Origin of the sequence: Paenibacillus sp. AD87 (assembly GCF_001659845.1) — a bacterium.
Classification (GTDB): Bacteria; Bacillota; Bacilli; order Paenibacillales; family Paenibacillaceae; genus Paenibacillus; species Paenibacillus marchantiae.
Window position 1 is genome coordinate 205,437 of sequence record NZ_LXQN01000007.1, and the last position, 57,671, is coordinate 263,107.

The window sequence follows — 57,671 nt, forward strand, 5'->3', positions numbered from 1 at the left end:
GCAACAACTCTGCTGAATGATCCTGAACTGGCCTCCGACACCGGTTGGCGTAATCGGACAGAAGCGGAAAAGCTGTACGGGATTGAAACCTACAGGGCAAAGCTGCATACGATGGTGACACAGTGGTTGATGCGTTTTCCCGGATGGTTTCCGTACATTCAGCCTCCGAATGGTCCAGTGTACGCATGGGGTGAGGGACGTTTGCGAACCGTGCTGATTCTGGAACCGGCTTCGGTTCGGGCACGATTGTTCCCATTGACTGTGATTCAGGCGTTGCCACTCTCGCCCTTGCCTCCGCTTGCCATAGGTCAGCCTGTTCATGAAGATACAGAACCTCGCTCAAGCCATAGATCAGGAAGAAGTCGTTACCCGCATTCAATCCACCGCAGCAGGATCCGTGACCGAATGAAGCGAGGAACGGGAACAGGCAGGAGGAAGCTGAAGGCAAGCAAAAAGAGGAAACAACGTGTGCGCGTGGTGCAACCGACTGTTCGCAAACGTGCGCCTGGCAAAGCCAAACGAAGCCGGGTTCGCCGGAGATTATCCAATAGACGATGAAGGCAGGGATTACGATGAAGATCATGACGGTGCTGGGTACGCGACCTGAAATTATACGGCTCAGCCTGATCATTTCCAAGCTGGACCAGTACGCGACCAAACATATTCTGGTACACACGGGACAGAACTTCACGGAAAGTCTCAGCGGTCTTTTCTTCAAGGAAATGGGCTTGCGTGCGCCGGACTACATCCTTCAGGATGAAGCGGCCTCGTTGGGTCGACAGTTATCCTCAATGTTTACGCAAATGGAGGATTTATTAAATCAGGAGCAACCGGATAAAGTGCTGCTGCTCGGTGATACGAACAGTGCATTGTGTGCTGTTCTGGCTGAACGGATGGGTATACCCGTCATTCATATGGAAGCTGGTAATCGATGCTTTGACCTGGATGTGCCCGAAGAGAAAAATCGCAGGGTTATCGACGCCATTTCCACCATTAATATGCCGTATACCGAACAGAGTAAGAAACATCTGATTAGTGAAGGGGTACCTAGTCGCCGAATTGTGCTGACAGGGAACCCGATCTATGAAGTGATGCGTTACTACGACGCACAGGTAAGTTCCAGCAAAATACTGAAGAAATTGAAGCTGAAGTCCGGGCAATATTTTTTGGTTACGGCCCACCGGGCGGAGAATGTGGATCACCCTCCTCATTTGCTGGAGATTATGAAAGGTTTGAACCAGGTTGCTGAAGAACATGCCATGCGAGTCATATGCAGCATTCACCCTCGAACGGCTATTCGAATCGCCGAGCATCTGCAACTGGAGATGCACCCGCTGGTGGAATTTCACGAACCATTCGGTTTTTTCGACTTCGTGATGCTGGAGCGACATGCACGCTGTGCACTTACGGATAGTGGTACCGTACAGGAGGAGTGCTGCATCATGGGTGTGCCAACGGTAACCATGCGTCGCACAACAGAAAGACCGGAGACGGTGGATTGCGGCAGCAATGTGGTCTCAGGTCTGGATGCGGAGCGTATTGCGGGCTGTGTGAAAGTAATGACCGAAATGTCAAACGACTGGGATTGTCCACATGGCTACAAAGCAACCGATGTATCCAGTAAAGTGGTCAAATTTCTGCTTGGAGGGAAATTGCATGTTTGAAAATAAGCGTATACTCGTGACTGGCGGTACGGGATCATGGGGTTATGAACTTGTGGCTCAACTGCTGCCCCAGCAGCCCAAGGAGATTATCGTTTACTCCCGGAATGAGTCCAGCCAAGTGGCGATGAGTCGTGAATTCGAAGACCCGCGTCTTCATTTTCGCATTGGTGATATTCGAGACAAGGATGCCTTAACCGTTGCATGTCAACATGTGGATTATGTATTTCATCTCGCAGCACTCAAGCATGTACCGGTGTGTGAAGACCAACCTTATGAAGCACTCAAAACCAATGTGATTGGCACACAGAATGTTATCGAAGCTGCGATTGAAAATAATGTAGAAAAAGTCATTTACATCTCGACCGACAAGGCCGCCAATCCATCCAATTTCTACGGCATGACAAAGGCGATCGGTGAGAAGTTGATCGTATATGCCAATCTGCTTCACAGCAATACGCGGTTTGTCACCGTACGTGGTGGAAATGTACTTGGAACGAACGGCAGTGTTGTGCACTTATTCAAAAATCAGATTCGATCCAAAGGTCAAGTATCCATTACGGATATGAAAATGACTAGATTCTTTCTCACGCTGAAAGATGCAATTACCTTGCTTTTCAAGGCTTCGGTGGAAAGTGTCGGTGGTGAGATTTTTGTCATGACGATGCCAACGTGCAAAATCGTGGATCTGGCAGAAGTACTGATTGAGGATTCAGGTGTGGAGAATGTCTCCATTGTGGAGCGTGGTACTCGGCCTGGTGAGAAGATTCACGAAATTCTGATGAGTGAATTCGAGAGTATGACCACAGTGGTATACGATGAGCAATACTTGGTGATTTTGCCTACACTCGGCATACCGGGGTTGAAGGAACATTATACGAACTGTCCTCCAGTATCCTTCAGCAGCTTCAGTTCCGAGCATCAGCTAATGACCAAAGAGGAGATTCGTGACATTCTGCAACGCGGAGGGTTCCTGTCATGAAGCTGCTGATACTTGGGGGGAACGGAATGGCCGGCCATATTTTGGTCGACTATTTCCGCCGTCAAGGCGTGCATAGCGTTTTCTACACGACTCGGGATGTGTCTGATCCTAACGGTCTTCTGTTGGATGTAAATGACTGCTTTATGGTCGACCGTCTGGTGGAGGTGGTGCACCCGGATGTCATCGTTAACGCGGTGGGTGTTTTGAACAGCTTTGCAGATGAAGACAAAATTACCGCTTATCATATTAATGGATTTCTGCCGCATCGTTTGCGGCGGATCGCTGACACGATCGGTGCACGTCTGATCCACATCAGTACAGATTGTGTGTTTAGTGGGGACCGGGGGGCGTACCGTGAGGATGATATTACCGATGGAACATCGGCCTATGCAATCACAAAAGCACTGGGTGAAGTTCAGGATGCGGGACATCTGACGATCCGTACGTCCATTATAGGACCCGAAATTCGGAAAGGCGGCATTGGTCTGATGCATTGGTTCATGTCCTGCACAGGTGAGGTTGGCGGATATACACGCGTCTTCTGGAATGGGGTGACCACCCTTGAACTGGCCAAATGGGTAGATCATTATCTGGCATCGCCGGTCAGTGGTCTAATCCATCTGGCTCATCCGGTGCCTGTCAGCAAGCATGACCTGCTTGTGCTGTTCAAGCAGACATGGGATAAACAGGATGTTGTTATCTTACCCGATGATAGCGTTGTGCAGGACCGCACGTTAGTTTCCACACGTGAGGATGTGAAGACAGACCTTCCGGATTATTCTACGATGCTGAAGGAGCTGGCATTATGGATGGAGCAGAGCTAACTGGCAAAAAGGTACTGATCACGGGTGCTTCTGGCTTCACTGGACGGCATGCGGTTGCTTATTTCAAGGCAGCCGGTACGGCGGTCGCAGCAGTGGTCAGGCGGGCAGGTATACATTCGTTTGGCGATGGTGTGGCTGTACATGTCTGTGATCTTAACGATAAGCAGCAAGTCCGTCTTCTGATTGAAGAGGTGAAGCCGGATTATGTGCTGCATCTTGCAGGCAAAAATTCCGTTCCCGATTCGTGGTCCAATCCGCTGCTGGTGCTAGAGACCAATGTCATGGCTGTTCTCTATTTGCTGGATGCACTAAGAAGCTGTCCGGCGGCACGGACCGTTATTGTGGGCTCCCGATTAAAGTATACTCCTGAACCCGGTCGGCCACCGCAGCCTCCGCACCCGTATAGTCTCAGCAAAGCATTAGAGGAAATGGTCTCTCTATCATGGATGTCTCTTTTTGGACAGCAGATTATGCTGGCTGAGCCGGGAAACCTGATCGGGGCAGGTCCTTCAACGGGCATATGTTCGCTGCTGGCACGTCATATTGTTGCCTGTGAACAGGAAGGTAAGACGGAGGCCTTTCGTCTATCCGGCCGGGATAATACCCGTGATTTTCTAGATGTGCGGGACGCGGTCCGGGCATATGCGACCCTGCTTGTTCAAGGCACAACGGGTAAGGTATATCCAGTTGTATCGGGCACGGAGCGCAGCCTCGGAGAGATTGCGGATACGCTGCTAACCATGACCGAAGCGCAGGTGCCTGTACGCTGGGACGGAGCTTCTTCCGGTCCGGACGGGGCTGGAGATCAGGAGGAGTTCTCGGCACTGCGTAAGTTGGGCTGGCAGCCGCTGATTCCATTTACCCAATCTCTTCAGGACATTCTGAGCGATGTTCGTACTCAGCAGGGGAGGGCGACTACATGAATCCGAGAGTGTCCATTGTCATTCCGTTTTACAATTGTCCCTATGTACCTCAAGCGATCCAGAGTGCACTGAACCAGACATATACCGATGTGGAGATCATTATCGTCAACGATGGCTCTACCCGGCATGAAGAGCTGCTTCAGCCGTATCTTCCCTACATTTATGTTCTTGGCAAAAGCAACGGCGGTACAGCCTCGGCTCTGAATCACGGCATTCGTCATGCCTCCGGGGAATATATCGCCTGGCTGAGTTCAGATGATCTCTTATATCCAAATAAGATTCGTCATCAGGTTGAATTTATGCAACGGGAGAATGTGCTCATCTCACATACCAACTTTAATTACATTAATGAGCACTCTGCAGTGACCAAGCTGAACGGGGGAGCAGAAGCGATGGCCGAACCGGATTGGCTGCGCCTCTTCGTGAACGGCAATCCGGTGAACGGCTGTACCGTGATGATCCGCAGGGATCTGTTTAGTGCGGTGGGCCTGTTCGATGAACTGTTGCCTTATACGCATGATCTGGATCTATGGATGCGTATTTTGCTGAATGGCCATCGTTTTCCATATCTGAACGAATCACTTACGGCATATCGACGGCACGGGGGAATGGGGACGGTACGTCATACGGATGCCATCGGCCGGGAGGCCTCTATGGTATGGTCCCGATATCGGGAGCCTTTGTTGCAGCGGATTGCTGCCATGGGGGGATAACGAACTTTGGTGGGGGTTATGGAGGCCGCGAGTTGGCCGAATAACGCCCTCTTTATTTTTTATAAGCATTTCGATCTATATCTTACTGATTGAAAGCCGCTCTTTGGATTGATGCAAAATGCTCCATGTGCGTAATTTATGCGTCGCTATGCTACAGATGCCTGATACCTAACGGATCTATCCTCATATAATAGGGAGAATGGTATTATTCACGCGGAGAAAGGGGAGGACCGAATGGAGCCGAAAGTATCAATTGTCATTCCTTTTTATAATTGCGCGTACATCGAGCAGGCTGTTCACAGCGCCATTCACCAGACGTATCCGCATATTGAGGTCATTGTGGTGGATGACGGATCTACGAAGCATGTGGAGCGGCTGCAACCATTCATGGATCGCATTCGCTATATACGAAAAAAGAATGGTGGAACGGCAACCGCGTTAAACGAGGGTATCAAACAGGCGACAGGTGATTACTTTGTCTGGCTCAGCTCCGATGATGTGATGTTGCTGGACCGGGTAGAGAAACAACTGAAGTTCATGCTTGACGTTAAGGCTTCGTTCTGTCACGGGGCTTATCATTATGTAGATGCGAACAGCGTATGGATGGACACGGTGAGACCAGAAGTAGGGAGTCGTCTGGAGATGCTTCAGGTACTGACCGAAGGTTGCCCAATCAACGGTTGCACCGTGATGCTTGAGATGGATGCATTTCGAAAGTTTGGCGTATTTGACACCGATTTTCGCTACACGCATGACTATGAGATGTGGTTGAGACTGTTTCCGCTCTATGAACTGTTTTATTACAATGAGCCACTGATGTGTTATCGGGTTCATGAATCGATGGGAACCAAGAAACACTTTGAGGCATTGAAAGCCGAGATGGAGCTTGTTCAGGCGAAACATAGGCCCGTTTTACTCAATCTGCTGCAGGTTGGCGGTTACTGGAAGTAGAGGCAGAAGTCTTGGAAGCGCGAATGTTAGATAATGAACCGCACCGCAATAAAAAGAGGGTATTCGGTTGCCGTTAAGTGAGTGCGGCACGAACGAATATCCTCTTGTTTGTTCTGTTTGTAAAGTTAATTGACTCTAATTTTTCTCAGATGTGAGAATGTGCATGGTTGCCGGATCAGGGAAAACGTACCCTTTGGGCAGCTTCCTCATTAATTCGTTCATTACAGCGTAATCCACCTCGATATGGGTCGTCGATACAGGAGTGGAGAACCAGCGATTATACAAATCACTGGGGACTAGTAATGTCATATTTTCTGACCTCCCAACTGAATGGCTTCCTGGTAGACATGCAGTGTGCGCAATCCCATCTCTTCCAGTGATCGATGTTGTTCAGCCCATGCTTTGGCTGCTGCGCCTACCCTTGCCCGGGTGGCATCATCCTGCAGAAGGGCATTTAACAGTGCGCTGAGGGCTTCGACATCCTGTGGTGGCACAACCCAACCGGTATGTTCAGGCTGCACCATCTCAGGCATACCTGCCGTACCGCTTACAATGACAGGCAATCCAGCGAGCTGAGCCTCTGTAACCGAGAAAGGCTGCGTATCCTGCAAGCTGGGCTGCACATAAATATCGGCATGGCGCAGGAATGAAGGGATGTTGCCGAGTTTACCCCAGAAAACGATGTCAGCACCCACGCCAAGATCATTGGCTTGGGAGCGCAAAGCGTCCATGAGATTGCCTTCCCCGGCAATCCAGCAGACCCAATCCGAGCGGGTCTTCTTTAGGCTGGAGAGCGCTTTGACCAGAATATGCACCCCTTTGATGTGCTCCAGTCTGCCTGTAAAGGCGATCACTTTTTTGCCCGCTGGCTTGCGTTGACGGAACTTGACTGCTGCTTGGGCACGGTAGGCTGGAATATCCACAGCATAAGGAATAATTCGAAATTTGGACTCGGGAACATGAAGGTCCGTAAGTGTGCTCTTAATCCAATGGCTGGAGACCAGAATAAGCTGGGATTGTTCAGCGCTTCGCTCTTCCAATGACAGGAAGTAACGTCCACGTTTGGAATTCAAATATTCGGGAAGTGTGAGCTTCGCGTTAGAGTTCTGAGCATCGTAGAAGGCTTCACGCGCAAGCGCTCCGTGATAACTCGTTACCATGGGTGTGTTGCGGTTTAATATACGTCTCATTGCGACCGCTGCTACCGGGTCCTGCGCATGGATTACATCGTAATGATCAACGCCCAGATAGGCGGCTCCCATTTCAAAGGCATACCTGTTCAATTCATAATAAGCTACGAGAGAATCGGCAGTGAACTGAGGCAAATCTGTCGGATTAAGTTTGGCTTGAAGCATGGGCCATACCTTATCTTTGGAGAAGGAACGATTGAGATTGCGAATGTACACTTCATTTTTGGCTCCGTTGGTGCCCATAATATCCACCTCTACGCCAAGAGCCATCAGCCTGTCAGCCAGCTGTTTCACATATGTCCATATTCCACCCATCTGTGTAAGCTCCCAATAGGTCACGAGCAGAACTCTCATAGGTACCTCCTTGTCACGGCCCGCACAGGCCGATCTTCTATCCTGTTAGTCTATGAAAAAAAGCAGAAGAAAGGGTGGGCATTTCCGTGGAATTGATTAAAATGGGTGATTGCAAATAGCAATGGACGAGAGCAGGCATACCATATCTAGAGAAAGGTTCAACTCTGCTCTACAGGAGGGATATACCGTGGCCGCATATGTGCTGGAGATTCACGAAAATCTGCTGCAAACCGTTGTTCCGGTGAGATATATTGACATTGAATTGTCGTTTGTGGGGAATGACGATGTGGATATCTTTGTCGGAGGAATCAGCCACACCCGTGGGGAGATGTATCGCTATCTTTGTCGGATTGGGGCGGATACGGGAAATCACATTATTTATAATCTCGCAGTCTCATCCGATCCGTGCGAACTGCGCATCATTAGCAACAGTTCTACACCAAGTCATCTGGTTATTCGCATGTACTGCAGAAGTGACCAAGGCCAGACCCTGGGTATACTATCGGAGCATCAGATGATCAAATTGGCAGATTAGCAAAGTTCGCCAGAATGAGCATTGATTAACCAAATGGGTGGAGCAGGAGAAGACCTGGTCCATTTTTTGGCATGCATACGTAATCCGCTATTCAATAAAAAAATAGCTTGACAGCAAAGGTATTTTCATTAGAATTAACCTATGCTTAAACAAGAGTTTAAAACGACGGTTTAAAACAAAAGTTTGAAACGTCGTGAATATAAGGCCGATGGAGAGGCACATACAAAGATAATGCCTCCAGGCCGGAAAAGAGAGTGGAGAGATTGAAACAACAAACAGCAGTACCCCAGGACCCGGCGGAATTCTCGATTAAAACGATTATTCTGCCGCTACTGGCTATTATCGTCGGGATGATTATGGTCATCTTGGACAGCACGGTGGTTAACGTGGCAATTCCGAATCTGGTTCAATATTTTGAGACCGATCTGAAGACCATTCAATGGACGGTTACAGGATATACGTTGGCCTTGTCAGCCGTCATTCCGCTGGCGGGATGGTTGACCGACCGATTCGGTGCCAAAAGAGTATTTCTGTTCACGATTGCGATGTTTACTCTGGGTTCGGTCTTATGTTCGATCGCGCAATCTCCTGAACAATTAATTATTTACCGTATCATTCAGGGACTTGGCGGAGGCATGGTTGCGCCGATTGGTATGGCGATGGTATTCCGTCTGGCTCCTCCTGAAAGAAGAGGCTCTATCATGGGTATGCTCGGGATTCCGATGCTGTTGGCCCCTGCACTGGGTCCGGTATTATCGGGCTGGTTCATTGAATCATTCAGCTGGCACTGGATCTTCCTGATCAATCTGCCGATTGGTATTGCCGCTTTTATTCTATGTATCAAATTCCTGCCGGATACGGATCGTGGACGCACGCCTGCGCTTGATCTGCTCGGTATGATTCTGGCACCAATCGCATTCTCGATGCTCGCATACGGTGTAAGTGAAGGCGGAACAAGCTGGACGTCTGCAACAACACTGACAGGTGTGATTGTCGGAGGCGTGGCGCTGATCCTGTTCGTTATCGTGGAGCTTCGTCACAAAAATCCGCTGTTGGAACTTCGGGTGTTCAAATCATCTGATTTCACACGGGGTATTATTCTGGCATGGGTATCACAAGTCGCTTTGTTTGGGGCGATGATTTTGATCCCACTTTATCTGCAACAAATCAAAGGCTACACTGCATTGGAAACAGGACTCATTCTGCTCCCGCAGGCGCTGGCTTCGGGTGTGGGTATGCCACTTGGTGGACGTTTGTTTGATAAAATTGGTGCAAGACCACTTGCTTTCGTGGGTCTGGGTATCATCTCGGGTGCACTGTTTATTCTGTCTTCGATTACGGCGGAAACGGGCCTTGGTCTGATCATTCTTAGCCTTGTTATGATGGGATTGGGTATGGGCTTCTCCATGATGCCACTCAATACGCATGTACTGAATGCTGCTCCACGTAAGCTGGTAGGTCGGGTTACCCCGCTTACTGCTGCTGCACAACAAGTGGTTGTGTCCTTTGCAGTTGCTGGCCTGACTGGATTCCTGACTTCCCATATTGCAAGCAATACAGCTGGAGCTACTGACGCTACAGGTATGGTGAATGGATTAGTGGCTGGTTTTAACGACACCTTCTTCCTGGCCGCGTGTATTGCCTTGTTTGGATGCCTGCTCAGTCTGATTCTGCGCAAACCAAAACGGATGGAGGAAGATACCCTTCAAACAGGGGATCAACCTGATCCTGCAATGATGATGGGACACTAATTTTATAAGCCGATCTTAAGAAAATAAATTAAGGCAGTTCAGAGCATCCTTCTGAACTGCCTTTTTTGTTTTGTTTAAAAGAAAATGCTCAAGGCTGTCATCATTTCCCGAAATGAAGTGGCGTAACGATCTGGGGAGAAGGAGACGGCCATATGCTGTCTGCCCTGAATACGTATATACTCCCGCAGCTTTTTGTTGCGCATAAGGTCTACGGCTTCGGATACAGCCGTATTCACGTTGCCAATCGGATAGAATTTTCCCGTTCGGTTATGTGTAATAAAGGACCTTACGCCATCCGAATCGGTACTGAGTACCGGACAGCCGCAGCTGATGGCTTCAGCAACGGCGTATCCAAAGCCTTCAAGCAGCGATGTGGATAGCATGATACCCCCGGAAGCTGCAACCATGGAGTAGAATGTAGGCATCTGGGAATGGGGCACGTTGATAAAGATACCAATCCGATCTTGAAGTCCGTACTCCACAAGCATGTGTCGGAACATGACCTCGTCCTCGGGATTGGCCAAGGTCGGATCGTGGAACAACCATAGTCTGGCTTTTGGAATTTTTTTAATGATTTCACTGGATATCATCAAATATTCCCGCCAGTTTTTGTTGTGTTCGAGCCTTCCTACCCATGCAATTACTGGATAGGGAGGGGTATCCACCGAAATTGGGGCAAAGGTATTGGTATCCAGCATATTGGGAATGACAAACCGGTGAAGCCATGGGCACATATGGATGAACAGCTCCAGTAAATGATCGGTTGGAGGAATGAGCGCAGCATTACAGTGGGCTTGCAGATAAGGTACTCCCATCTGAATGGTTTCCATAGCTTGCTCACGTGTCCCAAGTCCCTGTGCTTCATAGATAATACGTCCTTTATACCCGAGGGCTCTTAATCTGCCCGGCATGGCAATATCGGAGGTAACAATAATGGCATCATAACGATGATGATGAATCAAACTGTGAATTTCCTCATCACTGGAAGCGGTGAAGACCGGCGTGCTGGTATTGTTCTGCATTCCCGAGCCAGGGTACAGATACAATACATGCGCTTCGATGCCATGGCGTTGCAGAACGGCAGTGCGCAATCGGTTTAAAGTATCCACACCGCCGCTTGGAACAAAAAATGTGAATAGTACTTTCACACGGTTCACCCTCTGACTTTTGTGCAGGTGCTCATGCTCCTGTACTTTAAGGTACGTTGCCCCAGAGTACAGGGTGTGGGTGAATGAAGTGTTGTTCACATTTTAGACACATATTTTTAAGCTCTCTTTTAAGTGACTTTAAGCTGCATTTAGGATACAACACGTAAGATACAAGGAACTTCCCGTGTTGACCATCTGAAGAAAGCGATGATGGCACACGGGTATTTTAACGGGAAAGGATGAATGATGTGCTCGAAGTGAAACAGGTAAGCAAAGTATTTGATGGACGGCGCGGCGTGCATCAACTGGATTTCACAATGGAGCGCGGTGAGATTGTTGGATTTTTGGGACCGAATGGTGCCGGGAAAACCACAACGATGCGAATGATTACAGGCTATTTGCATCCAACGGCAGGCTCCATTGCAGTGGATGGCATCTCAGTGCACGATCAGGGCAGGAGCGTCCGTTCCAAGATCGGTTATCTGCCGGAGACACCGCCGCTTTATCCAGATATGACGGTACAGTCGTATCTGAAGTTCGTCGCTAATCTGAGGGATGTCCCGACACGTGAAGTGAAATTGCGAATCAGTGAGATGGTGAGCAGGCTGGGTCTTCAAGGTCGTGAGAAGCAATTGGTTCGCGGACTGTCCAAAGGGTACAAGCAGCGTCTGGGTCTGGCTGGAGCCATTATTCACAAACCGGATCTGCTCGTGCTGGATGAGCCGACTTCAGGTCTTGATCCAAATCAGATTATGGAGATACGGGATCTGATCCGTGAACTGGGTGAGAATCATACAGTGCTGCTCAGTACACATATTTTGCCGGAAGTGAGCGCGCTGTGTAATCGAATGTTGATTATTAATCAGGGACAGCTCGTATTGGACGGTTCACCGCAGCATTTTGGCTCAGCGATGGGGGATCAGTTCAAGGTGTCCATTGAAGTGAAGGCAACAGAGCAGCAATTACATAATGTGCTGACACCATGGGAGAAGGTACGGAGCGAAGTCATTCAAGCAGCTGATGGACAGGCATCCACTGGTTCTACTGAGACTGTCAAAATGTTACTTACCGGTGAATCTTCCGAAGATTACCGGGAAGAACTGTTCTACCTTTTGTCTGGTGCAGGCTTGCCGATCCTGGAGATGAAGAAAGAAAATCTCAGTCTGGAACAGATTTTCCTGAAGCTGACCACAACGGAAACGGAATCCGAAGTGAAACTGGCAACGCAGGAGACTGAAGCTGATAAAGTGCAGCTCGCCAATCAGGCGACAGAAGAAGAGGCCAATTTGGACACCACTTCAGATCTGAAGCAATCGACTAAGTCCGAGAGCGCTTCATCTGATTCTCACACAGGGGAGGGTTCCAAATGAGACGAATGATGGCAGTTTGCAATAAAGAACTACAGGCATACTTCCTGTCACCAACGTCGTATTTCGCTTTTGCCGTATATGTACTGATGACAAGTTTGCTGTTCTACTCCAGCTTTGTGTATTACCAGCCAAGCATTGTGGATTATCGCCTGGTGCTTGGAGACACGTTATCCATGCTCCTGTTTGTGGTGCCGTTGCTGACGATGCGACTGGTGGCAGAGGAATTTCGGCAGGGAACGGACGAACTGTTGTTGACTTCACCTGCACGGGTGACCGAGATTATTTTCGGTAAATACTTGGCGGCACTCGCCATTCTTGTTGTACTTATTCTGTGCAGTCTCGTTTACCCGTTTATTATGTCCTTCTTTGGTGAACTGGATCTGACATCCGTATGGTTGTCTGCACTGGGTCTCTTTTTCCTGGGCGGAAGCATGATGGCGATTGGACTGTTTGCTTCCACGTTATCTCAGCACCAGATGGTGTCTGCGGTAGCCGGTTTTATTATTTTGCTCATATTGTGGATGCTTGATTCATTTGCAGGCAATTCCGGATCTACGTTACAGCAATGGCTGGATCCATTTGCGCTGACGAACCGGTTTGATAGCTTCACGAAGGGTGTACTTAGTGGCCCAGATATATTGTATTACGTGACGCTCTCAGGTGTGTTTCTGCTGTTAAGCATTCAAATTGTGGAACGGAAGCGGTGGAGGTGAGAAGATGAAAAAATGGTTGAGTCATACCAACAGTACCGTGCTGTCTGTAGCGGTGATTGGCATCTTTATTTTGCTGACCCTGTTTCTGAATTCGCTTGGCGGCTTCCAACTGGATCTGACCTCGAATAAACAATATACCTTGTCAGACCAGTCTCTTACCGCGATCAAAAATGTAAAAGAAGACGTCAACATTCTGGTGTTAACCGTCGAAAATGCGAATAATACGGTCTTGAACCGCGAAGTATCGGATATGGTTCAGGAATATACGAAACGCAACAGCAAACTGACGATGAAGCAATCCAATCTGACGCAGGAGCCTACACTGGCCTCCAAATATGGCATCACAGGCAGCTCCATTGTATTAGAGCAGGGCGATCAGCATAAAGTCATTGATATCGCCAGTCTATTCACGGCTGTCGGGGATGGAAGCGATGGATCGTACCAGTTCACAGGTGAGGAAAAGCTGACACAAGCCCTAATGAATCTGTCTTCCACGGAGATGCACAAGATGGTTTTCCTGACAGGACATGAAGAGCTCGGCCTGGATCAACTGACTACACTGCGCTCATCTCTGGAACAGAATAATATCACGACTGAAGAACTTCAGCTGAATCAGGCAGGTCAGGTTCCGGAAGATGCGGATGTACTCGCGATTATTGGACCACAGCGGGATATTAGTGATACAGAATTGAAGGCTATTCGGACTTATCTAAGTAACGGAGGAAAATTGCTGTTATCCCTCGGTTTTCATGAAGACATGAAGTTGACTTGGAAAAATATCGATGCACTCATGACGGATTATGGCGTGGTTGATGAGCATGCAGTCATGGTGGATAATCAGCAAGCCAGCACAATGGGCCCACTGTGGGTTGTGCCGGAGTATGGCACACATGCCATCACGGATAAACTATCAGAAAGCAAACTTTACCCGATGTTATCCTTGTCCATTGCCTTGACGAGCAAAGAGCAGGATAAATACACCTTGTCGCCGCTCATTCATTCATCGGATGACAGTTATGGCGAGACGAACATTGCAGGTTTATTGCAAAACGAAACAACCAACGATCCGGATCAGGATGTACAAGGTCCTGTTGAGCTTGGATATGCGGCGGATACAACAGATGGCAAACCGAAGGCTGTAATTCTGGGTTCATCTATTTTCATGCAGGACTCGGAAATAGTGAACGGTGGGAACCGAGATTTTATTCTGAATACCGTCAATTATTTAAGTGAAAAAGAAGATGGATTAACGATCCGGCCACGGGTGCAATCCGGTTATCAAACGGCGTACCTGGATGGTAAACAAGCCAGAACCATTTTCTTCGTGGCGATTGTCGCATTCCCGCTCATCTTTGTTATGATAGGTGTACTCTTATGGTGGAGGCGCAGACGCGTATGAAAAAATGGGTCCCAACGATTCTAGTCTTATTGGTCTTGATTATCGGGTGGGTCTATGCGGCCAGTCAGAATTATTTTCGTGAAGAGGAAGCGGAGAAAGTCAAGTTACTTGGTATTAAGTCTGCCGATATACAGTCCATCACGATTCATGATAACAATACAGACACATCAGGTGCTTCAAAACCCTCATCTTCACAATTGGAACTGAAAAATGGCGTGTGGAGTATGGTGGAACCCAAGGCATATCCTCTGAATGGGTATACGGTTAGCAGCTGGCTTGATGCCTTAAGTGGTGCAGATCAGGAACTGGTTGTGGAGGAAGAGCCGAAGGATCTCGCCAAATATGGATTGGGTTCAGATGCAACGTTGCTGGATATCCAACTGAAGGATAACCGTGAGATCAAACTGAGCATCGGTGGTCAGCTGCCAGCAGATGACGCTCGTTATGTGCGAGTAGACTCCGGACCTGTCGTAGCAGTACAAACGGAATCCATAAGTAATATAGAAAAATCACGGCAGGATCTGCTGGATACAACTCCGTTTAATCTGGATGAAACCAATGTCACTACGCTGGAATGGGAAGGCGAAGCAGCCACCTGGATGCTCAAATCTTCCTCCGAGGAAGGTGCGGCAGAGCAGACGTGGAAGCTTAATGGTGAAGCGGTTGAAGCTACCGATGCTGTATCGCTGATTGGCAAAATTAAAAACCTGTCCACAGCTGACGATGTGCGCAAAGCCTCTGAACTGAAAGGCACCGTGCCACGCTTTACTTTATCTGTTGAGCAGACGGTTAATGGAGAAGCTGTTACGGATGTGTACCGGGGACTTACTATTCCATCAGAACCGGATCAGATCTGGGTAGTCACACCGGACGGTCAGTGGGCCTATCCGATGGATGCAGCTAGTCTGAAGGAAGCAGAGCAATTTCCGAATTCGATCAAAAAATCAGAATCAGATGCAACCTCTTCTTCGAGTGGAGAAGGTGCTGATGCGAATTCCTCATCCACATCCAAGTAAGGGAATGGCTCCTTCAACATAATAATGAAGGTTCTCACTTGAACAGGAAATACGCGGTTATAAAGAGCGGTGCTGCACTTTGTGCAAGCATCGCTTTTTTATGTGGAACAGAACCCATTGAGCCCAGATAAAGGAGGCTAATGTTCCATATCCTTTCAGCATATCGCTCCGTACAGAAGAGCATCCTATCCTTGTGACCAAAACCAACATAATTGGAGGATGAGACATGCCAGCAGCCAAAAAGGCGACAGCAATCAGCTTATCTTTGTCTACTGCAATCTTCGTAATGGCCGGATTGACGGGTTGTGGAACAAGTACAAAAGATAACAATCTGCACACCCAAAGTGTTCGTCATGAAGTGAAAGGCATTAACCGTTATGGTGTTGAATCCAATGGGATGGATGGCATTCGTGCGAAAAGTTATCGTACGCATAACGTCACCGACCTGAAATCAAGTGACGAGCTGGCTAAACGCATTACGGAAATGAAAGAAGTGAAGTCAGCACATGTCATGCTGACCGATCGTAACGCGTATGTTGCAGTCCGTTTGACAGATGGTCACACTGGCAAATTGGAAAGCAAATCTTTGCGTAACCGTGCAAATGGCACTATGCGTACAGAAAGCATGGGTCAGGATATGGGCGGTTTGCGTGTAAATGGTGGTAATGGAACCATGTCTCCATACAGCACCAGTGGCATTGCTCCGGGACTGAACACCAATGCAGCTACGGATCGCAGCCACATGGGCAATGATCGCAGTATCTATGGCACCATGGGTACTGGATCTTATGGCATGATGCGTGGTCTGACTAACAGTGGCAATGGCAATGCACGTACAATGACCGAAGGTCACTACGGGATGAAGAGTGAAACATCGCGTATTGACAGCACGGATGACAACACATCCGAAGAGATTAAATCCAAAATCTCGGCGAAAATCAAACAATTTGCACCTAACGTCGAGAACGTATATGTATCGGCTAACCCGGAATTTGTTCAACATGTGGAGAGCTATGCCACAGATATCCGTAACGGCAAACCGGTTAGCGGCATGATTAACACGTTCCAATCGATGGTTGAACGTATTTTCCCAACGAATGCGATGAACACAAATCACCGTGACGGCGTGCTTGATGATGGCATCATGAATCGTAACAACAACGATGGCATGATGAACCGCATGAATCGGTAATTTAAGTTGAACAAGTATGCCTTTGCGCTGATGGTCAACATTAGTTGCAGGGGCATGTTTGTTTTTAAAGGGATATTGAAAATAACGATTAAGAAGGATGATACATAGTATGCTCATATAATACTTAGTCCAAATTGACGATTTTGGATTACTACGTTTGTACCTACATAGCGATTATTCGTTCAAATTACAATTCACTGCCCATTTTTTTGATAAAACTGAACCAACGCCCTTGACCTTACATAAGATGAGTTGACTGTATCCCCTTAACCTTGTTACACCAACACAACCCAGGCAAGGAGGGGTGAACATTGAAGGGTATCGATCATAAAAGCAAATTTCTGTTGACCCACCGTGAACGCGAAGTATTCGAATTACTGGTTCAGGACAAAACGACGCGTGACATCGCAGGGCAGTTATTCATCAGCGAGAAAACGGTGCGCAACCATATTTCGAATGTGATGCAAAAACTCAATGTTAAGGGTCGTTCGCAAGCAGTTGTAGAGCTGATTAAGCTCGGAGAACTGAAGATCTGACGCGATACTGCACAGTTGATTGAAGCAGCATGAAAGTCTTTTTCTATTCTTCATCATGAAGAATGGGGAAAGACTTTTTTGTTTTAGGTTGGAAAGCAAAAACAAGCGAATTCCTAAAATGAAGGAATCGCTTGTTTTAAATAGTCATTCTCAGAAGTCTGAATTCAGAAGCTGCTGAGTGCAGTCCGCTATTCTGCTTAGCTCGGATTTAGGATAGCCTAGCCGCTTTGTCTTTTCGCAGCACCACCAGCAGGAACAATGTATTTTCCCTTTTGCAAAAATACCTTCGAACTTGTAGGACCAACCGTATCGTACAGCAAGCTGTTTTTTTCGTTGAATAACACGCTTTCTGTGATGCTTGTAATAGGCTTGATTTCTTTGCTGAGATTTCATGGATCATCACGCTCCCTTGGGAAAAGGCTCAGCCCGCAGAAATTCCAAGGGTACGGTTTGCTACGGGCAGAGCGTGATGGGAATCGTAATCGTAAATGGCATAAGGGTTCACCTACATATGGTTATTGGAATGCTCCTCAATAAAGGATCTCCATTGTTTCTTTGAAAAAGGCTGATAGAAGAGCTGCTCCAATTCCCCGTATTGTGTTTCATCTAGGTGCAGATAGAGTGCTTTTTTCGCAATTTTGGCAGCTGGTAGGGAGGAAGATTTTGGTCCGCCAGTTTTACGTTTGATTGGAATATGAAACTGCAGCAAGTCTGCGAGGCTATTCCAACCTTCCCAGCTCAGTCGCGCTCTGCGCTTCCAGTCGATGGCATAGAGGACATAGTATTTACGAACTTCGGTCTGTTTTATGGCAATAATCCAGGTGGAAGGAATCATTTTTTGACGTTGTCGTCGATTCATCGATTGTACTCCTTCCTTAGAAATGAAATGTCCACATTCGCTTCAAGGTTTATCTCCAATATAAGCGGAATCCCATTCCTTAATCAAGAAGATCCCTTTTTTTAAATTTCATCATACATACCGCGAATACATGGTTAAAATCCTCTTGATTTGCAACAACGTATTGATTAAAATGAAAATATAAAAATAATTTTCTTTATTTATAATGAATTAATAAAAATAATTTTCATAAAAGGAGAACTCATGGCAGCCATACTACATGCGTTGCAGCAAGAGCTGAATGAACTTCCGTCTCAGGAACGACGAATCGCAGAGGTGATTTTACAGTCCCCATCTGATATTCCTGGCTGGACCATTAACCATCTTGCACAGCAAAGCGGAACAAGTGCGGCTACGGTAACCCGCTTTTGCAAATCATTCCATTTCAAAGGTTTTCCTGATTTCAAAATGAAGCTGGCCGCAGAATTGTCCCATTCCACCAATGAAACAGCATATCAGGATATCGTGGCAGGTAATCCTTTATCCAAAATAGTGGAAGCCATCGAAGCTAATCATCTTGCATCCATTGCGGACACCACCCGTTTGCTGGATCTAGGAAGGCTGGAGCATGCGGTTCAGTTACTATGCCATGCCCGTCGCATTGATCTCTACGGTGTTGCAACCTCTTCCATTGTTACGCAGGATTTCTATCAGAAACTTGTACGGATCGGCAAAAGCTGTACTGCCTTCTCGGATTCACATATGCAAATTACGTCGGCTTCTTCACTGGGTGAGGGAGATGTAGCGATGGCGGTATCTTATTCGGGTGAAACGCCGGAGACGATTGATGCTTTGCATTGTGCCAAACAGGCGGGAGCCTCTACCATTTCACTGACATCCTATGGAAATAACAAACTTGCGGGGGTGTCGGATATTCCGCTCTTTACGTCTTCTCTGGAAGAAGGCATGAGACGGGGGGATATGGCTTCACGTATTGCACTGCTGCATGTCGTCGATATTCTATTCACGGGCATGGTTAGTGCCGACTTTGACCGTTTTATCCCCAAATTGGAACAATCGTATCACAATGTACAGTCTTATCGAGTTCAACATAACGGAGGTGCCTAAGAAGATGAATATTCGTATTTTTGAAAATGAAGAAGATTTGAACGCAACGGGTGCAGGTGTTATTGCCAGTTTGCTACAGACAAAACCCCGGGCTGTACTGGGACTTGCGACTGGAAGTTCTCCTGTAGGTATCTATAAACAGCTTATTGCTATGTATCAGAAAGGTTTGGTCAGCTTTGCGCAGGCCTCTTCCTTCAATCTGGATGAATATGTCGGTCTTCCTGTAGAACATCGCGAAAGCTACCGAAGCTTTATGAATGAGCAACTGTTTTCGCATATTGATATCGATCTCGCCAGAACCCAGGTGCCGAATGGACAGGCTTCGGATTTAAATGAGGAGTGTGTTTCCTATGAACAACGGATTGATGATCGTGGACCAGTAGATCTGCAATTGTTGGGTATCGGGCATAATGGCCACATTGGCTTCAATGAACCCGGAACCGAGCTTACAGGACGGACACATGTGGTGGATCTCAAAGAAGAGACAAGAAAAGCAAACGCCCGCTTTTTTAATCATATTGATGAAGTTCCAACTCAGGCCATTACGATGGGGGTAGGTACGATTCTGAAAGCCAAACAAATTCTGCTGATCGCCCGTGGTGAGGAGAAAGCCGAAATTATTCGTGAAGCCTTTATGGGGCCGATTACGACACAATGTCCCGCTTCGCTGCTGCAATGTCATCCTAATGTGGTCGTGTTACTGGACCGTGCGGCTGGGAGGCTGGTGAAATGAACGTAGAAGCTATGGAAAACCAGGAGCAAGAGAGTGAAAAAACCATTTCACTTCTTCGAGGTAAAATCGTACTGCCCGATGGTGTAATGGAGGATGGTGTACTTGTCTGGACGGATGGGAAGATCCTTTATGCTGGCGCACCCGAGGGATTATCTGAACATATTCGCCGTGAAGCCGTATCTGTGCCTGTTTCCAAGCATGGCGTCATTGTGCCTGGATTTATAGATATCCACGTACATGGTGGCAATGGCGAAGACTTTATGGACGCGAGTAAGGATGTGATGGATAAAATCACTTCATTCCACAGCACACAGGGGACCACTGCCATGCTGGCAACGTCTATGACAGCGCCCAAAGATAGTCTGGACCGGGTATTGGCTGAAGTGGACAGCTATCGTTCCGGTGACATGCCTTATGCACAGCTGGAAGGTGTACATCTGGAGGGTCCTTTTTTCAGTCCGAAGTGGCCCGGCGCACAAAACCCGGATCATATCGTATTGCCTAATGTGTCCTGGCTGGACGTGTGGGAAAAACAATATCCCGGCCTGATTCGTCAAGTCACCCTGGCGCCGGAACGTGAGGGAGCGCTCGAAGTCATTTCGTGGCTGCGCGAGCAGCGAATTACGGCAGCATTAGGACATACGGATGCGACCTATGAAGAAGTACAGCTTGCGGTCGAGGCCGGGCTGCACCATGCCGTGCATACATTCAATGCGATGACACCGCTCCATCACCGGAATCCCGGAGCTGCCGGCGCAGTGCTTAGTGATTCCCGCATCAGTGCAGAGATCATTGCAGACGGTATCCATGTGCATCCGGCGGCGATGTCTATTTTGGCTCAACTGAAAGAACAAGCAGATCAGCTTGTGTTAATCACAGACGCGATGTCTGCTGCCGGGCTGGATGATGGTGAATACAAAATTGGCGATCTGCCTGTGATTGTTACGAAAGGTGTGGCACGTTTGAAAGACGGAGGCGCACTGGCAGGAAGCACGCTCACGATGATTCGTGGTTTCCGCTATCTGGTACAGGAAGTAGGCTTGAGTCTGAATGCAGCTTCACGCGCAGCCAGTCTGACGCCGGCACGTCTGCTCGGCATTGATCACCGCACGGGTTCCTTTGCTAAAGGCAAACAGGCGGACGTCGTTTTGCTGAATGGTGATTTGAAAATTGAGGAAGTGTGGGTGAAGGGAAGACGAATCGGCGGTTAATTCTACATTTGTAGTGTTGTCGTGTGCCTCAACAGGCAATAGCTTGCGTAATGTGTTAAAATAGATCTCAAAAAAGCCGGGATCTGCGGATCACGCATTACGGAGGCGTGAAACATGGAACGTAACGCTATGCTCGAATTCGACCCGTTCATCACAGAGCTGGCGGAAAAGCTGCACGTACACGGATATTATGCCTTTTATGGCGAGCACTACAATGAGACCGATATGGAGCAGTACCGTAGACACCTATTCACCTCATTCAGCAATATCGTATGGGTGGAGCTGGATGCACGCAAAAAGTATATGATTGTGGATCATCGTGGACGCAACACGGTCATGAAGTTAATCGACGGTATGCTGAACACCCGTAGAACGCTGCGGGCCAATCTGGCGATGGCTGGTACAGACACCTCCGAAGTTCAGCAGGAAATCACGCACATGATGCAGCTTGTGCATATGTTAAATTTCACAACCTTCCGATCATAAGTGGAGGATACCACGTGCTAGGTTCGTTAAAGGTAATTAACGAGCCGTTTTAACGAATGTAACTGTCTCAATTGAGAAGCAAAAAGGGGAGTCCTGTAATGAAGATAACAGAACTCCCCTTTGGTATGTCACTTATAAGACGAATAGCTTAGCCTTATGCCTGCATGCGGAAAGCTATCATTTTACACCTCTTATAAAGTTATACCTAATCTACTATCCAATTTTAAATCTCACTTACGCATAGAATTCACTTTTCTCGAAATAAAAACGACGACCTCTAGGGCCGTCGTTTTTTTGTTGTATCTACCTACCCTACTACTACCCTTCATTTGTAAAGTAAGCTCAGTCTTAAAATAAGTTCATGGAAAAGCTGCAAAGTAGTGAAGGGGACGAAATCGATTCTGGAAAAGCGAAGCGTTCGCCTAAAAGCTTTCTGCAAGAAAGCTACTTCGGAAGCATATGCTATCGTCGGATCTTACCCTTTGAGAAGGGGAATCCAAAAAATCCGACGATAACAGCGATCGAAAGAACGATTCGTATCCGGAACGGCCAATTGCACGCTTTCCAGCACTTATTTTTGAAATGAACTATACTTTACAAACTTTTTAAAAACTGAACAATCGTCAACAACCCTTTATCAAAGTTCTCCAGGTTGAAATGCTCATTCGGTGCATGCAGGTTCTCATCTGGCAAACCGAAGCCCATCATAACAGCCGGAATACCAAGCACGCGTGAAAGTTTCTCCACGATCGGAATGGAGCCGCCATCTTTCGTAAACAGGGCACGAACGCCGTAAACTTGCTCATAGGCATCAGCCGCTTTTTGCAGTACCGGATCGGATGGATCGGTATTGAACGCAAAGGCTTTCTCAATCTGTTTTATATGCAGCGTTGCGCCGGGTTGAACATGAGCGCGCAGATGTGCTTCGATACGGTCCAGCACCTGCTGTGGATCTTGATCCGCAACAAGGCGGCATGTAATTTTGGCATGAGCTTCCTTCGGAATAACGGTTTTGGTGCCTTCACCTTGGAATCCGCCCCATACGCCATTCAGTTCCAGCGTTGGACGTGCGCCAACACGTTCTACGAACGAGTAGCCTTCTTCCCCGTACAATTGCTCCAATCCGAGGTCTTGACGGAGCTGTTCTTCATTGAAGCCCTGCTTCACGAACTCTTCCCTCATCTCAGGAGAGAGCGGCAGAACGCCATCATAGAAACCATCTACGCTCACGCGGCCTTGCTCATCATGCAGCGAAGCGAGCAGGGATACGAGTGCGTGCAGTGCGTTCGGTACACCGCCTCCAAATGAACCGGAGTGCAGGTCGGTGTTGGCTGTATTCAGATCCACTTCGAGCGAGCAAAGACCACGCAGACCCGTAGAGATCGCCGGTTTTCCTTTTTCGAGCAGGGACGTATCCGAGATTAGTACCATATCTGCACGCAGCTTGTCTGTATTGTCGTTCAGGTAGATCGGCAGGTTCGGGCTGGAGATTTCCTCTTCACCTTCGATGCAGAATTTCACATTAACAGGAAGTTCCTTGTTTTCGGCAAGCAGAGCTTCAACCGCCTTGATATGTATGAAGATTTGTCCTTTATCATCCGTAGCACCACGTGCAAACAGCTTGCCGTCCCGAACGGTAGGTTCGAATGGAGGTGTTTCCCACAGGTTAAGCGGATCGACAGGCTGTACATCATAGTGTCCATAGATCAGTGCGGTTGGTTTGCCGGGTGCATGCAGGTGATCTGCATATACAATCGGATGTCCCGCTGTTGGAATAACCTCTACATTTTCCATACCTGCACGAGTGAGTGCATCTGCAGCCCATTGTGCCGCACGGTTAATATCCTCTTTATGTGCCGAAATGGCTGAAATACTTGGAATGGACAACCATTCGTTCAATTCCGCCAGGTGTTTCTCTCTATTTTCTTGAAAATAAGTTTGTTCCTTCATTAAAAGGCCTCCTTCATGTTTTGCTTTATCCTATTGTAATCCATTTTGATGCGTTAATAAAACATTGGTTAAAAAATGATCTGCTACATACCGTTTCATTCCCCTGGAAATTATGCGTATAATACAAGAAACGGATTCATCCATATATTCTCATGTAAACCATTCAGCAGGGGAGTTGAGGGAGTTCCCATGACAGTCAGAGCATACGCAAGCAAGCAGGTGAGCACTGATGGAACCAGTTAGGAAGGTAAGATCCTCCGGTAGACTCACGCGTTGGCCAGGGCTAACCACAGGACGACATAAAGGGCGTTTTTATCGAAACAGCCTGATGCTTATTTTGCTCATTGCCAGCATTCCCGGACTGATTACAGGCATCGTGATGTATCAGTTGGTCGTTGGCCGGATGGAAAATGAATTTAATCAGATGCACCAAAGCCAGATTGAGAACCGAGCGCGCAACGTGGACGACCAACTCGCTTATCTGGAGATGACCTTGTCCCATTGGGCTTTTGAGCCCAGGTTTGGCAATGCGCTGCGAACGCTGGATTTTGTGTATTATTTCAATGAAACACAGGAGATCGTCACCACACTGTACGTATTGCAAGGCTCTCATCCGCTCATCAAATCCGCGCAGCTATATTTGCAGGAACCGAAACCGATTTTGTTTAACCGGGATTATAACGAATTGAAGGATGATGCAAAAATACAGGCCTACAACCGCTATCTGACGATGGGCAACCATGTGTATTGGACAGACTGGATTGCGAGCCAGAGTAGTGATAAAGCATCTCAAACGAATGATAGTATACTGCATACCGATCCGGGTAATGCACTGGTTCTTGTACATAAGATTCCGGGTGAAAGCATTAATCCATTTGGTGCGCTGATCATTACGCTGGATAATGAGAAAGTCGCCAGCTTGTTGAAAACGCTTACTCCTTATGATGAAGGGTTAACGTTCCTCATGGATAAACAGGGCAATACACTGGTTACCGGTAATCCGGTAGCAGGGAAGACCGACCTTGCTTTTGAGCAGCAACTCAAAGAAGAAGTAGCCCTGCATGCAGACAACCATTCATTCCTGTTCAAATATGAGGACGAAACCTATTCCGTGTCCTATGGATCACTGAGTCGGATTGATTCGGACTGGACGTATGTCTCCGCAGCTCCGCTGACATCGGTGACCTCACCGGTGAAGCTCGTATCCAAAATCATCGTCATTGCGAGTGCTGGCAGTCTTATCCTGGGGTTGGTATTATCCTGGTTTGCTTCACGCAGAATATACTCTCCCGTAGCAAGGATGCTCCATTTATTGACGCCGGGCAGGAGTGAAACGACAACAGATACCAGGCTAGATGAATTCCAGCTGCTGGAACAACAGTGGAACGAATTGACTTCGCAGAGTCTGACCGCCCATCGACAATTACAGGAGCAGCTTCCCCATTTGCGGGACAGTTTTGTATTACAACTGGTGCAGGGGCATCTGTATGCCTATAACGAGCAGGATCTTCAGCAGCGGATGAGGAATCTTGGATTTGAGGTGGAAGACCAGCAGTTTTTGCTGCTTCAGATGTATTTTACGGGCTATGCCCAGTTACAGGGTCGATTTGGGAGCCAGGATACAGGGCTGGTTACCTTTGCAGCAGTTAATATCATTGAAGAAGTTGCTAAAAATGTTTTCAGTCAAATTAGTGTAATGAACTTTCACGACCTGTCTTCAGCCATGCTTGTGATTGCTGCCAACGACGAGCCTGTGAAATCACAAGCGTTATTATGGGGACAAGAGTTGGTGGAGGTCATAGGTCAGACTTTGAAAATGAACGTGACGGTGATCGTAAGTCGTCCTGCTGCTTCCCCGCAGGAATTGCCGGGATTATTCATGGAGATGGAGCAGGCGGTTGCTTATCGCAGCGTGGAGGACGGGAGCCAGATTCTCGATTTGGAGGATGAGCAATGTTTCCGCAGAACGGAAGAAGCCTCGTATCCACTGGGGCTGGAACGTGAGATCCTTCAGGCGATCAGGCTTGGGAAGAAGGATGAGTCTGAGCGTGTACTGGAGCAATTTGTGACCGAGATCACCCAAGCGGGCAGTTCCGAATTCCAGGTGCAGCAGATGATGCTTCAATTGCTGGGAAGTATTCAGCATATGATGCTGCAGACCGGGGTAACGCCTTACAAGCTGTTTGGTGGCTGCAACATGTATGAGCGCTTGTCCACGATTCGCGAACCTGCACAAATGATGAAATGGATGATCGGAGAAGTATTGCTGCCATATGTTCAGGAGATCGAGATGCGTTCCCAGGAGCCGCTGAAGCAGGTAGTGGAACGTACGATGTTGTTTATTGATGAGAATTATAGAAACGAACTTTCCCTGGAAGGCTGTGCAGATGCGGAGCAGATGACTCCTTATGCATTAAGCAAGGCATTCAAGCAAGTATCGGGCATGAATTTCATTGATTATTTAACACGGGTACGAATGGATGCGGCGAAGCAATTGCTGCGTGAGACCACGATGAAAATCAATGATATCGCAGGCGCTGTTGGATACCAGCACAGTTACTTTAATCGGATTTTCAAGAAACAGGAAGGTTTAACCCCGAGCCAGTATCGGGATCAATGGCTAGGTAAATAAACCTGTTCATGAGACTTCATCATTGACCGGAATCCCGCTTCATGGGACTCCGGTTTTTCATGTTTCACCTCGGAAACAAAGAAGGATAATGCTGCAAAAATGTGCAATAACCTTTGCCAAAATATATCCAAATTGAAGAAGGAATGGCGTTATAGCGGGCTTTCGGACCACTTTGCGCAACTATGCAAAAAATGAAGGTTGCCGGAAACAAGGCAGCTGTATAGTCTGAATAACAGGTCGATTGATAACGCTTACATAAATGGGGAGGGGAGACATTATGAACGGGAAGACGGACTGGAATGGAAATGGCGCTACAGCAGCTCAAGTGGATATGGCCGCATTGCCGATGAAGCGGGAGTCCAACTGGAAGAGGCAGATCAAACGAAATAAATGGCTGTACGTGCTTGTGCTTCCCGGATTTTTGTACTTTGTCATTTTTAAATACTTGCCTATGTGGGGGATCGTTATTGCCTTCCAGGACTATCAGCCTTTTCTGGGCATTCGCGACAGTCAATGGGTGGGTATGGAGAACTTTACGAATTTCTTCTCCAATCCGGACTTCTTCCGATTGCTGAGGAATACGCTCGTCCTTGCCCTATATGATCTTATATTCTTTTTCCCGGCACCGATTATCATCGCTTTGTTACTTAATGAAATCCGGGTCGCTTTCTTCAAAAGAACGATTCAGACGCTGGTCTATGTACCTCACTTTGTTTCCATGGTCATTATCGCGAGTATCACTTATGTATTCCTGACTCCGCAAGGCGGGGTACTCTATGACCTGATTTCCTGGATCACAGGCAAACCGATCGATGTATTGGCAAGTCCGGGGTCATTCCGTCCGCTCATTATTGTTCAGATGATGTGGAAAGAGATGGGCTGGGGAACAATTATCTTCCTTGCAGCACTGGCAGGTGTGGATACAGAGCAGTATGAGGCTTCGATTGTGGATGGTGCAGGTCGATTACGGCGCATGTGGCACATCACGCTTCCAGCGATTCGCACGACCATTGTTATCTTGCTCATTCTCAGGCTGGGGAACTTTCTGGATACCGGTTTTGAACAGATCTATCTGATGACCAACTCGCTGAATCGTGATGTGGCAGATGTATTTGATACGTATGTATACACCGTCGGGATTACGCAAGGTGCATTCAGTTACAGTACCGCGGTTGGGTTATTCAAGTCAGTGGTCGGCATTATTCTGGTGCTGGGCAGCAACAAACTGGCCAAGAAATTCGGGCATCCTGGGATCTATTAAGCGTGTGTTGACATCCATTCATAAGGAGGAAATCGCCCATGAACAGCCGTCTATACAACAGCCCTGCCGGCAGAGTATTTGATATTTTCAATTACGTCATGCTGGGGATTCTGGGCATATTAACCGTCCTTCCTTTCCTGTATATTATAGGAAATTCATTCGCAACCGAAGCCGAGATTACCGAACGCAGTTTTTTCCTTATTCCGAAGGTCTTTTCATTCAGTGCGTATGAGTATATTTTTTCCTCGTCCACCATCTTCCGCAGTATAGGGGTTTCGATATTTGTTACGGTTGCAGGTACATTGGTCAATCTCTTCTTCACATTGACGATGGCTTACCCACTGTCCCGAAGTGACTTCTGGGGCCGAAATGTCATGATGAACATGGTGATTTTCTCCATGTTGTTCGGCGGCGGGATGATCCCGACCTATCTCGTCATTCGTGGACTTGGACTTCTGGATTCCTACTGGGCCCTTATGCTTCCTGGCGCGATCAGCGCTTTTAACTTAATTGTTGTCAAAAACTTTTTTCAACAAATGCCGCCAGGGCTGGAGGAAGCGGCCCGTATCGACGGCTGTTCGGATCTTGGGGTACTGTGGCGAATTGTTCTGCCATTATCCAAACCGGTGATTGCCACATTTGCGTTATTCTACGCCGTAGGGCACTGGAATAACTTTTTCTCGGCACTCCTGTACATCTCCGACAGCAACAAATGGCCACTGCAAGTCATGCTGAGACAGATCGTTCTGCTCTCGCAGGCCAGTGTTGGAGATATGGCGAACATGGACCCCAATTTTGTACAGCCACCGGAGCAGTCCATTAAAATGGCGGTCATTGTGGTTGGTACCATCCCGATTTTGCTGGTGTATCCGTTTTTGCAGAAGCATTTTGCCAAGGGTGTCATGCTAGGTTCAATCAAAGGCTAAAGCCGAGGGGGAGAACGTATGGGACAAAAGACGGGATTCAAAAAAGGCGCATTGCTACTCTCAGCATCATTAGTACTGAGTACGGTTCTGGGAGCTTGCTCCACGGACAAAGCAGGTTCAGGAACAGCTGCGGGTGGCACGGATCAGATCACGATTATGCTTCCGAACTTTGAAGCGGAGAATCCGCCGGATAACAGTCCTGTGATTCATAAGCTTGAGGAATTGACCAAGATGGATGTGAATCTGCAATGGGTACCGAGCAGCTCTTATGAGGACAAATTTAATATCACGCTGGCCTCGGGCAAACTGCCCGATGTTATGGTTGTGCTGGGTAAGTCCCCAAGTTTCATTAATGCGGCTCGTACCGGAGCTTTCTGGGAGCTTGGACCTTATTTGAAAGACTATCCGAACCTAAGCAAGATGAATGAAATTATCACTAACAATGCTTCTATCGATGGCAAAACCTATGGCATCTACCGCGCACGTGCTCTAGGACGTAACGGTGTCACGATCCGCAAGGATTGGCTGGAGAAGCTTGGTCTGGAAGAGCCAAAGACCATTGATGAGTTCTACAACGTATTGAAAGCGTTCACGAAGGATGATCCAGACGGCAACGGTAAAGACGATACCTACGGTCTGGTAGCGAGCAAATTCACCGGCCCTTGGGATAATATGCAGATTTGGTTTGGTGCACCCAACAAGTGGGGCGAGGATGGTAACGGAGGTTTAATGCCGGCACACGAGACACCAGAATATATGGAAGCGCTAAAATTTTTCCGCCAAATCTATAGCGAAGGTCTGGTCAACAAGGACTTTGCCGTGATGGATGCAACCAAGTTGTCCGATCCGTTTGTGAACGGGCAAGCAGGCGTAATGGTGGATGTAGCAGATAACGCACAGCGCATGGATCAGAAGATACTGGAGAAAGATCCGTCTGCAACCGGGCATGTGGATGTGCTTCAGGCAATGGAGGGTCCGAACGGTTTGCGTGACATGCCAACATCCGGCTATTCCGGCATGATTGCTATTTCCAAAAGTAGTGTTAAAACGGAAGAAGACTTGAAAAAGGTGCTGAGTTTCCTGGATCAGCTGAATGAACCTGAATTGCAGGCGCTGCTAGGGAACGGTCTGGAAGGCAAGCAGTATGAGAAAAAAGAGGGTTACATCATTCCGACAACTGACAAACTGGCGCTGCGAGATGTACAGGGTCTGAATCAGATTCTTATGTTTATTCCAGAGGACAAAACACTTCGTGTGCAACAGACACCTGTTCGCGAAAAGGTTGCACAAGTGCAGAAAGCCAATGAGGAAATCGTCATTGCTAATCCTGGCGAACCGCTGATTTCCGATGTGTATGCCCAGAAAGGACCACAGCTGGATAACATCATTAATGATGCCCGTATCAAATTCATCGTGGGGCAAATTGATGAAAAAGGTTTCCAGGATGCTGTAGCACTGTGGAAAAGCAGTGGTGGCGACGATTATGTCAAAGAAGTGAATGAGCTGTACGCTGCACTGAAGTAGATTGATGTTCCAGAGCCCGGCAGCCTTTCTTGTAGTGCAAAGGTGGCAGCCGGGCATTTCCGTGTATCCCTAGTTAGTTCAGGCTATTTAAAAAACGATCTTCATCTCTTTTTTTGTGAATTATGGCTTCCAGTATTTAGATTTTGATGTATAATCAATGCAAAACAAACCTATTTGAACTTAAATGAACGTTATCGGTAGATGGACGACCACTCTTGCACATACAGGGAGGAAGCGACATGTGGAACGGGGATGCATTTGAAAATCCCGAGGCGCAGTACCGGGTTCATCCCTTTTGGTTTTGGAATGGGGATATGGAAGAAGGGCAAATCAAACGACAAATAGCCGAAATGTCTGCACAGGGCGTAGGTGGTTTTTTCATCTGTCCACGTCAGGGGCTGGAGATTCCCTATCTGTCCGAAGCATGGTTTGACAAGGTACGGATTGCAGTGGAAGCAGCGGCTGCCTGCGGTATGCAGGTATGGTTATATGACGAGTATCCCTATCCAAGTGGGATGGCTGGCGGTGAGGTGACACTTGATTTTCCCGAGGCGAAGCAGCGCCAGCTTGTGCATCAGCAGATTCGTGTTCATGGCGGAGATACAGTGGATCATGAGTTGCCGTGGGGTCGAATTCTAGTGGCGAAGGCAATACCCAAGGATGCGCAGGGCAAACGATTGTGGCATGAATCCATTGATTTGCGCAATAACATCGGCAATATCCAGACTGATCAGGTCTATCAGGAGACAGGACTCACGTCGTATAATCGCAAGCGGTTTTTTACATACCGAACGGCTTTCCGCCTGTCATGGAAAGCTCCCGCTGGGGAATGGGACGTGATTATATTTCAGGAAGAAGAGATGGATGATTTCAAATATTACGGCAACTTTGTAGACCCGTGTCACAAGGAAGCGATGAGCCGTTTTATTGAACTGACCCACGAACGGTATAAGGAAGCAATTGGAGAACAGTTTGAAAGCGTAATCAAAGGCATGTTCTCCGATGAAATTGCGCCGCTTGGGCGTATCCCCTGGTCTCCACAGCTTCCCGGCTATTTCAGTGAACGCTGCGGTTACAGTCTGATCGAGTCTCTACCTGCTCTGCTGCATGGGGATGTCCCAGATGCAGAACGAATCCGGTATGACTACTACCAGTCGCTACATCTGCTGCTCAGGGAGTCGTATCACAAACAGGTACATGACTGGTGCGAAGAAGCAGGGATTCAGTATGCGGCAGAAGTGCCCGGGGTACGGATGACCACGCAGTTGTTCAGCCACATGCCAGGTGGAGATTCCGCACATGAGAAAATCGGACGCTCCTTATCCTGGATTCTGGAACGGTATGGCAAGAAAATGCGCGACAATCCGAAGATGGTCAGCTCGCTTGCCAGACAGCTGGGACGAAGCCGCAATCTGATTGAGTGTTTTCACAGTGTAGGCTGGTCGATGACCTTACAGGATGCCAAATGGATGATTGACCGTATGGCAGCCATGGGCACCAACTTTTTTAACTTCCACGCCTTTTTCTATACCATCGGCGGACTTGCCAAGCATGACGCACCGCCATCCCAGTTTATACAGAACCCGTATTGGCGTCACTTCCGGCAGTTGGGGGATTACACGGGACGTTTAAGCTATCTGATGAGCACCGGGACAGCGGATATCCGAATTGCCGTGCTTGAACCAACGACCACGTTCTGGAGCCTGATGGGCAATCCGCTTCACGGGTTCGAATATGGGGGAGAAGACGAAGCAGAACGGGCGAAGCTGGATCGTCTCACGAACGACTGGATGCGGATCACCTCGCATCTGCTCGAAAACAGACGTGACTATGATCATCTGGATCCCGAGCTGTTAGCCGAAGCTGTACTGAACGAGGGTATGATTCAGATTGGCGTTGCACGTTATGAGGTACTGATTCTTCCACCGATGCTGAACCTGGAGGCAGCAGCCTGGCAGCAGGTGAAGCTGTTCGTAGAACAGGGGGGAACGGTCATATCGGTAGGCATGCCTCCGCATGTAGCCATCCAGCCCGGAAGCCCTGCAGGAAATGAGGCCGCACAGTTCTTTGGAGCAGGCAACCAGCCGCACGAGGCATATTGGGGCAATGCGGAAGAAACAGGTCACGACAGCAGCGAATTGATGTGGCAGCAGGGACAGGGGAATGCCTATTTTCTACCTGCGGGAACAGGTCGCGGGGATGACTTCTCCTTGGAACTGATCTCCCTGCTGCTGGATCATGTACTACCCGAACCGATCTGTTGGATCATGGAAGAAGAAAGTGCGTCGCTGCTTATGCAGACCCGTCAATTATCTGACGGAGAATTTATGATCTTTTTATCCAACCAGGAAGGACAACAACTTGAAGGGCAATTGAAAATAGTAGCCAAGCGGTTATGGACGGATTTGGATCTTTCAGCGGGTACACGTCTGCTGGCGGAACGCCTCGATCTGGAGACAGGACAGCGTGAATTATTGCCGTTTACCAGCAGTGGTGGTGAATGGTGCATTTCGTTAAAGCTTGCTCCCTATGAAGCACATGCGGTGAGGCTTACTTTACAACATGCTCAAGAGGCATCAGAGGGGAATCGTTTAGTTACTAAGACTGAGAACGCACCCCATACCATTCAGCTTCCTTCGGAAGGGCCATGGCGTCTGGAAACCGTGCAGTCCAACACACTTCGAATGGGACAGTTCAACGTAACAGCTTCCAATGACAACGGTGTAATTTTTGAAGGTAATCATGTTGCAATTAAACCGTTTATTGACCAGGCGGCTGAATTGTCGGAGAACCATCATCTGCCGCTCCAGTTTAATCAGGTATTTGGTACACCGAAGACAGCATCCGTTGCCTATCCAATCCAGTGCAAGTATACGACTACATTTGAGCTGAGAACGGCATTGGCAGAATGTCTGTTATTCATGGACAGGGCAGCGATATCAGGTGACTGGACCATGGAAATCAACGGTCAACCGATCGGACCTGATCTATTTGAGCCGATTGAAATTACCGATCACCATAATATTGGTTGCAATATAACTGAGTTGTTGCGCAGTGGCCTGAATGAAATGACCGTTACTGTACAGGTCACGAGGGATGAAGAAGGTATCGTTGATCCGCTGTATCTGCAAGGGCGGTTTGGCGTGGAATTCCATCATGATGGCATGGTCTCTCTCGTTCGTGAGCCGGATACGGCGATCCGAATTGGGCCTGAGCCACAGCCGTTTTATCCCCATTTTGCAGGAGAGATGAGTTACAAACGAAGCTTCTGGGTGGATCAGCCTGCTGAAGAAGTCGCGTCCTTTGAACTGGAATTCGGCGACTGGCAGGTGCAGGATGTGGTCGAGGTACGGGTGAATGGTCACAGTCTGGGCGTTCGATGCTGGTCTCCATATCGCTGGACGGGAGAAGCCTCGTGGCTGCGAGCAGGGGAGAACGATATTGAAGTACGCGTTACCAATACATTAATCGGACTGCTGGAAGGTACGTATTTTGACTCGGGCAGCCACCGTTTGCAGGAAGCTGGTCATGTATCAGCTGAAGAATAAACCTCCCAAGATAAACGGATTTATTCCTTAAGGAGGTAGAAGGATCGTTGATCTGCTGTTCTACAGCAAGGAAAATGAAAAGCCGGAAAAAGCAATTGAAGTGGGAGGAGGAACAAGATGGGACATCGTATCCAGTTTGACCGCTACCCAGGTGGCGTGATGAAGGCCTTGACGTTCAGTTATGACGATGGTGTGGTGCATGATCGCAGACTGGTGGAAATTTTCAATCAACATGGGCTGCGGGGCACATTCAATCTGAATTCCGGTACCCTGAGCAAACCTGGCAGAATGGAGACGACAGAAGTTGCGAAGTTATATGCCGGACATGAAGTGGCTGTGCATACGGTCACCCATCCTACATTGCCTTATGTCCCGGATGAGCTGCTGACCGAAGAGATTATGGAAGATCGGAGATCGCTGGAACAGCTTGTCGGTTATCCGGTAAGAGGTATGGCCTATCCAAATGGGGGTTATGACCGTTCACTTAGCACCAAGCTCGAATGGCTTGGCATCGATTATGCACGCACGGTTGAATCCCACGGCAGGTACACACTGCCTGAGCGGCCGCTCGAATGGCATCCAACCTGCCACCACAACCATGATTTGGCGGCCCATGCCGAACGATTTATCCAGCATACGAAGACAGGTACGCCACTCTTGTTATATGTATGGGGTCACAGCTATGAATTCAATGATAACGACAATTGGCAGATTATAGAGCAGTTTGCTGAGCAGATTGGTGGTCGGGACGACATCTGGTACACAACGAACATCGAAGTGATTGCTTACTGGAAAGCGGTCAAACGCCTGGAGTGTTCAGCAGATCGGTCCATCATCCACAATCCGTCCGCGATCACCGTCTGGTTTACGGCGGATCAGCAGGTGGTTGAAGTGAAGGCTGGCGAGACATTGCGACTAACCGAACGAATCAAGGTATAGGAAGGGAGCTGACGATCATTCGTTATTTTCATGAGAACGAGGCGATTGCAGGCAAGGTGTATGATTCAATTCCGGATATTTTGACTATCGTGGCACAGCGTTATATTGGGGACCATCCGAAACACTCCTTTTTGTTCCGAGCGTACCACCGTGGAGGCTTCCGCAGACTTGGGGATTATCGTTATGATCTGAATCTGGATGCCAAGTGGAAAGAGGCTCGTGCAGGACAGTACGTATACGTATGGGGCAAGTTGTGGAGCCAGCAGGAGGCTACATTAAATACGGGACTGAACTGTTATAGTCCGGTGACGGTCTATGTGAATGGAGAAGAGATTTTCAAATCGGAGCTATTGCAGGAATTATTTCCCGAGCGCAGAACCCAGATTCCGATTTCCGTGAAATTTGGCTGGAACGATGTGTTGCTTTGTTTTGTAAAAACAGAGGTGGGATTCGGCGGGATCTACGGAACGGCCTCATTTAAAAACTTCCCGCTTCACTTCCTCACACCTGGTGTGGACCGCCAAGGACAGGAGGGCTGGCTGTACTCGGAACCCGTCGATGAACCTTTATCATCACTCCCTCGTGATGGCATGACTGAAGAAGAAACGGGCCTCTCCTGGTATCCGCGCAGGGACTGGTCAGAAGGGGAACAGAATGCTGGAGCTTTCGCCAGAATCTTTGGGACAGAGCAGCCGGTTGTTGCGTACGCATGGTCCAAACTGGATGTCATTCAACCGGGATCGACACCTGTTCTTCTGCAAGGGAAACATGAGGGTGCTCTCACCCTGTACGTTGATGGCAAGGGAATATATTCCGCTGGGCAAAGCAGCAATTTTCGCATTGAACTGCCTCGCCGCTATGGTCCATCTGATCTGATAGCGAAAGGTGAAACCAAGGCTGGGAGCGAGTTGTGGGGATTCACACTGGAGGATGCGAAGGATTCCACTGCAAAAGGCTGGAGATTAAGACCACCTCATCCGGTTGCAGGATGTCCCGATGCGTGGCTGTATACGGGTGCATTTTCCCCAGGCTCTGAACCATCTCCCCAAGACATCGTGGTAACAGATACCGTATTTGATGATGGAGCCCAAGGTGTATACTGGCATGTGGATCTACCTGAAACGAGTGTCCGGCCCTATTTGGAAAATACCCATTATGGCAAATGGAATTATCCACTCGGTGTCACCCTCCTCGGACTTCTTCAGATTGGACAGGAGTTGGGACGTGACGACTATGTTCAGTATGTGCGGGACCATATCGGCCTGAGTACGTCGTTTGACCGTTATGGTCTGTGGGATCGGGAAGGGTACGGCGCCGCGGGAATTAATAATCAGTTGTCTGCAATCGACAGTCTGGATGATTGCGGTTCATTTGGATCTACGCTGCTCGCAGCGATGGAACTCGGCGACATTCGTGGAGGTAAAGATACCGCAAATCGTATTGCGGGCTATATTACGGATGAACAGGAACGTCTAGACGACGGAGCCTTTTACCGTGTTCGTGGCAGCGGCGAGATGCGCCAGGAAACGATGTGGTGTGATGATCTGTATATGAGCACACCTTTCCTGATGCGTTACGGTCAGTTGACGGGAGATACTTCTTATTGGGATGATGCGATCAACCAGTTCCTGATGTTCCGCAAATATCTCTATATTCCGGAACAACAGATCATGTCCCATGTGTATGATTTTGTGCGTGGACGGGCGACAGGTATACCCTGGGGGCGCGGGAACGGATGGGTTCTGTTTTCGCTAACCGAACTACTGTCGATTCTGCCAAGCGATCACGTCAAACGGCCAGAACTGCTGAGTTTTTACCGGGATTTATGTCAGGGGTATTTGGCGCTGCAAGGTGAAAATGGACTCTGGCATCAGGTGCTGAACCGCCCGGATTCATATGAGGAAACCTCCTGCACGTCGATGTTCATCTACGCTTATGCCCGCGGTATTCGTGAAGGCTGGCTGGAGCAGCCAGAGGCCTACCTGGATGCGGTGCGCAAAGGATGGGAGGGCATGACGCGTCTGTCCATTGATTATAAAGGCAACGTGTACGGTGTATGTCGGGGTTCCGGTTACTCCTTTACCGCACTCTATTACCGGGACGATCTGGGATGGATTCTGAACGATACGCACGGTATCGGCATTGTGCTTCTGGCCGGGATTGAGGCGTATAAAATGAACCAGCAGCTGAGCCAGATTTCGCTCGACCCTTCGGTTACAGCTGGACAACGCTAGTACAGCAATTATGAGAGTTCATCTGCATACAGCCTAACGACAAATAAAGCGGCACAGCCTTAAGGGCTTACCGCTTTTTTCGTTATGAATGGAAATATTCTATTCAGATTCCAAATTAAACGTGTTGTTAAAACAGTTCCAATTGCTCCGGCCCCTCTTCCTCCTCCCGCTCCGTACGGTCAGGAAAGGGCTTCACGGGCTGCTCCAGCAGCTCCATCATCATCTGTGCATTGGCAGCCGCGTCGCCGCCCGAGTTGTTGTTGAAAATCACATACACATCTTTGCTCTGCTCCTGCAAATGCTCTAAATAACCTTTCCACTCCAGCAGCTCTTCCTGATTGTAACGATACAGATAACGGGTCTCGCGCCAATTGGGTGCACCATTCTGATGCCAGCCTGATACATTGCGCCCATGCATACGTACCAGCGTCATCTCGGCATCGGTAGCTTCGGGTACAATAGGGATAGATCCTGGCCCCGCCTGAGGTTCATCACAGACGCTGTGAATCCAGCCTTGTTCCTTCAGAAATGCAAGCGTTCGTTCGCGCATGCCCTCTTCATACCAGCTGCGATGACGAAATTCGAGGGCACACGGGATGCCTTCCATTCTCAGTTTTACTTCACGCAGTTCATTGACATTGTCCCGATTGCATTCAAACCACGGCGGGTACTGGAACAAGGCCGCTTGCATCTTGCCTGCTTCCATGACAGGCTCCAGGGATTCGCGAAAAGCCTTATACATCTCCGAGGTGCTTGTGAAATAGGGTTTTCCCCGCAGATGTCCTGTCATCCCTTGATAGGCTTTGACGATAAAAGCAAAGGACTCCGGCGTCTCCGCTGCCCAGCGTGCCATCCGATCCCGAGGCTGAACGGCGTAGAAGGAACTGTCTACCTCCACGGTCGTAAAATATTGTCCATACAGACGGAGCTTGTCTTTCGCTTTGGTACGGTTCGGGTACAAATCTTCCTGATCTCCCCAGCCCGTAAGTCCAATCCGAATCATAAATAACACCTCCTGCTGCTTCTTCTGATGTCGAGTTATATTTTAGTCGTCTAATGGCGTTCATGAAGTGAAGATGCCATAGTAGTTATATATCAATCTTCTATGTATAGTTAACCGATTCGCGTGGGCCTGACTATGTTTAACATTATATCGTGTGGTTTCCGGCCGTTCAATGTGGGCGAAGCTTGGAAATTTTTGAGTTTGAAGGATAAAGACGGTACAATGGCTAAAAGCTATAGAGATATGATCCGGCTGATATAACAGCGTATTACGGATAGTTGGGCCAGTGACCATGTGGAGGGCGATACGTAATGACGGAATGGTATGAAAAGAGTTTTGGAGAAGACTACCTTCTTGTGTACAAACATCGGGATGTGCAGGGTGCATATCAGGAAGTACATAAAATGATTAATTGGTTAAAGCTTCAGCCAAAGTCCAAGGTACTTGACCTGTGCTGTGGTATGGGCCGACATTCTCTGGCCCTTGCAGATGCTGGTTTCCAGGTAACCGGAATCGACCTGTCTGATGTGCTTCTGCGTGAAGCACGCAATATGGACACAGAACATCGTGTTGAGTGGTATCACGCCGATATGCGTGAGCTTCCACTGAAAGGCGGATTTGACGCCGTTGTCAATCTGTTTACCTCATTTGGTTATTTCCAAGAGGATGGGGAGCAACTAAGAGTGTTACGCGCCATTCATCGGATGCTGAAGCCGGGGGGCAGCTATATTATTGATTTCATGAACACGGCTTATGTGACTCGCCATCTGGTGCAGCATTCAACACGTGAAAGCGAAGGACAGAATATTGAGGAGTTTCGCAAGATCCAGGATGGATTTGTACAAAAAGAAATTCACATCACCGATACCGAATCGGGCCAAAAACCACGAATCTATCAGGAACGCGTCAAACTGTACACTCGCGAACAACTACGTGATCTGCTTCACGAGGCAGGACTCGTGGTGGATCAGGTACATGGCGGTTATGATGAAGAGAAGTACGATGAGCAGACATCGCCGCGGATGATTTTTGTCGGTCATCGGCCGGAGCAGTAGAGTTGGAGGAGAATATTAATGAAGCGAACGGAATCCATTCCCATGCCAGCAGGCATGCATCGGGTCAAGATTACAATGGCTTTTCCACTGCGTTGGGTGAACAGCTATGTGCTTCATGAACCGGATGGAACAATAACGATTGTTGACCCGGGACCACGCAGTACTGAGACGGAACAGGAGTGGCACGAAGCACTCGCAGATTTCAATTTAACTTTTCAGGATATTAGTCAGATTGTACTGACCCACCATCACCCCGATCATCTGGGGTTGTCCGGCTGGCTACAGCAGCAAACGGGTGTGCCTGTTCGAATGTCCACACGATCCCGCCAGGAAGCGGATTACATGTGGGGAACGGAGGCAACTATAAATACAGTTTTGCCTGAATATTATAGTCACCATGGAATGCCGGAAGACAAGACGCAGCAGATCCGTGAACATATGGAGGGATTCATCTCACAGATTACGCCACTTCCCGTAGTGACACCGATTGAAGATGGCGAATGGTTGGTTATGGGCGGGAAAAAGTGGCGTGCTGTAGAAACAGGTGGTCACGCGCCAGGACATCTATCCTTCTATGCGCCAGAATCCAGGGAGATCTTGTGTGGAGATGCCGTATTGCCGCAGATCTCACCGAATATTAGCCTGCAGCCGGGAAGTGACGATCAGCCTTTATTGTCTTATATGGAAGGGCTGCATCGACTGGGGGCTTTGGATGTAGAAGTGGCATATCCAGGGCATCGGAATCCGTTTGGCCATTTTGGCGATCGAACGGTTCATCTGCTTACTCATCATGAAGAGCGCCTTCAGAAGATGATGGAGCGAATCCGGGAAGCACCGACGAATGCGTATGATATCTGTGTGTTTATGTTTGGTGACCGATTGGGAACACATCAGCTTCGTTTTGCGATGAGCGAAACTTTGGCGCATCTGCAAGAATTGATCCGGCGAGAGCATATTATACAGGAGCAGCAGCCTAACGGAGTATTCTTTTTTATCGAAAATACTTAGAATGACAAGACTTTGACCAGGAGAACTGCCTGTTCAGAGTCTTTTTTGCGTGTAACGACTCCAATAAATGAAAGCTTTAGTCTCTCTTAACCGTCCATTCATCTTCTTTTAAGCCAGCACTTCTATGATAAATGCATGAACTTCGCCAGAGAAAGCAGGGAAGAGCGATGACTAGGAAAAAACGAAACCAATGGAGAAAATGGCAAGCCTCAGCGGCAGCAACGTTGACCGTGGCTGCACTCTTTCAATATGTAAGAACTTCTGATGCCTTTGATGTCGCTTATGCGGCGGCTAATGGTACCGATATAAGCAGTACAGCTTCTACTCAGATAGATGCTCAGGATGATGTCATGGACGAATGGACGAAAAACACAGATGGCAATTCCGATGCATCGTCCAATGAGGGCTATAGCCTGGATGAGGGAACGACCGATGGAAGCAATGCCATCGGTTCGAATCAAGGCAGGTCTTCGGGCGGTTGGATAACAGATCAGAGCAGCAATCAGGATACAGACTCCGGATACAGCGGTGGCAATTATCAGTCACGCACGGGTGCATCATGAGCCGCACGGAGCAAGTCTCCCGTCTTCTTAAGTTCCGCTTCCGGGCGATGAACACGGACGTGGAAGTTCAGTTAGCCGCAGGACGGGAAGAAGCTGAGCATGCGGCAGCCTTGGTGAAGAATTGGTTCGAAGCGCAGGAACAGCGTTTCAGCCGATTTGTGGAAGACAGTGAATTGAATCGTCTGAATTGTTGCACAGGATGGATGCCCATCTCCGCAGCAATGGATGAAGTGTTAAGTTTGGCATACGGTTATATTGGACAGACGGAAGGGATTTTTCAGCCAGGTATTTCTCAGGCTCTGCGGGCTTCTGGTTACGATGTCAGCTTCGAGCAGCTGCAACAAAGAGAGCTTCAGCAATCTGGAACTGAACGCAGATTGGACATTCGACAATTGGATATAACAGATATGCTGAGAGACGAATATGACTATAGCCGCCCACGTTGGATTCAAAGGGAAGGCAGCCGAATGGTTCATAAGGACCCTGGGACTGAGCTGGACCTTGGGGGCATTGTTAAGGGGTGGGCCGTTGAGCGTATCGCCGATTGGCTGCAACGTACACTTCATATTTCGGCCGGATTAATCAATGCAGGTGGAGATATTCAGGCATGGGGGACAACACTTCATCCGATGTGGTCCGTGCAAGTCACCGATCCTTATCAGGAGGAGCGTAATCTGATAGGGAATATTCAATTGAGGAAAGGTGCAATTGCTACTTCAGGAGTGGTACGAAGACAGTGGCAGAATACGGACGGAAGCCTTTCACATCACTTAATTGATCCCCGGACGATGGAGCCAGCAGATACGGATGTGCTACAGTGTACCGTTCTGGGCCAGCATGCTTCGCAATGTGAGATTATTGCCAAGACCGTCTGTATTTTGGGAAGTGCCGATGCAGTAGGTTGGTTAAACCGTCATTACGACCGGCATGATGTCCTGTGGATGACCCGGGATGGGAGCACTTATTTTAGAGGAAATACCGACACGCTCGCTGAACGCTGGCCTGGTTTCGATCCGGATCACCGCTTCAGTCTTATATAAACGACAAGTCTATCAGATATGGGGGAGCCGGTTATGGCGCAATGGATTGTAGATTACCTGCCGACGTGGAATATCATTCGAATTAGTGGGATCGCCGCTTATTTGCTACTCTTTGCGGGGGTATTTCTGGGGATTGCTCAAGGCATGCCAATGGCTAAAGGCAAACCTAAAGCGGCCATGTTTAAATGGCATACCCGAACGACCTGGCTCGCCTTTGGACTTGGACTCATGCATGCGTTAACCCTATATATTGATCACTATAGCCCATTCACCTGGCGTGAATTGCTGATTCCGTTTACGGCTTCAGTACATCCGATCGGCAGCGGACTGGGCACGTTATCTTTTTATGGTTTGGTGATCGTACTGCTTTCCAGTGATCTGCGTAACAAGCTTGGCCGTAAATGGTGGTTTATGTTCCATATGTTGTCTTATCCCGTATTCATCGGTTTATTGTTCCATGGCATGGTTACCGGCTCTGATTCAGGCAATGTGCTTATGCGTCTGATGTACGTGTTTACTGGCTTGAGTATAGTTGGTATTACAGTACTTCGTGGCATGCTGCGAGAACGCAAAGGCCCGGAAATTACAATTGGACCCAGTCGTGTACAGCCTAAGCCGGCAGCGGAACAGAAATGGGCAGAGGTGTATCGTTTGGCGGGAGCGGGAAGACAGGAGCATCTGAAATAGCGTATTACAAAAATAAGTGAATCAACACAAAAGAAGCGGCCTTCGTGGCCGCCTTTTTGTCATGATCAGAAGAAGTCTGATTGTTGAATTTACTTGGTTCGTTCATTTCCAACTCCTATTACACATGCAAATTATACGATATCATCGCTGACAGGTTTTTCTCCCAAAGCTTCTTCAAGCTCCGATTGTTTGCGATGCGCAATCCGGCTGCTGGCTGCTGAGGCAATGGCCCCCACGATATCATCCAGAAACGTATGCACAGGCCCGAGGCTCTTGTCGTTTAAACGTTCAAGCACACCGGGTTTTAGCTTGTCTACATAGCCGTAATTCGTAAATCCGATACTTCCGTATACGTTGACGATGGAGAATGCGAGAATCTCATCAACGCCATATAACCCTTCATCATTCTCAATCATCTCCTGCAAAGGAGAAATGAGTAAGCCTTGCTCTGCCAGCAAGTCCAGTTGAATACCTGTCAGGACTGCGTTCTGAACCTCACGTTTGCGTAATACTTTCTCCACATTGTCGATACATTCTTCCATCGTAAGACCTGGGTAATACTTATTTTGCAGCATCATGACCAGTTCTGCGATCTCAGGGATCGTAACGCCCCGCTTGTGCAGCCATTCCCTCGTTGCCTCTGCCACTTTACGGCTATTCAGGCTGTAAGGGATTTTTTCTTGCTCCGGATGTTCCATGGGCGATTCCTCCTCTGAAGTTAGCAATGTCCCTACACTTGTATCCTAATACGTTATTAACCGTTTTGGGTTTCTTTGCTATCCCTCGATGGGGATGGAAAGCCTGTTTTCAGTTTTATGCATGATGAGCTTGTTTAAAAAGTAGTTATTTTTTGGGCAAAGGCTCGTATACATGGTAGTACAAACTGTAAAAATGATGAGGGGGAACGTGATCATGAGTAAGATCCGTTATTTGCGTACAGCTTCTGCAGCTGCGCTGTTGAGTATTCCTGTGGTGTTATCCGGATGTGGTATGTTTGGGGCACAGTCCTCCGAGGCTATTGATCCACCGCCGCCGATTCAGGAAGCGGCCATGATTCAGGCTGCCGAAGGCAACGGATCACTTGCCAAGCTGCCACTTACAACCGTGTATCTGCAGGACCAGCAAGGTTTATTGGCTCCAGTATCCATGACACTTCCGTCGGGCACGGACGTCAGCAGTCCCAAGACCGCTCTGGATACACTTGTGACGGGTGGTCCATATGCTGGGATGTTGCCTGAAGGATTTCAGGGCGTTCTCCCGCAGGGTACCGTTGTTCAGAACGTAACGATTCATTCGGATGATAAACTGGCAGTCGTGGAGTTCTCCGGCAATTTTGCCAAGTATGATGCCAAGAACGAGCGCAAAATGCTGGAGGCTGTCACCTGGACTCTCACCGGCACACCAGATGTGCAGAACGTACAGATTTGGGTAGACGGCAAAAAGTTAACGCAAATGCCTGTAAACAGCACACCGCTGCCGGAACCGCTGAATCGGGCGGTAGGCATTAATCTTGATTTGGGTGATACATTCACGACCAACAGCAGTCCGGTAACGGTTTATTTCTCAGCCGCTTCGCCAGCAGGCATTCAATATTACGTCCCGGTTACACGTCTAGTGACACCAGGTGGAGACCGGGTGCAGGCGGCGTTGAATGAACTGATTAAGGGGCCAGCCAAAGGCGGCGAGCTGGAAGAGGTTATGACCGGCGGAACGCAGCTGCAATCGGTCAAAACGTCTGAGGATGGAACCGTAACGGTTGCACTCAAAGATGATATGTTTACTGAGGGAGATGTCGTGCCAAGTGAACTGCTGCAATCCGTTGTATTGACTACGGCCGAGAATACAGCTGGCAAGGAAGCTAAAGTCCAGATCGAATGGAATGGGCAAAAGACAGTCATGAGTGATGATAATCGGGATTACAGTGCCCCAGTATCGAAGCCTGAATATATCAATGAAATTCCAATTTAAGTCACAAAGGCGTTTTAGCCTACTGTTGGTAGAACTCTTTGGGGGACAGGATGCTTTTAAGTGAACTCTTTGGTAATATAGAAGGGATTAGTAAAAGTGTGAACAAGCTCGACATTACAGGATGCTTAAGTCGTAGGAGGCAGAAATGATGAGATCTAACGGACGAACCAGCGACCAGCTGCGCCCGATGAATTTAACAATTAACACGAATAAATACGCCGAAGGTTCTGTACTGATTGAAGTGGGAGATACCAAGGTTATTTGTACAGCTACGGTGGAGGAACGTGTTCCTCCCTTTATGAAAGGGCAGGGTAAAGGCTGGGTAACGGCTGAATACTCCATGCTGCCACGTGCAACACATACTCGTAATCAGCGTGAAGCGAACCGCGGCAAATTGACTGGACGCACCATGGAAATTCAGCGTCTGATTGGCCGGGCACTGCGCTCGGTCGTTAACTTGCAGGCGCTTGGTGAACGTACGATTACACTGGACTGTGATGTAATTCAAGCCGACGGCGGTACACGCACAACGTCCATTACTGGTTCGTTTGTAGCTCTGGCGCTCGCGGTGAACAAAATTGCCCAACAGCATAAATTGCAAGTATTCCCGATTACGGATTTCATTGCAGCGGTAAGTGTGGGTGTAGTTGGAGAACAGCCTGTGCTGGATCTGAACTATGATGAAGATTCCAAAGCCAAGGTAGATATGAACCTCGTGATGACAGGCGGCGGGAAATATGTGGAGCTTCAGGGAACAGGTGAAGAAGCACCATTTGACCGTCGTGAGCTGAACGCGATGCTGGAGCTGGGTGAGCAGGGTATTCTGGAGATGATTGAGCGTCAAAAAGAAGTTCTCGGTCCCATTGCACTCAAGATCGGTGCTCGTGGATTAGGAGAAGCCTAACATGAGTCTGGATAGCCCAATTATCATTGTCGCAACCCGAAATGCGGGGAAAGTACGTGAATTCGCTCATGCATTCGCTCCGCTGGGTAAAGAGGTCAAAAGCATGTTCGACTATCCGGAGCTGCCGGATGTCGTTGAGGATGGCGTAACCTTTGCAGAGAATGCCTGGAAGAAAGCCAAAACGGTGGGCGATGCTCTTGGTCTGCCTGTCCTGGCTGACGATTCGGGATTGTGCGTGGATCTGCTGGATGGTGACCCGGGAGTGTATTCTGCGAGATATGCAGGCGAGGGTGCAACCGATGCGAAGAACAATGCCAAACTGCTTGAAGCGTTGGAATCGCTCAAATCCGGTGAGGATACGGAGCAACCGCTTCTGAGTCCAGCAAGTTTCGTTTGTGCACTGGTGTTGTATGACCCGGCAACCGGAGACAAGTATGAATCAGAAGGCATGGTGGAAGGCTGGATCACAGCTGAGGCAGCCGGTGGTGGTGGTTTTGGATATGACCCACTCTTCTATGTGCCTGAATACGAGATGACGATGGCCGAGCTTACGCTGGAGCAAAAGCAGGCGATCAGTCACCGGGGCCATGCCCTGAGAGCGCTCGTATCCAGTCTGAAAGGCTGAGATTCAAACGAATCGGCTCATATGATTATGAATGTATAAGGTGAATTATGGCCTTGCTTAAATATCAAAGCGTTAGTGGAAGGTAAGAGTCATTCCTGTGGAATGCTTCACCGACCATTAACGTTTTTTTATTTTTATGAGTGGAGCCGATTCGTTTAAAGCCAATACGTGGGACCCAAAATAAATCCCGCTTTTTTCTGCGAAAATATCGGAACGTACGTTCTTGTACCTATATAAAAATACGGAGATTTCACGTTTGAGCAGAGCATTAGGACCGGGGTTGGAAGAAGTTGCAAGTCTTGTACAGTATGGGTTAACATTCAAGTTAACGAATCATCAATGAACTCAAACGGAGGGGATTTGTTTATGCAAGAAGTGAAGCTTACGGTGTCTTATGATGATTATGAGAACGGTATTCGTATGGAAACGTTGATCAGGGAACTGGCTGCGAAACCGGAGGCTGGTTCGCTGGAGAGTCTGATTATTGGAGACTGGGGACAGGCTTATGAGAATTCGCCGGATGAATTTATGGGCGCACTCATCGAGCTGGCTCAAAGCTTTCCGTCATTGAAGAAACTATTCATCGGAGATATGGGCTTTGAAGAATGCGAAGTATCATGGATTATTCAGACGGATCTTACACCACTGTTGGCTGCTTTTCCTGAATTGAAGTCATTCTCAGTGAAGGGCAGCAGCGGACTAAGTCTGGAACCCATCGAACATGCCAAACTTGAAGAATTAATCATTATTTGCGGTGGTCTGCCCAAAAGCGTGTTAGCTTCAATTGCCCGGGCTAAGTTGCCTGAATTGCGTAAGCTTGAGCTGTATCTGGGCGTGGATGATTATGGATTCGACGGTTCACTTCAAGATGTACTTCCACTTTTGGAACAGGGCTTATTTCCAAAGCTCGTATACCTGGGTCTGAAAGACAGTGAAATTCAGGATGAGATTGCGAAAGCTGCAGCTGAGGCACCCATTCTAGATCAACTTGAAATCCTGGATCTGTCAGAGGGCACGTTGTCTGATGAAGGGGCTGAGGCGCTGCTTGCCAGTGACAAGATCAAAAAACTGAAACATCTCAATCTCAGTTACCACTACATGACAGACGAAATGCTCATTCGCTGGAAACGTTCAGGTATACCTGTAGATGTTAGCGAGCAACAACAGAGTGATGAAGATGACTGGCGTTACCCGTCGTTAACGGAATAAATGATGTCAGGCATGACAGAAATGGAAGAAAATTTGCAAAGCCCAGTTAAGGATTCGGATATGACGCTGGAGCAGCCGTTCTTGTTAATTGGAAACCCGAATAATCGCCGAACCCTTGGATTACAGGAGGCAAGACAGCGTATTGGCTTACAACCTGCACTTGTGCTGCCTTATGCCCGGTTGCTAAAGACTTGGAGACGGGGCGGAACCATGGCGGATGCCGTACAGCAATGTCTGGAAGGGCGAGGGACTACACACGTTAAGGGAGAGCCGTGGATATCTTCACCAGCATCGATATTATATGCGAATCATGATTTAGTTCATGGAGTGAATAGTGTACCTCTTATTCGACTGGATGCCCCTGGTGAGGAATGGGAAGTAGAGCGTGAGCTGCTCTTTCTTGGAGCTGTGAATGATGTATCTCCGTTAATCGATGACCTTTCTGCGGGAATGATTCCGGCAGAACAGACAATCACTCTTGAACAGGAGTGGGGACGGATCTACGCGCCCAACCAATGGTTTCGTGGCTGGAAGGCCTGTTTGGAACGAATTCGCCATGAAGCTCTGGAATATTGGCCTAATGCCCGGTTCATGAATGATCCTCATGACATTGCGATCATGTTTGATAAAAGGAAATGCCAGCAGCATCTATCTGCCCATGGCGTTCACGTTCCCCCAACGCTCCAATCTTCGGAACCGATCCGCAATTATGCGGACCTGCGTACAGCGATGAAAACAGCGGGTATGAATCGCGTTTTCGTGAAGCTTGCGTGTGGCTCCGGGGCTTCAGGCGTTGTTGCTTATCAAATTAATCCGCGAACGGGTGCCGAAATTGCCATAACCACTGTTGGAATGGAACGGATTCAGGGAAAGGTCATTTTTTATAATGAAGGCCGGATGCGCAGGTACACACGCACTTCGGAAATTTCGGCGCTCATGGATTGGCTGTGTGCTGAGGGGGCCCAGATTGAACGTTGGATGGCAAAAGCGTCCCTGGGTTCAAGCGTGTTTGATATACGCCAGCTTGTGGCAGGTGGACAAGCAGGTCATGCCATCGTAAGGCTTAGTCAGACACCGATTACCAATCTGCATTTGCGCAATGAGCGGTTGCTGCCCGCAGAAGCGGGGCTGGATGAACAGCAGATGAATGGAGTTCAGACGGCAGCGAAAGCAGCAATGGCTGCCTTCCCCAACTCATGGTCTGCCGGGATTGATGTGATACTCAGTGGAGGTACTGAGCCGCGTGCCTATATTTTGGATGTGAATCCGTTCGGAGATTTGTTGTACAGAGTGCAGCATAACGGACTTGGAACCTATGAATGGGAAATGGAACTTTTGCGAAAGGAGCCTTACAACTATGACTGATATGAACACCATCGTAGGCTCCCATAATCTATTAATGATTACACTGGACACGTTAAGGTATGACGTAGCCAAGCTGGAGGAACAGAATTGCCCCAATCTGTGCGGTACGGGTCCTTGGGAGAAGCGTCATACTCCGGGAAGTTTTACTTATGCGGCACATCATGCTTTTTTTGGAGGCTTCATGCCTACACCTGCTAATACAAACAAAGCATCCCACGTACGACTTTTTCATTCCCGGAATACCGGATTAAAGACGCATCCGCATACGTGGCTGTTCGACACACCGGATATCGTATCCGGTTTTGCAGCTGAAGGATATCGTACGATTTGTATTGGCGGGGTTATTTTCTTCACCAAGAAAAATCCACTCGCCAAAGTGCTGCCAGGTTATTTTCAGCAGAGCTACTGGCGGATGAATTTTGGGGTAACCAATCCCAAATCGACTGAGCATCAGGTTCAACATGCCTTGAAGCTGCTGGAGCAAAGCGCACCAGATGAGAAGCTGTTTTTGTTCCTGAATGTATCTGCCATCCATGGGCCCAATCGCTATTTTGTGGAGGGTGCAAGAGAGGACTCGGTAGAAACACAGCGTGCAGCGCTTCGGTATGTGGACAAGGCCCTTGGGCCATTGTTTGATGCAATGAGGCAGCGTTCAAGGCCTACGTTTTGTTTAGCTTTTTCCGATCATGGCACGGCGTATGGTGAGGATGGCTATCAGGGGCATAGGCTCGCGCATGATGTTGTCTGGAATGTGCCTTACCGTGAATTTATTTTACAGAACAAATAATTCATATCATCAATAACTACACACCGGATACAGGGAGGAAACCGATGGACGATCAATCTCAACATACGACAGCAGGTCATTCCGCACAGTCCGGATCCAACACAGCTACAGGTCTCAGAGAAGTACTTGCTTCACCCTATCGCTCTTATTTATATTCGTATCCCCATAAGACCGCATATCGGGAGTTGACCCCGCCTTTACCGCTCGGTCCATTGTGGGAACGTGAGAATACCGATACGTATTTTTTATATATGCACATTCCGTTTTGTGCCGCTCGTTGCGGATTCTGCAACCTGTTCACGCTGCCGGATCGTCGTGATGACACCCATGTGCGTTATGTGGATGCGCTGGAACGGCAAGCCAAACAGTGGGCACCACTCACATCACGCAGACCCTATTCGAGGTTTGCCATCGGTGGTGGGACGCCCACATTATTAAATGAAATTCAGTTGAACCGTTTGTTTGATATTGCTGAACAGGTGATGGGGCTCGATCCGACGCAAGCTTCGATCTCGGTAGAAACCTCACCGGATACCGTGACGGAATCCAAATTGGCGATCATGAAGGAGCGAAGTGTGGACCGGGTAAGCATGGGCATCCAAAGTTTTATCGAAGCCGAAGCCTCAGCCATTTACCGTCCGCAAAAACCACAGGAAGTGGAACGTGCGCTTGAGAAGCTTACACGGTATGAATTTCCTCTGTTGAATCTGGATCTGATCTATGGTCTGCCGGGACAAACGGTGGAATCATGGCTGTATTCGTTGGAACGTGTCCTCTCATATGAACCGGGTGAGATTTTCATTTACCCGCTGTACACCCGCGAGAATACCATTGTGAAACCGGATGATATACAACGTCAGGGACCGGATATTCGGATGGAGATGTACAAGGCTGCACGTGAGACTTTAAAAAGCAGAGGTTATGTCCAGTATTCCATGCGCAGATTTGCCAAAGAACAATCATCTTCTGGAAACAAAGAGCTTCTACCCTACAGCTGTCAGGAGGAAGGCATGGTTGGTCTGGGTTGCGGTGCACGCTCTTATACCAGTGAAGTACACTATGCTTCCAAGTATGGTGTAAGTTATAAGGCCACACAGAGCATCATCACCGATTATGTGGCAACCGAGCGTTATGATGTGGCCGATTACGGCATTGTACTCAGCCGGGAGGAGCAGAAGCGCCGCTTTATTCTGAAAGCTCTGCTGCATCGGGAAGGTTTGGCGCTGTCGGATTATGATGAGCGATTCGGAACGGAAGTCCTGTCAGACTACGGATGGTTGAGTGAACTGTTGTCTGAGGGCATGGCTGAGCTTGAACAGGATGATAAGGGTAACCAGGTGCTGCGTCTGACAGAAGAGGGATTGGGCTACTCGGATGCTATTGGAGATTGGCTCATCTCCGCTGAGGTTCGTGAACAAATGGAAGGGTTTGTGTTCTCATGAGAGCAACCTTGTATTATCGGGGGAAGCTGTCGTCCTGTAATTACGACTGCCCATATTGTCCGTTTAGCAAAACGGTAGATTCCAAGGAGACGTTGGAAGTGGATGAACAACAACTGCGTCAATTTGTGAATTGGGTAAGGGATCAGGAGAGTGCTGGTCATCAATTTTCGATTTTCTTTAACCCGTATGGAGAAGCTCTGGTAAGACGTTGGTATCGGGAAGCGATGATTGAACTATCGCATATGCCACATGTGGATAAAATTGCAGTCCAAACCAATCTGTCCGTCAAACTGGACTGGGCCCGCGAAATGAACCGGGATAAAGCGGCATTCTGGGCAACCTATCACCCGCGTGAGACGAAGGAGTCTTCCTTCGTCAAACAATGTTTGACTTTACGTGAGATGGGACTTGCTTTCAGTGTGGGGACGGTTGGATTGCGCAGCGCATTTCCTGCTATTGAATCGATGAGGCAGGCGTTACCCGATGACGTGTATATGTGGATCAATGCATTTAAAGATCGACCCAATTATTACAGCGTGGAAGAGGTCGACTTTTTACGATCCGTTGATCCGCTGTTTGATGGGAACCTGCGGGATTATGATAGTCTGGGCAAGCGCTGTTCCGCTGGTTCGGAGGTATTTTATGTGCAAGGGTCAGGGCATGTAAAAAGGTGTTACAAGGATCGTCGAATTATTGGGCAGCTCTACCGCGATGGTTTGCAGGCTTTGGCCGCAGATCGGCCGTGTGGCATGAAGAAGTGTGGCTGTTACATCGGTTATATTCATATGGAGGATTCTCCGTTCAGAGATATCTTTGGAAATGGATTGCTTGAACGTAATCCGGTACTGATCAATCAATAGATATCGGTCAGCAAGTAGGAAGATGCTACGGAAGAATTACAGCAGTCTCTTGGTCATTTTAAAGTGGGATGACGTGTAGCCATACCATAATTTAGTCGAGTATGACAAAGGGGTGCTTGATAAACAGCTATTATGCTGCTCATCGGCACCCCTTTTAAGAATGAAAAGATAGCTTTTTTTATCGAATGGCCACTTTGTACGTACGCAACCACGAGTTGATCTGTGTTAGATAAGCAAATAGCTGTGGACCCGACATTAACTGTCCAAACCAGGGCAGGTTCGATGAAGCATCCGGTGAAGAGGCCAATTTACGAATTTGAGCTTTGTCGATTAAAGGCAAGATCGGTGAGCTTGCGTCATCCAGAATATCAAGCACCTGCTGTTTAACGGCAGCAAGATACTGCGGATTATGTGTTTTCGGATAAGGACTCTTTTTCCGGTACAACACATCGTCAGGCAGTACACCTTCCAGCGCTTTACGCAGAATGCCTTTTTCCCGTCCGCCTGTCATTTTCATGTCCCAAGGCACGTTAAATACATATTGAATCAAACGGTGATCACAGTAAGGTACCCGAACCTCAAGCCCGGCTCCCATACTCATCCGATCTTTCCGATCCAGTAGTGTAGGCATGAAGCGGGTGATGTTCAGATAGGACATTACTCGCATCTGGGCTGCTTTACCAGTCTCCCCATCGAGTAAAGGTACTTCAGCCACAGCATCCGAGTAGCGGTCCGCGAGATAGTCGAGTGGCCTGATCCATTCCCGAATGTCCGGGGATAACAATCCTGCTCGCATATCAGGCGCTACAGACCATGGGAATGTACCGGAGTTCAGCATTTCTTCCCGATGGAACCAAGGATAACCGCCAAATACTTCATCCGCTGCTTCGCCTGAAATGGCAACGGTGGCTCCTTTTTTGATTTCTTTACAGAACAGATAGAGTGAGGAGTCTACATCCGCCATACCCGGCAAATCACGCACAAGCATTGCCTGGGTCAGTGCGTGAACCAACTCGCCATTTTCAATCTCAATCCAGTGATGATCTGTCTTCAGTTCATCCACCATACGCTTAATCCAGGGTCCATCTGCACCAGGCTGGAAGGAATGGGCCTGGAAATGCTTTGCATTATCCACATAGTCAACAGAATACGTGCTGACTTGGCCTTGACCTGTACGGTTATAATAATCTACCGCTAACGCTGATAGAGCGCTTGAATCCAGTCCCCCCGACAAAAGAGAGCAGACCGGAACGTCCGAAGCCAATTGGCGTTCTAATGTATCCTGCAACAGTCTGCGTACTTCGGCAGCTGTCTCTTCCAAATTATGTTCGTGATTCTGACTTTCCAGCTTCCAGTAAGCATAGGTTTTAATACCGTTTCGGTTGTAGATAAGCGCATGCGCAGGTTTGAGCTCGTTAAGGGAGGAGTATACGCCGTGTCCAGGTGTGCGGGCAGGACCGACAATAAATACTTCTGCCAAACCTTCGGGGCCTACCGCAGCTTCAACATCCGGGTGGATGAGCAGTGCTTTGGGTTCTGAGCCAAATACGAGTGCATCCTTTGCATGACTGTAGAACAGGGGTTTGACACCCAACCGATCACGGGCGATAAAAACCTGTTCGCGTCCGCCATCCCAAATGGCGAAAGCAAAAATTCCGTTAAACCGGTCAACGCAGGCCGGTCCCCACTCAATATAAGAGGCGAGCAGCACTTCCGTATCACATTGTGTGCGGAAATGGTGTCCCCGCTGGAGCAATTCCTTTTTCAACTCGGGTGCATTGTATAGTTCTCCGTTATACACGACGGTATAGGAGGTGTCTCCCTGTAACGCATGCATGGGCTGTGCCCCGTTCTCCGGGTCCATAACGCTGAGACGCCGATGTCCGAACGCACAAGGATTGGAGATCCATGTACCTGAAGCGTCGGGCCCCCGGTTCGACAAGCTGTCCGTCATCCGGACCAGCAGCTCTGATTCCTGGGTCAAATCCCGATTCCACTGTATGAAGCCGGTTATACCGCACATGGTTTGTTCATCCTTTCTTAGTCGAGTCATTCATCCGTAAGGCTGCTTAGTTGCTAACAGCCAGCAAATGTTGTCTTTTTCGTCAGAAGTCGTAACAAATATATGCCGAAAGCAGGCATAAAATGTCTGTCCTCTTCGGAAACTATATCTAGGGACAACGGCCTCAACATGCCTGTGAAGGAGAGAACTTGCAAATGGACAGTATGACCTATTATGTATCTGTCATGGGGCGCTCTGTTATTCCGGACCCGCACGTAACATCGTATGAATGGGTGATCCAGGCGACGCCTCAGGAGGCGGAACAATTACTGGGACTGCTTAATCTGATGCAGGAAAAAGAGGAAGAGGCCTTTCCAGGAATGGTATTCCCTTGGCCGGATACGCCGGAGGAGTCTGTAAACCGCGCATATGAAGCTGTGTTACAGCAGGTGTATCGGGAGATTTACCGTTTGGGAACACCAGAGACCCGATACCAGATCGAACAAAGTACATGAAATGGACAAAGGAGCGCGATAACAAATGTATGCCATTCAGGATGCCAAAATACGCAGATTAACCGAAGTGGATGGATTGTCTTGTGCAGAAGTTGAGGTACAGCCTGGAAATACGGGTGATCCGTCTTTGCTTGTATACGTTGCGGCTACCCAGCCAGGGAATTCGCTTGAAGTCGTTCGAATTGTACGCAATCATTCGGATGCAGTCCTGGATTGGTACAATAACAATATGCACACCGCGTTTGAAGATGCTACGGAAACGGCGTTTGAGAACAGTGAAGGCATTACAGCAGGAGAAGATAAAGCCCGGTTTCAGAGTGAGTTACTTGCTTTTGGATTACTGGGACCGACGCTTCAGCGTTATTTGGTGGGGCAAGGTTAAGGTGGGCGTTCCAAGAAATGCCGATAGCTGCAAAGGATAAGCGGAATTACCCGGGGCCATACTATATGCAAGTTCCGGGGAGGTGATAGCAGTGGCTTCCAAGTTCAAGAAAAACAAAGGGAACCTTTATGCGCATCATACCGAGTTTGCCGAGGAAGTGCTCGCCATTAACAGCAAGCGTCCTGCCCAGAGAAATCCGTGGCGTCAGGGAAACAAGTAACCGGAATGCAGAAACCCGCCCTTCTTTCGAAAGGCGGGTTTTTGAATGTTTATTTTAACTTCGTTGTGGAGCTTGTGGTTAGGCATATTCACGCAGTACTTGAATACCTTTGACGATATTGTACACAAAACTTAATGCATAAATGACAAAAAACAGAATTACGAATCCGACAGCGGAACCTAGACTGTGGGCGGTAACGAAGAAATAAAGTAGCGGGATTGCCGCAAGAAACGGGAATATATGTGAGAGTAAGGCCCGTTTAGCATGTCCCTCAATATAGTTGTCTTTGGCTACAATCCAAATAATGATGGGAAACAGGAACGGGGCGAAGAAGATACTAAAATAGGATAATGCTGATAAAAGTTGTCTCATAGCGGTTTCTCTCCTTTATTTGGTTCAGTTGAATGTATGTATGCAATTGATTACCCAGCAAGTCTCATCCTGAATATGTCCGCCCATTATAAATGCACGTGAGCTTAATATCCTCAATATTGCCTGCTTAAAGCATTCATATTCTGTACCTGTGTTGAGTATGAAAATAATACGTTCAAGTCATGTGGAATGATGCAATTATTAATTTTTTTATAAAACTATTGAAAAATATAGAAATGAGAGTATAATAGGAATCGCGCGGTATTTTTAATATACATATTTGTCTCAGTAGCTCAGCAGGATAGAGCAACGGCCTTCTAAGCCGTCGGTCGGGGGTTCGAATCCCTCCTGGGACGTTAGAAAAAAGCTTCCTTCGGGAAGCTTTTTTGCGTACAGGGGATGAGAACCCCGAGGTTAGGAGGTTGGTAATTGTTTATAGGTGTAAACTATCAAGTGTATAGAATTTATATATTTAATTAATAAACCATCTTGTGACACAATGAAGATATCAATCATGAAAGCGATGGTGGTATCCATGCAATCGATTAATCAATGGCAAGCGGATGAGTATGACAACAAACTGGCTTTTGTATCGGGTTATGGTAAAAGTTTAATCTCATGGCTTCAACCTCAAAAAGGGGAGTATATCCTTGATTTGGGATGCGGGACAGGGGATTTGACGTACGAAATTACTGCAGCGCAGGCTGAGGTAGTCGGCATGGATGCATCACCCGACATGATTCGTCGTGCAAGAGAGAAGTTTCCCAATATCGAGTTCATAGAGGGTGACGCACATCAGTTTGCGACGAACAAGCTCTATGATGCCGTCTTTTCCAATGCAGCTCTACATTGGATGCGAAGTCCGCGACTTGTAGTGGATAGTATATGGAAGTCTTTGAAGCCTGGGGGACGTTTTGTAGCGGAGTTCGGTGGCAAAGGCAATGTACAGATCATTGTAGATGCATTAGAGGAAGTGTTTGAACGACACACTGGCATTCCTGGATCAGAGCGCAACCCTTGGTATTTCCCGACGATCGGGCAATATAGCAACATTTTGGAACAATGCGGGTTTTTGGTGCGACAGGCCTACCACTATGACCGTCCTACTAGACTGGCGGATGGTGAACAGGGTATAGAAGGCTGGTTGGCTCATTTTGGAGGGGACTATTTTGATGGTTTGAGTCAGGAACAAATTCAGGAAATCTGTCGTGAAACGAACCAAATCGTTGTGCCGAAGCTCTGGAAAGAAGATGCAATCTATGCCGATTATAAGCGTCTTCGAATTGAAGCAGTGAAGCCGGGAAGTTAAATAAACAAAATATGTATCTTTGTTAAATGAATTAATAGAATGTTTTTCATGAAATCCATCGATCACAATTAGGCTAGGAATCTCTCTCAGAATGAAGAGGCTCTTGGCCTTTTTTCCTATGCTATATTTAAAATTTAAAATATTCAATCGACAAATAAATACAATTTCACGCTTTTCTCTTACTCAAGAACCATATAAGTAATTTTGATATCATATTTGTAATTATTTAGAAGGAAAATGTGTTATTTTAGTAGAATAATTTACCAAGGGTCAATCTTCTTGCAGATAGGGCGGTGAGTTGTTCACAGGTATTGCAGTACTTGTCATAGCAGGACCCAAGCGATTGGTGAGGTACTTTCATATTGAGAAGGAGGGGCATAGCCTTGAATAAACGATTGATATCCATATTGTTAAGTATCCTAATGACTTTTTCTATCATCATGCCAGCGGCCGGAGCCGCTCCTGTAGGTGTTCAGCTTGAGAACTCGCTAAGCAAGGGCGAAGCCACACAATGGAGAGAGATTCTTGCCCAGCGGGAAGGAAAGCTTGCAGCAGATCCATTTTTGGACAAGAGCCTAGAAGGTCTTGGGGGAGAGAAAACAAGAGTAATTGTTGAGCTCTCCAATAAACCAGTTGCTGTTGCGCAAGGCGAATCTACCCTCTCAGGAAAATCTTTTACCTCCTCTATGGAAACAAAGGCTGTGACTCAAGTCGAGCAACAACAACAGTCATTTGTACATAGCCTCACTCAGAATAAAATCAAACACGAAGTATTGGAAAATTACGCATATGCCCTGAATGGTGTAGCCATTGAACTTAAGGGTAACCAATTGGGACAGTTGCTTCGCATACCGGGCGTTGTCAGTGTATACCCTGACCTTGAAATTACCGTATCCCCGGAAACAGATGAAGTGAATCCTTATATGAAAGATACCGCACCATTTATTGGCGCCCCTGAAGTATGGAATCTGGGATACAAAGGAAAAGGTGTCAAAGTTGGTGTTATTGATACAGGAATCGATTATGAGCATCCTAATTTGCAAGACGCCTACAAAGGTGGATGGGATTTCGTAGGAAATGACAATGATCCTTACGAAACAACACATGAAGAATGGAAAGTGTCTGGGGCACCTGAGTTTAATGCCAATGGAAGCGCCTATTACACATCCCACGGTACTCACGTAGCCGGTACCATTGCTGCTCGAGAAGCAGGGGACTACGGCATTGTCGGCGTTGCACCCGAAGCAGATATCTATGCCTATCGTGTTCTTGGACCCTATGGTAGTGGACAAACCTCATGGGTATTAGGGGGAATCGATCGTTCCGTTGCCGATGGTATGGATGTAATCAATCTCTCGTTGGGTAACGCTGCCAATGATCCAAGTTACATTACTTCGGTTGCTCTTAACAATGCCACGCTGTCTGGCGTGACTGCAGTTGTAGCAAGTGGTAATGATGGCCCGAATCGTTATACATTAGGTTCTCCAGGAGCATCGGCTATGGCAATCACTGTAGGTAACTCCACAGGGCCTAGCCAAAGCATTACAGCCAACACTCATTTCTGGATTGGTGAAGAAGGTAAAGGTACACTTCCAGAAGAACAGCCTGTCCCTGAAGTTGAGCCATCTCCTGAACTGGGAAAAGCACCGGGGACGGAAACTCCTGAAGTTCCGGCTCAAGGTGAACC

The 57,671-nt window shown here is 48.1% G+C and carries 53 protein-coding genes and 1 tRNA gene (2 of these 54 cut by a window edge); 45 read left to right on the top strand and 9 right to left on the bottom strand.

The features are described 5' to 3' along the window. The 7 genes from gpAD87_RS01040 to gpAD87_RS01070 all read left to right on the top strand — a co-directional run. On the top strand, positions 1–558 hold the final stretch of the coding sequence (locus gpAD87_RS01040; RefSeq protein ID WP_231952400.1) for a glycosyltransferase family 4 protein. The gene continues 1,086 nt to the left of window position 1, outside the view; 558 of the gene's 1,644 nt are visible here — the last part of the coding sequence; its start codon lies off the left edge, out of view; the stop codon is at positions 556–558. A gap of 14 nt (positions 559–572) precedes the next feature. Further along, a complete protein-coding gene (gene wecB, locus gpAD87_RS01045; RefSeq protein WP_064640695.1) occupies positions 573–1,664 on the top strand; it encodes a non-hydrolyzing UDP-N-acetylglucosamine 2-epimerase in 1,092 nt (363 codons plus the stop codon). Beyond that, on the top strand, positions 1,657–2,643 hold the full coding sequence (locus gpAD87_RS01050) for a polysaccharide biosynthesis protein (RefSeq protein WP_064635775.1): 987 nt from the start codon (positions 1,657–1,659) through the stop codon (positions 2,641–2,643). The genes wecB and gpAD87_RS01050 overlap by 8 nt, the downstream gene beginning before the upstream one ends. Then, positions 2,640–3,467 carry a dTDP-4-dehydrorhamnose reductase family protein gene (locus gpAD87_RS01055; protein WP_064635776.1) on the top strand — a complete coding sequence of 276 codons (828 nt, stop codon included), beginning with the start codon at positions 2,640–2,642 and terminating at the stop codon, positions 3,465–3,467. Before gpAD87_RS01050 ends, gpAD87_RS01055 begins: the two co-directional genes overlap by 4 nt. Further along, positions 3,449–4,390 (top strand): NAD-dependent epimerase/dehydratase family protein, encoded by a 942-nt coding sequence (locus gpAD87_RS01060; protein WP_064635777.1) that lies wholly within the window; start codon positions 3,449–3,451, stop codon positions 4,388–4,390. Before gpAD87_RS01055 ends, gpAD87_RS01060 begins: the two co-directional genes overlap by 19 nt. After that, positions 4,387–5,103: a glycosyltransferase gene (locus gpAD87_RS01065; protein ID WP_064635778.1), complete on the top strand. Its 717-nt coding sequence runs from the start codon at positions 4,387–4,389 to the stop codon at positions 5,101–5,103. The genes gpAD87_RS01060 and gpAD87_RS01065 overlap by 4 nt, the downstream gene beginning before the upstream one ends. A 234-nt stretch (positions 5,104–5,337) precedes the next feature. Continuing rightward, positions 5,338–6,054 carry a glycosyltransferase gene (locus gpAD87_RS01070; protein ID WP_064635779.1) on the top strand — a complete coding sequence of 239 codons (717 nt, stop codon included), beginning with the start codon at positions 5,338–5,340 and terminating at the stop codon, positions 6,052–6,054. A gap of 135 nt (positions 6,055–6,189) precedes the next feature. Here the strand turns inward: gpAD87_RS01070 and gpAD87_RS32070 are convergent, their stop codons facing one another. Continuing rightward, positions 6,190–6,363: a hypothetical protein gene (locus gpAD87_RS32070; protein WP_170867946.1), complete on the bottom strand. Its 174-nt coding sequence runs from the start codon at positions 6,361–6,363 to the stop codon at positions 6,190–6,192. Beyond that, complete coding sequence (locus gpAD87_RS01075) at positions 6,360–7,598, bottom strand: glycosyltransferase family 4 protein (protein ID WP_064635780.1); 1,239 nt, start codon at positions 7,596–7,598, stop codon at positions 6,360–6,362. Before gpAD87_RS01075 ends, gpAD87_RS32070 begins: the two co-directional genes overlap by 4 nt. Positions 7,599–7,785: 187 nt before the next feature. On the opposite strand from gpAD87_RS01075, the gene gpAD87_RS01080 reads away from it, so the two are divergent. Next, positions 7,786–8,133 (top strand): hypothetical protein, encoded by a 348-nt coding sequence (locus gpAD87_RS01080; protein WP_064635781.1) that lies wholly within the window; start codon positions 7,786–7,788, stop codon positions 8,131–8,133. Positions 8,134–8,396: 263 nt separating this feature from the next. Beyond that, a complete protein-coding gene (locus gpAD87_RS01085) occupies positions 8,397–9,884 on the top strand; it encodes a DHA2 family efflux MFS transporter permease subunit (protein WP_063566677.1) in 1,488 nt (495 codons plus the stop codon). A 74-nt stretch (positions 9,885–9,958) separates the two neighbouring features. Here gpAD87_RS01085 and gpAD87_RS01090 read toward each other — a convergent pair whose 3' ends face one another. Next, positions 9,959–11,032, bottom strand: a complete 1,074-nt coding sequence (locus gpAD87_RS01090; RefSeq protein WP_197521467.1) for a glycosyltransferase family 4 protein — start codon at positions 11,030–11,032, stop codon at positions 9,959–9,961. 248 nt (positions 11,033–11,280) lie between these two features. Here gpAD87_RS01090 and gpAD87_RS01095 point away from each other — a divergent pair, with 248 nt between their 5' ends. The 6 genes from gpAD87_RS01095 to gpAD87_RS01120 all read left to right on the top strand — a co-directional run bounded on the left by gpAD87_RS01095 (position 11,281) and on the right by gpAD87_RS01120 (position 17,258). Next, positions 11,281–12,402 carry an ABC transporter ATP-binding protein gene (locus gpAD87_RS01095; RefSeq protein WP_064635782.1) on the top strand — a complete coding sequence of 374 codons (1,122 nt, stop codon included), beginning with the start codon at positions 11,281–11,283 and terminating at the stop codon, positions 12,400–12,402. Further along, a complete protein-coding gene (locus tag gpAD87_RS01100; RefSeq protein ID WP_064635783.1) occupies positions 12,399–13,115 on the top strand; it encodes an ABC transporter permease subunit in 717 nt (238 codons plus the stop codon). The genes gpAD87_RS01095 and gpAD87_RS01100 overlap by 4 nt, the downstream gene beginning before the upstream one ends. Positions 13,116–13,119: 4 nt before the next feature. Further along, on the top strand, positions 13,120–14,514 hold the full coding sequence (locus gpAD87_RS01105) for a GldG family protein (RefSeq protein WP_064635784.1): 1,395 nt from the start codon (positions 13,120–13,122) through the stop codon (positions 14,512–14,514). Then, positions 14,511–15,530, top strand: coding sequence for a DUF4340 domain-containing protein (locus tag gpAD87_RS01110; RefSeq protein ID WP_064635785.1), 1,020 nt, complete (start codon positions 14,511–14,513; stop codon positions 15,528–15,530). Before gpAD87_RS01105 ends, gpAD87_RS01110 begins: the two co-directional genes overlap by 4 nt. A 226-nt stretch (positions 15,531–15,756) precedes the next feature. Continuing rightward, positions 15,757–16,722 carry a YhcN/YlaJ family sporulation lipoprotein gene (locus tag gpAD87_RS01115; protein WP_063566682.1) on the top strand — a complete coding sequence of 322 codons (966 nt, stop codon included), beginning with the start codon at positions 15,757–15,759 and terminating at the stop codon, positions 16,720–16,722. 311 nt (positions 16,723–17,033) lie between these two features. Then, positions 17,034–17,258: a helix-turn-helix domain-containing protein gene (locus tag gpAD87_RS01120; RefSeq protein WP_017692532.1), complete on the top strand. Its 225-nt coding sequence runs from the start codon at positions 17,034–17,036 to the stop codon at positions 17,256–17,258. A 505-nt stretch (positions 17,259–17,763) separates the two neighbouring features. Here gpAD87_RS01120 and gpAD87_RS01130 read toward each other — a convergent pair. Then, entirely contained in the window at positions 17,764–18,117 is a 354-nt protein-coding gene (locus gpAD87_RS01130) for a hypothetical protein (protein ID WP_064635787.1), read from the bottom strand. Positions 18,118–18,360: 243 nt separating this feature from the next. Between gpAD87_RS01130 and gpAD87_RS01135 the strand changes: the two genes are divergently transcribed. From gpAD87_RS01135 to gpAD87_RS01150, 4 genes are all read left to right on the top strand, one after another. Next, positions 18,361–19,224, top strand: a complete 864-nt coding sequence (locus gpAD87_RS01135; RefSeq protein ID WP_063566684.1) for a MurR/RpiR family transcriptional regulator — start codon at positions 18,361–18,363, stop codon at positions 19,222–19,224. 4 nt (positions 19,225–19,228) lie between these two features. Further along, a complete protein-coding gene (gene nagB, locus gpAD87_RS01140) occupies positions 19,229–19,957 on the top strand; it encodes a glucosamine-6-phosphate deaminase (RefSeq protein WP_064635788.1) in 729 nt (242 codons plus the stop codon). Further along, on the top strand, positions 19,954–21,168 hold the full coding sequence (gene nagA, locus gpAD87_RS01145; protein ID WP_231952401.1) for an N-acetylglucosamine-6-phosphate deacetylase: 1,215 nt from the start codon (positions 19,954–19,956) through the stop codon (positions 21,166–21,168). The genes nagB and nagA overlap by 4 nt, the downstream gene beginning before the upstream one ends. Before the next feature lie 114 nt (positions 21,169–21,282). Further along, the gene (locus tag gpAD87_RS01150) at positions 21,283–21,654 is read left to right on the top strand and encodes a hypothetical protein (protein WP_053783145.1); all 372 of its coding nucleotides are present in this window, start codon (positions 21,283–21,285) and stop codon (positions 21,652–21,654) included. A 594-nt stretch (positions 21,655–22,248) separates the two neighbouring features. Here the strand turns inward: gpAD87_RS01150 and gpAD87_RS01155 are convergent. Then, complete coding sequence (locus gpAD87_RS01155; RefSeq protein WP_064635789.1) at positions 22,249–23,604, bottom strand: dipeptidase; 1,356 nt, start codon at positions 23,602–23,604, stop codon at positions 22,249–22,251. A gap of 229 nt (positions 23,605–23,833) precedes the next feature. On the opposite strand from gpAD87_RS01155, the gene gpAD87_RS01160 reads away from it, so the two are divergent. From gpAD87_RS01160 to gpAD87_RS01190, 7 genes are all read left to right on the top strand, one after another. Continuing rightward, complete coding sequence (locus gpAD87_RS01160) at positions 23,834–26,236, top strand: AraC family transcriptional regulator (RefSeq protein ID WP_082934962.1); 2,403 nt, start codon at positions 23,834–23,836, stop codon at positions 26,234–26,236. Positions 26,237–26,567: 331 nt separating this feature from the next. Then, positions 26,568–27,497, top strand: a complete 930-nt coding sequence (locus tag gpAD87_RS01165) for an ABC transporter permease (protein ID WP_052016746.1) — start codon at positions 26,568–26,570, stop codon at positions 27,495–27,497. 38 nt (positions 27,498–27,535) lie between these two features. Then, on the top strand, positions 27,536–28,423 hold the full coding sequence (locus tag gpAD87_RS01170) for a carbohydrate ABC transporter permease (protein WP_064635790.1): 888 nt from the start codon (positions 27,536–27,538) through the stop codon (positions 28,421–28,423). An 18-nt stretch (positions 28,424–28,441) separates the two neighbouring features. Beyond that, positions 28,442–29,947: an extracellular solute-binding protein gene (locus gpAD87_RS01175; RefSeq protein WP_064635791.1), complete on the top strand. Its 1,506-nt coding sequence runs from the start codon at positions 28,442–28,444 to the stop codon at positions 29,945–29,947. A 239-nt stretch (positions 29,948–30,186) separates the two neighbouring features. Beyond that, a complete protein-coding gene (locus gpAD87_RS01180; RefSeq protein ID WP_064635792.1) occupies positions 30,187–33,495 on the top strand; it encodes a glycosyl hydrolase in 3,309 nt (1,102 codons plus the stop codon). 117 nt (positions 33,496–33,612) lie between these two features. After that, complete coding sequence (locus gpAD87_RS01185; RefSeq protein ID WP_064635793.1) at positions 33,613–34,434, top strand: polysaccharide deacetylase family protein; 822 nt, start codon at positions 33,613–33,615, stop codon at positions 34,432–34,434. 56 nt (positions 34,435–34,490) lie between these two features. Then, complete coding sequence (locus gpAD87_RS01190; RefSeq protein ID WP_082934963.1) at positions 34,491–36,668, top strand: glycoside hydrolase family 88/105 protein; 2,178 nt, start codon at positions 34,491–34,493, stop codon at positions 36,666–36,668. 127 nt (positions 36,669–36,795) lie between these two features. On the opposite strand, the gene gpAD87_RS01195 is transcribed toward gpAD87_RS01190, so the two are convergent. Further along, entirely contained in the window at positions 36,796–37,671 is an 876-nt protein-coding gene (locus gpAD87_RS01195) for a DUF72 domain-containing protein (protein ID WP_064635795.1), read from the bottom strand. A gap of 311 nt (positions 37,672–37,982) precedes the next feature. Here gpAD87_RS01195 and gpAD87_RS01200 point away from each other — a divergent pair, with 311 nt between their 5' ends. The 5 genes from gpAD87_RS01200 (at position 37,983) to gpAD87_RS01220 (ending at position 42,024) form a co-directional block, all read left to right on the top strand. Further along, complete coding sequence (locus gpAD87_RS01200) at positions 37,983–38,726, top strand: class I SAM-dependent methyltransferase (RefSeq protein WP_064635796.1); 744 nt, start codon at positions 37,983–37,985, stop codon at positions 38,724–38,726. A gap of 18 nt (positions 38,727–38,744) precedes the next feature. Next, positions 38,745–39,734, top strand: a complete 990-nt coding sequence (locus gpAD87_RS01205) for an MBL fold metallo-hydrolase (RefSeq protein WP_064635797.1) — start codon at positions 38,745–38,747, stop codon at positions 39,732–39,734. 167 nt (positions 39,735–39,901) lie between these two features. After that, positions 39,902–40,297, top strand: a complete 396-nt coding sequence (locus gpAD87_RS01210) for a hypothetical protein (protein WP_064635798.1) — start codon at positions 39,902–39,904, stop codon at positions 40,295–40,297. Continuing rightward, the gene (locus gpAD87_RS01215; RefSeq protein ID WP_064635799.1) at positions 40,294–41,337 is read left to right on the top strand and encodes an FAD:protein FMN transferase; all 1,044 of its coding nucleotides are present in this window, start codon (positions 40,294–40,296) and stop codon (positions 41,335–41,337) included. Before gpAD87_RS01210 ends, gpAD87_RS01215 begins: the two co-directional genes overlap by 4 nt. Before the next feature lie 33 nt (positions 41,338–41,370). Continuing rightward, positions 41,371–42,024: a ferric reductase-like transmembrane domain-containing protein gene (locus tag gpAD87_RS01220; RefSeq protein ID WP_064635800.1), complete on the top strand. Its 654-nt coding sequence runs from the start codon at positions 41,371–41,373 to the stop codon at positions 42,022–42,024. Between the two features lie 131 nt (positions 42,025–42,155). Here the strand turns inward: gpAD87_RS01220 and gpAD87_RS01225 are convergent, their stop codons facing one another. Next, entirely contained in the window at positions 42,156–42,722 is a 567-nt protein-coding gene (locus tag gpAD87_RS01225) for a phosphatidylglycerophosphatase A family protein (RefSeq protein WP_063566698.1), read from the bottom strand. A gap of 214 nt (positions 42,723–42,936) precedes the next feature. Between gpAD87_RS01225 and gpAD87_RS01230 the strand changes: the two genes are divergently transcribed. The 8 genes from gpAD87_RS01230 (at position 42,937) to gpAD87_RS01265 (ending at position 51,184) form a co-directional block, all read left to right on the top strand. Continuing rightward, complete coding sequence (locus gpAD87_RS01230) at positions 42,937–43,992, top strand: GerMN domain-containing protein (protein ID WP_063566699.1); 1,056 nt, start codon at positions 42,937–42,939, stop codon at positions 43,990–43,992. Positions 43,993–44,137: 145 nt separating this feature from the next. After that, on the top strand, positions 44,138–44,896 hold the full coding sequence (rph, locus tag gpAD87_RS01235; protein ID WP_053783129.1) for a ribonuclease PH: 759 nt from the start codon (positions 44,138–44,140) through the stop codon (positions 44,894–44,896). Position 44,897: 1 nt separating this feature from the next. Then, positions 44,898–45,521: an XTP/dITP diphosphatase gene (locus gpAD87_RS01240; RefSeq protein ID WP_064635801.1), complete on the top strand. Its 624-nt coding sequence runs from the start codon at positions 44,898–44,900 to the stop codon at positions 45,519–45,521. A 366-nt stretch (positions 45,522–45,887) separates the two neighbouring features. Continuing rightward, entirely contained in the window at positions 45,888–46,730 is an 843-nt protein-coding gene (locus gpAD87_RS01245) for an STM4015 family protein (RefSeq protein ID WP_064635802.1), read from the top strand. Then, on the top strand, positions 46,731–48,095 hold the full coding sequence (locus gpAD87_RS01250; RefSeq protein ID WP_231952402.1) for an STM4014 family protein: 1,365 nt from the start codon (positions 46,731–46,733) through the stop codon (positions 48,093–48,095). After that, a complete protein-coding gene (locus gpAD87_RS01255) occupies positions 48,088–48,882 on the top strand; it encodes an STM4013/SEN3800 family hydrolase (RefSeq protein WP_064635803.1) in 795 nt (264 codons plus the stop codon). Before gpAD87_RS01250 ends, gpAD87_RS01255 begins: the two co-directional genes overlap by 8 nt. A gap of 44 nt (positions 48,883–48,926) precedes the next feature. Further along, on the top strand, positions 48,927–50,324 hold the full coding sequence (locus gpAD87_RS01260; RefSeq protein ID WP_064635804.1) for an STM4012 family radical SAM protein: 1,398 nt from the start codon (positions 48,927–48,929) through the stop codon (positions 50,322–50,324). Continuing rightward, positions 50,321–51,184 (top strand): STM4011 family radical SAM protein, encoded by an 864-nt coding sequence (locus tag gpAD87_RS01265; protein ID WP_064635805.1) that lies wholly within the window; start codon positions 50,321–50,323, stop codon positions 51,182–51,184. Before gpAD87_RS01260 ends, gpAD87_RS01265 begins: the two co-directional genes overlap by 4 nt. A 178-nt stretch (positions 51,185–51,362) precedes the next feature. Here the strand turns inward: gpAD87_RS01265 and asnB are convergent, their stop codons facing one another. Further along, positions 51,363–53,207 (bottom strand): asparagine synthase (glutamine-hydrolyzing), encoded by a 1,845-nt coding sequence (gene asnB / locus gpAD87_RS01270; RefSeq protein WP_064635806.1) that lies wholly within the window; start codon positions 53,205–53,207, stop codon positions 51,363–51,365. Positions 53,208–53,401: 194 nt separating this feature from the next. Between asnB and gpAD87_RS01275 the strand changes: the two genes are divergently transcribed. The 3 genes from gpAD87_RS01275 (at position 53,402) to gpAD87_RS32760 (ending at position 54,303) form a co-directional block, all read left to right on the top strand. Beyond that, positions 53,402–53,701 carry a hypothetical protein gene (locus gpAD87_RS01275; protein ID WP_063566707.1) on the top strand — a complete coding sequence of 100 codons (300 nt, stop codon included), beginning with the start codon at positions 53,402–53,404 and terminating at the stop codon, positions 53,699–53,701. 25 nt (positions 53,702–53,726) lie between these two features. Beyond that, a complete protein-coding gene (locus gpAD87_RS01280) occupies positions 53,727–54,083 on the top strand; it encodes a hypothetical protein (protein WP_064635807.1) in 357 nt (118 codons plus the stop codon). A gap of 91 nt (positions 54,084–54,174) precedes the next feature. Next, entirely contained in the window at positions 54,175–54,303 is a 129-nt protein-coding gene (locus gpAD87_RS32760) for a hypothetical protein (protein ID WP_256336669.1), read from the top strand. A 78-nt stretch (positions 54,304–54,381) separates the two neighbouring features. Here gpAD87_RS32760 and gpAD87_RS01285 read toward each other — a convergent pair whose 3' ends face one another. After that, the gene (locus gpAD87_RS01285; protein WP_063566709.1) at positions 54,382–54,675 is read right to left on the bottom strand and encodes a DUF4870 domain-containing protein; all 294 of its coding nucleotides are present in this window, start codon (positions 54,673–54,675) and stop codon (positions 54,382–54,384) included. A gap of 282 nt (positions 54,676–54,957) precedes the next feature. Between gpAD87_RS01285 and gpAD87_RS01290 the strand changes: the two genes are divergently transcribed. From gpAD87_RS01290 to gpAD87_RS01300, 3 genes are all read left to right on the top strand, one after another. Then, positions 54,958–55,031: transfer RNA gene (locus gpAD87_RS01290), tRNA-Arg, on the top strand. Positions 55,032–55,189: 158 nt separating this feature from the next. Next, positions 55,190–55,984 (top strand): class I SAM-dependent methyltransferase, encoded by a 795-nt coding sequence (locus tag gpAD87_RS01295; protein WP_231952403.1) that lies wholly within the window; start codon positions 55,190–55,192, stop codon positions 55,982–55,984. A gap of 383 nt (positions 55,985–56,367) precedes the next feature. Continuing rightward, on the top strand, positions 56,368–57,671 hold the beginning of the coding sequence (locus gpAD87_RS01300) for a S8 family serine peptidase (protein ID WP_064635808.1). Its footprint extends 2,686 nt past the window's final position; only the first 1,304 of its 3,990 coding nucleotides appear in the window; the start codon lies at positions 56,368–56,370; its stop codon lies off the right edge, out of view.

What these genes read in the sequence shown, in the direction of transcription:
- wecB (WP_064640695.1), top strand. Translation starts at nt 573, where the DNA reads ATGAAGATCATGACGGTGCTGGGTACGCGACCTGAAATTATACGGCTC.
- gpAD87_RS01050 (WP_064635775.1), top strand. Translation starts at nt 1,657, where the DNA reads ATGTTTGAAAATAAGCGTATACTCGTGACTGGCGGTACGGGATCATGG.
- gpAD87_RS01055 (WP_064635776.1), top strand. Translation starts at nt 2,640, where the DNA reads ATGAAGCTGCTGATACTTGGGGGGAACGGAATGGCCGGCCATATTTTG.
- gpAD87_RS01060 (WP_064635777.1), top strand. Translation starts at nt 3,449, where the DNA reads ATGGATGGAGCAGAGCTAACTGGCAAAAAGGTACTGATCACGGGTGCT.
- gpAD87_RS01065 (WP_064635778.1), top strand. Translation starts at nt 4,387, where the DNA reads ATGAATCCGAGAGTGTCCATTGTCATTCCGTTTTACAATTGTCCCTAT.
- gpAD87_RS01070 (WP_064635779.1), top strand. Translation starts at nt 5,338, where the DNA reads ATGGAGCCGAAAGTATCAATTGTCATTCCTTTTTATAATTGCGCGTAC.
- gpAD87_RS32070 (WP_170867946.1), bottom strand. Translation starts at nt 6,363, where the DNA reads ATGACATTACTAGTCCCCAGTGATTTGTATAATCGCTGGTTCTCCACT.
- gpAD87_RS01075 (WP_064635780.1), bottom strand. Translation starts at nt 7,598, where the DNA reads ATGAGAGTTCTGCTCGTGACCTATTGGGAGCTTACACAGATGGGTGGA.
- gpAD87_RS01100 (WP_064635783.1), top strand. Translation starts at nt 12,399, where the DNA reads ATGAGACGAATGATGGCAGTTTGCAATAAAGAACTACAGGCATACTTC.
- gpAD87_RS01105 (WP_064635784.1), top strand. Translation starts at nt 13,120, where the DNA reads ATGAAAAAATGGTTGAGTCATACCAACAGTACCGTGCTGTCTGTAGCG.
- gpAD87_RS01110 (WP_064635785.1), top strand. Translation starts at nt 14,511, where the DNA reads ATGAAAAAATGGGTCCCAACGATTCTAGTCTTATTGGTCTTGATTATC.
- gpAD87_RS01115 (WP_063566682.1), top strand. Translation starts at nt 15,757, where the DNA reads ATGCCAGCAGCCAAAAAGGCGACAGCAATCAGCTTATCTTTGTCTACT.
- gpAD87_RS01130 (WP_064635787.1), bottom strand. Translation starts at nt 18,117, where the DNA reads ATGAATCGACGACAACGTCAAAAAATGATTCCTTCCACCTGGATTATT.
- gpAD87_RS01135 (WP_063566684.1), top strand. Translation starts at nt 18,361, where the DNA reads ATGGCAGCCATACTACATGCGTTGCAGCAAGAGCTGAATGAACTTCCG.
- nagB (WP_064635788.1), top strand. Translation starts at nt 19,229, where the DNA reads ATGAATATTCGTATTTTTGAAAATGAAGAAGATTTGAACGCAACGGGT.
- nagA (WP_231952401.1), top strand. Translation starts at nt 19,954, where the DNA reads ATGAACGTAGAAGCTATGGAAAACCAGGAGCAAGAGAGTGAAAAAACC.
- gpAD87_RS01150 (WP_053783145.1), top strand. Translation starts at nt 21,283, where the DNA reads ATGGAACGTAACGCTATGCTCGAATTCGACCCGTTCATCACAGAGCTG.
- gpAD87_RS01155 (WP_064635789.1), bottom strand. Translation starts at nt 23,604, where the DNA reads ATGAAGGAACAAACTTATTTTCAAGAAAATAGAGAGAAACACCTGGCG.
- gpAD87_RS01160 (WP_082934962.1), top strand. Translation starts at nt 23,834, where the DNA reads ATGGAACCAGTTAGGAAGGTAAGATCCTCCGGTAGACTCACGCGTTGG.
- gpAD87_RS01165 (WP_052016746.1), top strand. Translation starts at nt 26,568, where the DNA reads ATGGCCGCATTGCCGATGAAGCGGGAGTCCAACTGGAAGAGGCAGATC.
- gpAD87_RS01170 (WP_064635790.1), top strand. Translation starts at nt 27,536, where the DNA reads ATGAACAGCCGTCTATACAACAGCCCTGCCGGCAGAGTATTTGATATT.
- gpAD87_RS01175 (WP_064635791.1), top strand. Translation starts at nt 28,442, where the DNA reads ATGGGACAAAAGACGGGATTCAAAAAAGGCGCATTGCTACTCTCAGCA.
- gpAD87_RS01180 (WP_064635792.1), top strand. Translation starts at nt 30,187, where the DNA reads ATGTGGAACGGGGATGCATTTGAAAATCCCGAGGCGCAGTACCGGGTT.
- gpAD87_RS01185 (WP_064635793.1), top strand. Translation starts at nt 33,613, where the DNA reads ATGGGACATCGTATCCAGTTTGACCGCTACCCAGGTGGCGTGATGAAG.
- gpAD87_RS01195 (WP_064635795.1), bottom strand. Translation starts at nt 37,671, where the DNA reads ATGATTCGGATTGGACTTACGGGCTGGGGAGATCAGGAAGATTTGTAC.
- gpAD87_RS01200 (WP_064635796.1), top strand. Translation starts at nt 37,983, where the DNA reads ATGACGGAATGGTATGAAAAGAGTTTTGGAGAAGACTACCTTCTTGTG.
- gpAD87_RS01205 (WP_064635797.1), top strand. Translation starts at nt 38,745, where the DNA reads ATGAAGCGAACGGAATCCATTCCCATGCCAGCAGGCATGCATCGGGTC.
- gpAD87_RS01210 (WP_064635798.1), top strand. Translation starts at nt 39,902, where the DNA reads ATGACTAGGAAAAAACGAAACCAATGGAGAAAATGGCAAGCCTCAGCG.
- gpAD87_RS01215 (WP_064635799.1), top strand. Translation starts at nt 40,294, where the DNA reads ATGAGCCGCACGGAGCAAGTCTCCCGTCTTCTTAAGTTCCGCTTCCGG.
- gpAD87_RS01220 (WP_064635800.1), top strand. Translation starts at nt 41,371, where the DNA reads ATGGCGCAATGGATTGTAGATTACCTGCCGACGTGGAATATCATTCGA.
- gpAD87_RS01225 (WP_063566698.1), bottom strand. Translation starts at nt 42,722, where the DNA reads ATGGAACATCCGGAGCAAGAAAAAATCCCTTACAGCCTGAATAGCCGT.
- gpAD87_RS01230 (WP_063566699.1), top strand. Translation starts at nt 42,937, where the DNA reads ATGAGTAAGATCCGTTATTTGCGTACAGCTTCTGCAGCTGCGCTGTTG.
- rph (WP_053783129.1), top strand. Translation starts at nt 44,138, where the DNA reads ATGATGAGATCTAACGGACGAACCAGCGACCAGCTGCGCCCGATGAAT.
- gpAD87_RS01240 (WP_064635801.1), top strand. Translation starts at nt 44,898, where the DNA reads ATGAGTCTGGATAGCCCAATTATCATTGTCGCAACCCGAAATGCGGGG.
- gpAD87_RS01245 (WP_064635802.1), top strand. Translation starts at nt 45,888, where the DNA reads ATGCAAGAAGTGAAGCTTACGGTGTCTTATGATGATTATGAGAACGGT.
- gpAD87_RS01250 (WP_231952402.1), top strand. Translation starts at nt 46,731, where the DNA reads ATGATGTCAGGCATGACAGAAATGGAAGAAAATTTGCAAAGCCCAGTT.
- gpAD87_RS01255 (WP_064635803.1), top strand. Translation starts at nt 48,088, where the DNA reads ATGACTGATATGAACACCATCGTAGGCTCCCATAATCTATTAATGATT.
- gpAD87_RS01260 (WP_064635804.1), top strand. Translation starts at nt 48,927, where the DNA reads ATGGACGATCAATCTCAACATACGACAGCAGGTCATTCCGCACAGTCC.
- gpAD87_RS01265 (WP_064635805.1), top strand. Translation starts at nt 50,321, where the DNA reads ATGAGAGCAACCTTGTATTATCGGGGGAAGCTGTCGTCCTGTAATTAC.
- asnB (WP_064635806.1), bottom strand. Translation starts at nt 53,207, where the DNA reads ATGTGCGGTATAACCGGCTTCATACAGTGGAATCGGGATTTGACCCAG.
- gpAD87_RS01275 (WP_063566707.1), top strand. Translation starts at nt 53,402, where the DNA reads ATGGACAGTATGACCTATTATGTATCTGTCATGGGGCGCTCTGTTATT.
- gpAD87_RS01280 (WP_064635807.1), top strand. Translation starts at nt 53,727, where the DNA reads ATGTATGCCATTCAGGATGCCAAAATACGCAGATTAACCGAAGTGGAT.
- gpAD87_RS01285 (WP_063566709.1), bottom strand. Translation starts at nt 54,675, where the DNA reads ATGAGACAACTTTTATCAGCATTATCCTATTTTAGTATCTTCTTCGCC.
- gpAD87_RS01295 (WP_231952403.1), top strand. Translation starts at nt 55,190, where the DNA reads ATGAAAGCGATGGTGGTATCCATGCAATCGATTAATCAATGGCAAGCG.